This window comes from Vibrio sp. NH-7, assembly GCF_053643215.1.
On sequence record NZ_CM132187.1, the window covers coordinates 115,344 to 172,897 of the forward strand.

At 43.6% G+C, this 57,554-nt stretch carries 58 protein-coding genes and 1 riboswitch (2 of these 59 cut by a window edge); of the genes, 36 read left to right on the forward strand and 22 right to left on the reverse strand.

What is annotated here, in order from left to right; genetic code table 11:
• From spoT to gmk, 3 genes are all read right to left on the reverse strand, one after another.
• A protein-coding gene (spoT, locus tag ACUALS_RS00590) for a bifunctional GTP diphosphokinase/guanosine-3',5'-bis pyrophosphate 3'-pyrophosphohydrolase (protein WP_038140856.1) crosses the window boundary here: on the reverse strand, positions 1–202 show its 5' portion. 1,919 nt of this gene lie to the left of the window's left edge; the window shows 202 of its 2,121 coding nt (coding positions 1–202); it begins with the start codon at positions 200–202; its stop codon lies off the left edge, out of view.
• A gap of 41 nt (positions 203–243) precedes the next feature.
• Positions 244–516: a DNA-directed RNA polymerase subunit omega gene (gene rpoZ / locus ACUALS_RS00595; protein WP_005472463.1), complete on the reverse strand. Its 273-nt coding sequence runs from the start codon at positions 514–516 to the stop codon at positions 244–246.
• A gap of 152 nt (positions 517–668) precedes the next feature.
• Positions 669–1,292, reverse strand: a complete 624-nt coding sequence (gene gmk, locus ACUALS_RS00600; protein WP_005472456.1) for a guanylate kinase — start codon at positions 1,290–1,292, stop codon at positions 669–671.
• A gap of 296 nt (positions 1,293–1,588) precedes the next feature.
• Positions 1,589–1,688, forward strand: a riboswitch (purine riboswitch).
• A 66-nt stretch (positions 1,689–1,754) separates the two neighbouring features.
• Between gmk and ACUALS_RS00605 the strand changes: the two genes are divergently transcribed.
• From ACUALS_RS00605 to ACUALS_RS00615, 3 genes are all read left to right on the forward strand, one after another.
• A complete protein-coding gene (locus tag ACUALS_RS00605) occupies positions 1,755–3,125 on the forward strand; it encodes an NCS2 family permease (RefSeq protein WP_454448623.1) in 1,371 nt (456 codons plus the stop codon).
• A 106-nt stretch (positions 3,126–3,231) separates the two neighbouring features.
• Positions 3,232–3,657 (forward strand): phosphate-starvation-inducible protein PsiE, encoded by a 426-nt coding sequence (locus ACUALS_RS00610; protein WP_038213249.1) that lies wholly within the window; start codon positions 3,232–3,234, stop codon positions 3,655–3,657.
• A 161-nt stretch (positions 3,658–3,818) separates the two neighbouring features.
• Positions 3,819–5,363, forward strand: a complete 1,545-nt coding sequence (locus tag ACUALS_RS00615; protein ID WP_005472532.1) for a hypothetical protein — start codon at positions 3,819–3,821, stop codon at positions 5,361–5,363.
• A 217-nt stretch (positions 5,364–5,580) separates the two neighbouring features.
• Here ACUALS_RS00615 and ACUALS_RS00620 read toward each other — a convergent pair whose 3' ends face one another.
• Complete coding sequence (locus tag ACUALS_RS00620) at positions 5,581–6,447, reverse strand: YicC/YloC family endoribonuclease (RefSeq protein ID WP_454448624.1); 867 nt, start codon at positions 6,445–6,447, stop codon at positions 5,581–5,583.
• 142 nt (positions 6,448–6,589) lie between these two features.
• Here ACUALS_RS00620 and rph point away from each other — a divergent pair, with 142 nt between their 5' ends.
• Together rph and pyrE are read left to right on the forward strand one after the other, a co-directional pair.
• Positions 6,590–7,306, forward strand: coding sequence for a ribonuclease PH (gene rph / locus ACUALS_RS00625; RefSeq protein WP_004410877.1), 717 nt, complete (start codon positions 6,590–6,592; stop codon positions 7,304–7,306).
• Between the two features lie 218 nt (positions 7,307–7,524).
• Positions 7,525–8,166 (forward strand): orotate phosphoribosyltransferase, encoded by a 642-nt coding sequence (gene pyrE, locus ACUALS_RS00630; protein WP_005472617.1) that lies wholly within the window; start codon positions 7,525–7,527, stop codon positions 8,164–8,166.
• A gap of 56 nt (positions 8,167–8,222) precedes the next feature.
• Here the strand turns inward: pyrE and lpxL are convergent, their stop codons facing one another.
• The 4 genes from lpxL to coaBC form a co-directional block, all read right to left on the reverse strand.
• On the reverse strand, positions 8,223–9,161 hold the full coding sequence (gene lpxL / locus ACUALS_RS00635; protein ID WP_454448625.1) for an LpxL/LpxP family Kdo(2)-lipid IV(A) lauroyl/palmitoleoyl acyltransferase: 939 nt from the start codon (positions 9,159–9,161) through the stop codon (positions 8,223–8,225).
• On the reverse strand, positions 9,145–9,750 hold the full coding sequence (locus ACUALS_RS00640) for a YrbL family protein (RefSeq protein ID WP_454448626.1): 606 nt from the start codon (positions 9,748–9,750) through the stop codon (positions 9,145–9,147). Before ACUALS_RS00640 ends, lpxL begins: the two co-directional genes overlap by 17 nt.
• Positions 9,751–9,760: 10 nt before the next feature.
• Positions 9,761–10,351 carry a nucleoid occlusion factor SlmA gene (slmA, locus tag ACUALS_RS00645; protein WP_454448627.1) on the reverse strand — a complete coding sequence of 197 codons (591 nt, stop codon included), beginning with the start codon at positions 10,349–10,351 and terminating at the stop codon, positions 9,761–9,763.
• Positions 10,352–10,450: 99 nt separating this feature from the next.
• Positions 10,451–11,650 carry a bifunctional phosphopantothenoylcysteine decarboxylase/phosphopantothenate--cysteine ligase CoaBC gene (gene coaBC / locus ACUALS_RS00650; RefSeq protein ID WP_454448628.1) on the reverse strand — a complete coding sequence of 400 codons (1,200 nt, stop codon included), beginning with the start codon at positions 11,648–11,650 and terminating at the stop codon, positions 10,451–10,453.
• A gap of 225 nt (positions 11,651–11,875) precedes the next feature.
• Here coaBC and radC point away from each other — a divergent pair, with 225 nt between their 5' ends.
• From radC to ACUALS_RS00705, 11 genes are all read left to right on the forward strand, one after another.
• Positions 11,876–12,544 (forward strand): RadC family protein, encoded by a 669-nt coding sequence (gene radC, locus ACUALS_RS00655; protein WP_454448629.1) that lies wholly within the window; start codon positions 11,876–11,878, stop codon positions 12,542–12,544.
• A gap of 277 nt (positions 12,545–12,821) precedes the next feature.
• Entirely contained in the window at positions 12,822–13,058 is a 237-nt protein-coding gene (gene rpmB / locus ACUALS_RS00660; protein ID WP_004743834.1) for a 50S ribosomal protein L28, read from the forward strand.
• Between the two features lie 13 nt (positions 13,059–13,071).
• On the forward strand, positions 13,072–13,242 hold the full coding sequence (gene rpmG, locus ACUALS_RS00665; RefSeq protein ID WP_004410866.1) for a 50S ribosomal protein L33: 171 nt from the start codon (positions 13,072–13,074) through the stop codon (positions 13,240–13,242).
• 172 nt (positions 13,243–13,414) lie between these two features.
• Positions 13,415–13,897: a hypothetical protein gene (locus ACUALS_RS00670; RefSeq protein WP_038140869.1), complete on the forward strand. Its 483-nt coding sequence runs from the start codon at positions 13,415–13,417 to the stop codon at positions 13,895–13,897.
• A gap of 23 nt (positions 13,898–13,920) precedes the next feature.
• Positions 13,921–14,730 carry a bifunctional DNA-formamidopyrimidine glycosylase/DNA-(apurinic or apyrimidinic site) lyase gene (gene mutM / locus ACUALS_RS00675; protein WP_454448630.1) on the forward strand — a complete coding sequence of 270 codons (810 nt, stop codon included), beginning with the start codon at positions 13,921–13,923 and terminating at the stop codon, positions 14,728–14,730.
• 175 nt (positions 14,731–14,905) lie between these two features.
• The gene (locus ACUALS_RS00680) at positions 14,906–15,937 is read left to right on the forward strand and encodes a glycosyltransferase family 2 protein (protein ID WP_038140872.1); all 1,032 of its coding nucleotides are present in this window, start codon (positions 14,906–14,908) and stop codon (positions 15,935–15,937) included.
• Positions 15,938–15,945: 8 nt separating this feature from the next.
• Positions 15,946–17,373 (forward strand): ArnT family glycosyltransferase, encoded by a 1,428-nt coding sequence (locus tag ACUALS_RS00685; RefSeq protein ID WP_419723722.1) that lies wholly within the window; start codon positions 15,946–15,948, stop codon positions 17,371–17,373.
• Positions 17,360–17,749 (forward strand): GtrA family protein, encoded by a 390-nt coding sequence (locus ACUALS_RS00690; RefSeq protein WP_038192365.1) that lies wholly within the window; start codon positions 17,360–17,362, stop codon positions 17,747–17,749. Before ACUALS_RS00685 ends, ACUALS_RS00690 begins: the two co-directional genes overlap by 14 nt.
• 42 nt (positions 17,750–17,791) lie before the next feature.
• Complete coding sequence (locus tag ACUALS_RS00695) at positions 17,792–19,771, forward strand: LTA synthase family protein (RefSeq protein ID WP_454448631.1); 1,980 nt, start codon at positions 17,792–17,794, stop codon at positions 19,769–19,771.
• A gap of 9 nt (positions 19,772–19,780) precedes the next feature.
• Positions 19,781–20,323 carry a YrbL family protein gene (locus tag ACUALS_RS00700; protein WP_454448632.1) on the forward strand — a complete coding sequence of 181 codons (543 nt, stop codon included), beginning with the start codon at positions 19,781–19,783 and terminating at the stop codon, positions 20,321–20,323.
• The gene (locus ACUALS_RS00705) at positions 20,313–21,068 is read left to right on the forward strand and encodes an acyltransferase (RefSeq protein WP_454448633.1); all 756 of its coding nucleotides are present in this window, start codon (positions 20,313–20,315) and stop codon (positions 21,066–21,068) included. The genes ACUALS_RS00700 and ACUALS_RS00705 overlap by 11 nt, the downstream gene beginning before the upstream one ends.
• 39 nt (positions 21,069–21,107) lie before the next feature.
• Here ACUALS_RS00705 and coaD read toward each other — a convergent pair whose 3' ends face one another.
• The gene (coaD, locus tag ACUALS_RS00710; RefSeq protein WP_038192359.1) at positions 21,108–21,581 is read right to left on the reverse strand and encodes a pantetheine-phosphate adenylyltransferase; all 474 of its coding nucleotides are present in this window, start codon (positions 21,579–21,581) and stop codon (positions 21,108–21,110) included.
• A 46-nt stretch (positions 21,582–21,627) separates the two neighbouring features.
• Between coaD and ACUALS_RS00715 the strand changes: the two genes are divergently transcribed.
• The gene (locus ACUALS_RS00715) at positions 21,628–22,653 is read left to right on the forward strand and encodes a glycosyltransferase family 4 protein (RefSeq protein WP_454448634.1); all 1,026 of its coding nucleotides are present in this window, start codon (positions 21,628–21,630) and stop codon (positions 22,651–22,653) included.
• A 1-nt stretch (position 22,654) separates the two neighbouring features.
• Here the strand turns inward: ACUALS_RS00715 and ACUALS_RS00720 are convergent, their stop codons facing one another.
• A complete protein-coding gene (locus ACUALS_RS00720) occupies positions 22,655–23,437 on the reverse strand; it encodes a glycosyltransferase family 2 protein (protein ID WP_454448635.1) in 783 nt (260 codons plus the stop codon).
• Between the two features lie 13 nt (positions 23,438–23,450).
• Positions 23,451–24,494, reverse strand: a complete 1,044-nt coding sequence (locus tag ACUALS_RS00725; RefSeq protein ID WP_454448636.1) for a glycosyltransferase family 9 protein — start codon at positions 24,492–24,494, stop codon at positions 23,451–23,453.
• 93 nt (positions 24,495–24,587) lie between these two features.
• Here ACUALS_RS00725 and ACUALS_RS00730 point away from each other — a divergent pair, with 93 nt between their 5' ends.
• From ACUALS_RS00730 to ACUALS_RS00740, 3 genes are read left to right on the forward strand one after another with little or no spacing between them, the layout of a single operon-like run.
• The gene (locus tag ACUALS_RS00730; protein ID WP_454448637.1) at positions 24,588–24,977 is read left to right on the forward strand and encodes a diacylglycerol kinase; all 390 of its coding nucleotides are present in this window, start codon (positions 24,588–24,590) and stop codon (positions 24,975–24,977) included.
• A 48-nt stretch (positions 24,978–25,025) separates the two neighbouring features.
• Positions 25,026–25,736, forward strand: a complete 711-nt coding sequence (locus tag ACUALS_RS00735; protein WP_454448638.1) for a 3-deoxy-D-manno-octulosonic acid kinase — start codon at positions 25,026–25,028, stop codon at positions 25,734–25,736.
• Positions 25,737–25,789: 53 nt separating this feature from the next.
• Positions 25,790–27,622 carry a DUF3413 domain-containing protein gene (locus tag ACUALS_RS00740; RefSeq protein WP_454448639.1) on the forward strand — a complete coding sequence of 611 codons (1,833 nt, stop codon included), beginning with the start codon at positions 25,790–25,792 and terminating at the stop codon, positions 27,620–27,622.
• A 34-nt stretch (positions 27,623–27,656) separates the two neighbouring features.
• Here the strand turns inward: ACUALS_RS00740 and waaA are convergent, their stop codons facing one another.
• The 7 genes from waaA to rfaD form a co-directional block, all read right to left on the reverse strand.
• A complete protein-coding gene (gene waaA, locus ACUALS_RS00745) occupies positions 27,657–28,907 on the reverse strand; it encodes a lipid IV(A) 3-deoxy-D-manno-octulosonic acid transferase (RefSeq protein WP_454448640.1) in 1,251 nt (416 codons plus the stop codon).
• A complete protein-coding gene (locus ACUALS_RS00750; protein ID WP_454448641.1) occupies positions 28,904–30,082 on the reverse strand; it encodes a glycosyltransferase in 1,179 nt (392 codons plus the stop codon). Before ACUALS_RS00750 ends, waaA begins: the two co-directional genes overlap by 4 nt.
• Positions 30,079–30,963 carry an O-antigen ligase family protein gene (locus ACUALS_RS00755; protein ID WP_454448642.1) on the reverse strand — a complete coding sequence of 295 codons (885 nt, stop codon included), beginning with the start codon at positions 30,961–30,963 and terminating at the stop codon, positions 30,079–30,081. The genes ACUALS_RS00750 and ACUALS_RS00755 overlap by 4 nt, the downstream gene beginning before the upstream one ends.
• Before the next feature lie 299 nt (positions 30,964–31,262).
• The gene (locus tag ACUALS_RS00760) at positions 31,263–31,934 is read right to left on the reverse strand and encodes a CatB-related O-acetyltransferase (RefSeq protein ID WP_005471038.1); all 672 of its coding nucleotides are present in this window, start codon (positions 31,932–31,934) and stop codon (positions 31,263–31,265) included.
• On the reverse strand, positions 31,931–32,962 hold the full coding sequence (gene waaF / locus ACUALS_RS00765; protein ID WP_454448643.1) for a lipopolysaccharide heptosyltransferase II: 1,032 nt from the start codon (positions 32,960–32,962) through the stop codon (positions 31,931–31,933). The genes ACUALS_RS00760 and waaF overlap by 4 nt, the downstream gene beginning before the upstream one ends.
• Positions 32,963–32,980: 18 nt before the next feature.
• Complete coding sequence (gene lpxM / locus ACUALS_RS00770; protein WP_454448644.1) at positions 32,981–33,946, reverse strand: lauroyl-Kdo(2)-lipid IV(A) myristoyltransferase; 966 nt, start codon at positions 33,944–33,946, stop codon at positions 32,981–32,983.
• Between the two features lie 12 nt (positions 33,947–33,958).
• Positions 33,959–34,900 carry an ADP-glyceromanno-heptose 6-epimerase gene (rfaD, locus tag ACUALS_RS00775; protein ID WP_454448645.1) on the reverse strand — a complete coding sequence of 314 codons (942 nt, stop codon included), beginning with the start codon at positions 34,898–34,900 and terminating at the stop codon, positions 33,959–33,961.
• 224 nt (positions 34,901–35,124) lie between these two features.
• On the opposite strand from rfaD, the gene rfbB reads away from it, so the two are divergent.
• The 11 genes from rfbB to ACUALS_RS00830 all read left to right on the forward strand — a co-directional run bounded on the left by rfbB (position 35,125) and on the right by ACUALS_RS00830 (position 46,930).
• Positions 35,125–36,183 carry a dTDP-glucose 4,6-dehydratase gene (gene rfbB, locus ACUALS_RS00780; protein ID WP_005471042.1) on the forward strand — a complete coding sequence of 353 codons (1,059 nt, stop codon included), beginning with the start codon at positions 35,125–35,127 and terminating at the stop codon, positions 36,181–36,183.
• Positions 36,184–36,253: 70 nt separating this feature from the next.
• The gene (gene rfbA / locus ACUALS_RS00785; protein ID WP_454449209.1) at positions 36,254–37,132 is read left to right on the forward strand and encodes a glucose-1-phosphate thymidylyltransferase RfbA; all 879 of its coding nucleotides are present in this window, start codon (positions 36,254–36,256) and stop codon (positions 37,130–37,132) included.
• A 14-nt stretch (positions 37,133–37,146) separates the two neighbouring features.
• Positions 37,147–38,181, forward strand: coding sequence for a TDP-N-acetylfucosamine:lipid II N-acetylfucosaminyltransferase (locus ACUALS_RS00790; protein WP_454448646.1), 1,035 nt, complete (start codon positions 37,147–37,149; stop codon positions 38,179–38,181).
• Positions 38,178–38,828 carry a formyltransferase family protein gene (locus ACUALS_RS00795; protein ID WP_454448647.1) on the forward strand — a complete coding sequence of 217 codons (651 nt, stop codon included), beginning with the start codon at positions 38,178–38,180 and terminating at the stop codon, positions 38,826–38,828. The genes ACUALS_RS00790 and ACUALS_RS00795 overlap by 4 nt, the downstream gene beginning before the upstream one ends.
• A complete protein-coding gene (locus tag ACUALS_RS00800) occupies positions 38,825–39,508 on the forward strand; it encodes a WbqC family protein (protein ID WP_005471150.1) in 684 nt (227 codons plus the stop codon). Before ACUALS_RS00795 ends, ACUALS_RS00800 begins: the two co-directional genes overlap by 4 nt.
• Complete coding sequence (gene rffA, locus ACUALS_RS00805; RefSeq protein WP_005470937.1) at positions 39,505–40,641, forward strand: dTDP-4-amino-4,6-dideoxygalactose transaminase; 1,137 nt, start codon at positions 39,505–39,507, stop codon at positions 40,639–40,641. Before ACUALS_RS00800 ends, rffA begins: the two co-directional genes overlap by 4 nt.
• Before the next feature lie 15 nt (positions 40,642–40,656).
• A complete protein-coding gene (locus tag ACUALS_RS00810) occupies positions 40,657–42,099 on the forward strand; it encodes an MOP flippase family protein (RefSeq protein ID WP_232280807.1) in 1,443 nt (480 codons plus the stop codon).
• Positions 42,100–42,104: 5 nt separating this feature from the next.
• Positions 42,105–43,847 carry an asparagine synthase-related protein gene (locus ACUALS_RS00815; protein ID WP_454448648.1) on the forward strand — a complete coding sequence of 581 codons (1,743 nt, stop codon included), beginning with the start codon at positions 42,105–42,107 and terminating at the stop codon, positions 43,845–43,847.
• 35 nt (positions 43,848–43,882) lie between these two features.
• Complete coding sequence (locus ACUALS_RS00820) at positions 43,883–44,572, forward strand: class I SAM-dependent methyltransferase (RefSeq protein WP_043886771.1); 690 nt, start codon at positions 43,883–43,885, stop codon at positions 44,570–44,572.
• 1 nt (position 44,573) lies between these two features.
• On the forward strand, positions 44,574–45,644 hold the full coding sequence (locus tag ACUALS_RS00825) for a glycosyltransferase family 4 protein (protein ID WP_454448649.1): 1,071 nt from the start codon (positions 44,574–44,576) through the stop codon (positions 45,642–45,644).
• Positions 45,641–46,930 (forward strand): capsular polysaccharide export protein, LipB/KpsS family, encoded by a 1,290-nt coding sequence (locus ACUALS_RS00830; protein ID WP_454448650.1) that lies wholly within the window; start codon positions 45,641–45,643, stop codon positions 46,928–46,930. Before ACUALS_RS00825 ends, ACUALS_RS00830 begins: the two co-directional genes overlap by 4 nt.
• A 31-nt stretch (positions 46,931–46,961) precedes the next feature.
• Here ACUALS_RS00830 and ACUALS_RS00835 read toward each other — a convergent pair whose 3' ends face one another.
• The 4 genes from ACUALS_RS00835 to ACUALS_RS00850 all read right to left on the reverse strand — a co-directional run bounded on the left by ACUALS_RS00835 (position 46,962) and on the right by ACUALS_RS00850 (position 51,792).
• Positions 46,962–48,029, reverse strand: coding sequence for a glycosyltransferase (locus ACUALS_RS00835; protein ID WP_454448651.1), 1,068 nt, complete (start codon positions 48,027–48,029; stop codon positions 46,962–46,964).
• 9 nt (positions 48,030–48,038) lie between these two features.
• Positions 48,039–49,298 carry a UDP-N-acetyl-D-mannosamine dehydrogenase gene (wecC, locus tag ACUALS_RS00840; protein WP_454448652.1) on the reverse strand — a complete coding sequence of 420 codons (1,260 nt, stop codon included), beginning with the start codon at positions 49,296–49,298 and terminating at the stop codon, positions 48,039–48,041.
• A 13-nt stretch (positions 49,299–49,311) separates the two neighbouring features.
• Positions 49,312–50,436 (reverse strand): non-hydrolyzing UDP-N-acetylglucosamine 2-epimerase, encoded by a 1,125-nt coding sequence (wecB, locus tag ACUALS_RS00845; protein ID WP_454448653.1) that lies wholly within the window; start codon positions 50,434–50,436, stop codon positions 49,312–49,314.
• A gap of 123 nt (positions 50,437–50,559) precedes the next feature.
• On the reverse strand, positions 50,560–51,792 hold the full coding sequence (locus ACUALS_RS00850) for an exopolysaccharide biosynthesis polyprenyl glycosylphosphotransferase (protein ID WP_454448654.1): 1,233 nt from the start codon (positions 51,790–51,792) through the stop codon (positions 50,560–50,562).
• Between the two features lie 468 nt (positions 51,793–52,260).
• Between ACUALS_RS00850 and ACUALS_RS00855 the strand changes: the two genes are divergently transcribed.
• The 5 genes in view from ACUALS_RS00855 to ACUALS_RS00875 are tightly spaced (at most 12 nt apart) and all read left to right on the forward strand, a layout consistent with a single transcriptional unit that may run on beyond the window.
• On the forward strand, positions 52,261–53,874 hold the full coding sequence (locus ACUALS_RS00855) for an aldolase catalytic domain-containing protein (RefSeq protein WP_454448655.1): 1,614 nt from the start codon (positions 52,261–52,263) through the stop codon (positions 53,872–53,874).
• Positions 53,858–54,517: an HAD family hydrolase gene (locus tag ACUALS_RS00860; protein WP_454448656.1), complete on the forward strand. Its 660-nt coding sequence runs from the start codon at positions 53,858–53,860 to the stop codon at positions 54,515–54,517. Before ACUALS_RS00855 ends, ACUALS_RS00860 begins: the two co-directional genes overlap by 17 nt.
• 2 nt (positions 54,518–54,519) lie before the next feature.
• Positions 54,520–55,272 (forward strand): 3-deoxy-manno-octulosonate cytidylyltransferase, encoded by a 753-nt coding sequence (locus ACUALS_RS00865; protein ID WP_454448657.1) that lies wholly within the window; start codon positions 54,520–54,522, stop codon positions 55,270–55,272.
• Positions 55,265–56,455 carry a UDP-N-acetylglucosamine 4,6-dehydratase gene (locus tag ACUALS_RS00870; RefSeq protein WP_454448658.1) on the forward strand — a complete coding sequence of 397 codons (1,191 nt, stop codon included), beginning with the start codon at positions 55,265–55,267 and terminating at the stop codon, positions 56,453–56,455. Before ACUALS_RS00865 ends, ACUALS_RS00870 begins: the two co-directional genes overlap by 8 nt.
• 12 nt (positions 56,456–56,467) lie before the next feature.
• Positions 56,468–57,554, forward strand: the 5' portion of a protein-coding gene (locus ACUALS_RS00875; RefSeq protein ID WP_454448659.1) for a LegC family aminotransferase. 62 nt of this gene lie beyond the right edge of the window; the window shows 1,087 of its 1,149 coding nt (coding positions 1–1,087); the start codon lies at positions 56,468–56,470; its stop codon lies beyond the right edge, outside the window.

Below are 57,554 nucleotides of genomic sequence, written 5' to 3' on the forward strand. Positions count from 1 at the left end.
CTTGGAGAGTCTCAATATCAAGGCGCATTTCAGCCAAAATACGAGCAACAGCAACGGGGTGGATAATGTACGGTTCACCGCTAGAGCGGGTTTGCCCTTCATGGGCGTCTTTCGCTACCACATAAGATTGACGCAGAGCCTCAATTTGAGGCTCTGTTAGGTATTCTTGGGCAACGTCTTTGAGGCTATCGAATAGATACAAACTTTAGGCCCGAAAAGATAGTTGTAGTGAAGAGAGTCAGATTAGCGGTTGTGAGCGATGCTGCTTACTGCTGCTAATTCTGCTGCTTCTTGCTCTTGCTGTTCCTGACGCTCACGAGCATCTAGGATCTCTTTAGTGATAAGGCTTTCTTCGATTTCGCGTAGAGCGATAACCGTTGGCTTATCGTTCTCTTCTGGCACTAGTGAATCTTTACCGCCAGTTTGCATTTGACGAGCGCGGCGAGCCGCAATGAGAACTAGGTCGAAACGGTTGCCAACTTTTTCAACAGCGTCTTGAACAGTTACGCGTGCCATGAGGACTCCAAATAGTTAACTAAAATTTTGTATGACGAGAAATTATACAGGCTGACGGTTCCTAGTGTCTAGACTTATGTATCTAGCCAAGCTAGGAAAGATCATCAAAAGATCCTCAGATCGTTTGTCGATTCAGCCTGCAAAAATAGAAATTACTCTGCTAACAGAGCGTCAAGCATGCCTTTATATTTAGCAGCTTGCTTGTCTTGCTTCAATCTTTCTGCACGGATGATGGCTTTGAAGTCCATAAGGGCATTGTCAAAATCATCATTAACGATCACGTAGTCGTACTCGTTGTAGTGTGAAATTTCTGATTTGGCTTCAGCCATGCGTTTGGCAATGACGGCTTCGCTATCTTGGCCTCGAGCATTCAAACGACGCTCAAGTTCACCATTTGATGGTGGCAAAATAAATAGGCTTTTCGCTTGTGGCATTTGCTCACGGATTTGGCGTGCGCCTTGCCAGTCGATGTCTAGGAATACGTCGATGCCTTTATCTAGGTTCTCTTCAATCCAAATACGTGATGTACCGTAGTAGTTACCGAAGACTTCGGCATACTCAAGGAAGGCGCCTTGCTCAATCAGCTCTTCAAAGTGTTCTTTCTGCACGAAATGGTAATGAACACCATCTTGCTCCCCAGGGCGCATGCCGCGAGTCGTATGCGATACAGACACCTTCATTGCGTAAGTAGGGTTGGTTTCTAGCATTGCTGAAATCAAGCTCGATTTTCCCGCGCCGCTTGGTGCAGATACGATATAAAGAGTGCCTTTGCCCATAGGTACAATTCCACGTTTGGTTTGATGTTATCGATGAGAAAGTATCGACGTATTTTAAAGATAGCACTGACCGTACTTGATCGCCGAGATGGTGAAAATTAGGTCAGAAAAATGGAGGCGAAGAGTAGCACAAATCGTCAATTTAGAACAACTACAACCCATCTTAGTGTGAACATCAGAATGGGGCTTGTGCTTCGGTGAGTGATTTACGGGAATTATTGATCGATAGCAAACGTTTGCTTGATTTTGTGATTTCTATCAGAAAGGCGTTGAGTTTTTACTCGGGATTCGTACAATTCGCGCAAACGATTAAATGCTGTATATGTCTAGTGAATTGGATTAGACGTTTCTACCACCGAGCCTATCTTGGTGACTACAGTTTTTGTCTTGATGGTGGCAAGTCTATCCGCTCATTCAGCATTTGATTCCGACAACGTCTATTCAATCATTTAAGGTTTCTTTGTGAGTCTCGATACTGCCATCAAAGCCCAAAACAACCCGGGTATTCTTGAGTCCATCTTTAAGATTTCAGCGCGTAAAACCACGGTCAGCACCGAGCTGTATGCGGGTTTTATTACTTTCCTCGCCATGAGCTACATTCTGGCCGTGAACCCAGCGATTCTAGGTGGGATTCCAGGCATGGATAAAGGCGCAGTTTTTACGGCGACAGCATTAGCCGCTGCTGCTGCGACACTCATTATGGGTATTTGGGGTAACTACCCAGTGATGCTTGCGCCAGGGATGAGTATGAATGGCTTTTTCAAAGGCATGCTGTTAAGTGGTTCTGTGGCTTTGGTGTGGAATGAAGCCCTGTTTGGTATCTTCCTCTCTGGTGTGCTCTACCTACTGCTTTCTCTGACCAATATTCGTAAGTCGTTGATTGAATCCATTCCTGAAGACTTGAAAAACGCGATTACGGTTTCGTTGGGGCTCTTTATTGCTTTTTTGGGTTTAAAAAACGCTGGCATCATCGTTGACAACAAATTTGTTCTGGTGGGGATGGGCGATATTGCTAACCCTCAAGTGATCATTGCTTATATCAGTATATTTATCGCCCTTGGCTGCATGATCCGCGATATTAAGTTAGCGACTTTTATCTCTTTCGTGTCTGCCATTGTGCTGACGGTGATCGCGGATATGATGATGGGCACGAACAATGCGCCACTGCCTGAGCAAATCATTACCGCGCCACCAAGTATGTCTGGCACCTTTGGTGCGATTTTCGACCTGTCTGGGTTAACTGCAGAGAAGATGTTTGATTTACTGTTTATTGTGGTGATCTTCCTGATTGTCGACTTCTTTGATGGTATGAGTACCATCGTTGGTGTTGGCCGGGATGCGGGCATCATCGACAAAGATGGCAAGGTGCCAAATGCACGTTCGGCACTGGTAGCGGATGCCGGCGGTACTGTGATTGGTTCAGTATTGGGTACGACATCCATTACCGCTTTTTCTGAGTCAGGCATCGCCTCTTCCCAAGGTGCCAAAACAGGTCTGGCTGCGGTAGTGGTTGCAGGCTTGTTCCTCGTATCGCTATTCCTATATCCGCTGTTCTCTATCTTCTCAGCTGCGATGGTTGCGCCAGCGATGGTTGTGGTCGGTATCTACATGATTGGCCGCCTTGGTCAAATTCAATGGGATAAGAAAGAGTCACGCATTGCGGCCTTCTTTACCATTATGTTTACCGTGTTGAGCTTCTCACCAGCGAACGGCATGGCGATGGGCTTTATTAGCTACGCGTTCTCAATGGTTGTGGCGGGTAAAGGCAAAGAAGTTCACCCTGTCATCTATGTTTTAGGTGCTGTGTTCTTAAGTTATCTGATTCTCCTCTAATCGCAGTTCGACTTATTGCTAATGGCTCTACATCGGTAGAGCCATTTTTTATTTCTTACGCCGTGTTACACTGAGACCACTATCATATGGCAATGGAATCAAGGATATGCCATCTCATTTACCTCAGGGCTTTAGCCGCCCATTCCTTAAGATTTTTCATGCGTTAGAAGCGTTACTCTTGGTCGCCATCACGTTAGCCACCCTGTTTGCGATGGTGGAAGAGTTCATCCATGTTTTTGAACAGAAGAGGGTGCTGCTGACGGATATTCTATTGATGTTTATCTACTTAGAAGTACTCGCCATGGTGCAGCAGTTTGTGATGAACGGAAAAATCCCCGTGCGTTACCCCATCTATATTGCGATGATGGCCATTGCTCGTTACATCACCCTAGGAATGAAAGAGATGGATGCGATGTTGGTGGTTTGGCTGTCAGTAGCGGCATTTATTCTTGCCGCAGCCACCTTGCTGATTCGTGTTGGTCACCATTACTGGCCGTATGTTGATAGAAATACGCTGGAAAAAGACGAATAGCGGGTTGAAAGGCAGGCCAAGAAAAAGGGAGAGTAAATTCCCACTCCTTCTTCGCGTTACTGTGACCCGTCCTATTCGCGTTGCGCACTTTCAAACCGCTTATAATAATCACGGGCACTCACGCAGAACCTGGGTTCCGCCTAATGTGAGTTAAAGAAAAAATGAAACGAAGAGTATTGTGTTTTGGGGCCACTCTCTGTGTGGCGATAGGCTTTCCTGCCGTGAGCCAGGATTTTCTGCCTGTTAAGCAAGCTTGTGATGAACGCTACACCAATGATTTAGACGACCTGAAAACGACCGAGCCATCGAACTATGATTATTATCATTATATAGCGAGTGGTGGTTGTCCCGGCGTTGAGCTAAGAGAGGGGCGTTTTGAGCGTATTAATCAGCATTTTGCTAGGCTTGGTAATTTTAAAGCTCAGTGGGAGCTGACACCGGATTATACGATACTGGTTGAAAAAGCAGCCGCTGGCTCTATTCCCGCCAGAGCAAAAATTGTTTCTGCTAATACCGTTCCGCAAACAGCGCATTATAGCCGTGATAAAGGCCTTGATGATTTGCAGCTGTCTGATGAGATAAAGCAGCGTTATATCTCACAGATATTAGAGCTTGCGGAAAAAGGGGATATCAGAGTGCTTCAAACGGCGCTGGCGTATTACCTATGGACACCAATCTCTTTATCTGGTGACGATGATGACGCTTTGGTGGCAGCAGAGAGGCTTAAGAAAGCACACCGCCTGATAGAGTTGTACGGTGATGACTACTTATGGTTGGAGGTGTTATATAATAACTGGTTGCTTGAGGCCAAAAATATCAGTTGGTGCGCCGAGAATATCAAAGGTAGGCAGTACTCTTCAGAGTTTGAAAAAGGGCTTTATAGTTTCAGTAGGCCACTTTTTTGTAGCAGTGTTTTTAATAAAAAATTATTTAATAAAATAGAGCAGATGAGTGATGTCAGCCGCCTGCATTTCTTTAAAGAGCAGATAGCCTCACTGGAGTTCGATTTTTCCGGCAACCCCCAGGCCAGATTAGATCAACTGAAAAAGTGGGACCGTACGCTTAACAAGTTGGCACTGTTAGCTCATTTTGATGTGCCATTAGTCAATGAAACTCTAGCTTTCTCTCTGATGTTACTGCCTTACGAGCCTAACCGTGATCTTGCCGGTTTTTACTGGCTGGATACGGAACATCACCCCTCTCCGTTGATGCGTTTGATAAGCAGCATATTTGGCAAAAACGGTTATGACGTTGAGAAGAGTGTAGATGAACAGATTATCCCCGAGATTTTGGCGAGCGAAAAATACTTTGGACTGGCATACACTTACCTGGGCAGAGATGATGAATACTATCAGTTTACTTTAAACAAGGTATTGCCAAAGGGCGATTGGAGTTCACTCTACACTTTTTATCTTATGTATAAGTATGAGGATAACACTCGAGCCTGGGCGATGATAAAAGCATTAGAGCAATATGACGAATATATTGCAAAGCAGGTGGAAGAGGACTTTTTTTTGGGTGGGCTTAGCGAACCCGACAAGAAAGCGGTTGAAAAAGTGATGGAAGAAATACGGCCATATCTCCCAGAGCAGAGTAAGGAGCACTTTTCAAAGGTATCCTGGCAGGAAAATATACAACCCTACCTGTTAAGGCAACTATCGTTACTTATTGAGCAAGAGGAAAATAAGTCCAGCCTGAAGGACTGAGTATATATTTGGGGCTATCCTGGCAAGATTGGCTCCAATTGAGTTCTTATAACAAAGTAAGGGCTCATATAGCAGAACAGATAGCTGGGGGCTCATCATTAGCTGATGAGGCAGGTCGCTGTCTAATCCGCGGGGCAAAGTGAGTAAATAGCGTGAAAAAGCCCCTATTTACAGGGGCTTGGTAAGACTAAGTAAGCTCAAAGAGACTCAAAAAACCTTATTCGATATTTTGGATCTGCTCACGCATTTGCTCAATCAGAACTTTCAGTTCAACACCAGATGCGGTGATGTCTGTGCTGATTGACTTAGAAGCCAGTGTGTTTGACTCGCGGTTAAACTCTTGCATCATAAAGTCTAAACGGCGACCGACCGCGCCACCTTTCTTCAAGATATTAGTGGTTTCTTTGACATGAGAGTCTAGGCGATCAAGCTCTTCAGCAACGTCTGATTTTTGTGCTAGTAGAATCAGTTCTTGTTCAACGCGTGAAGAGTCTAATTCAACTTTTGCGTCTTCAAACTTAGTGAACAGACGCTCACGTTGCCATTCTAGAATCTCAGGCATGCGCGCACGCACTTTCACCACTTCTTCTGTGATGGCATCTAAGCGCTGAACGATAAGCGCTTTCATGTTTTCGCCTTCTCGGCCACGCGCTTCGATAAACTCGCCTAGCGCAGCATCAAAAGCGGCCAGCAAATCTTTATTGACGGCGTCCATATCTTGCTCTGGTGTTTCCATCACACCTGGCCAGTTCATGATTTGGAATGGGTTAAGGCGGCTCTCATCACCTGACAATGCCATTACCTGATTTGCCGCGCTGATGACTTGTTTCGCCAAGTCTTCGTTAATGGTCAATTCGCCTTTTGCTGCTGGGTTTGCTTCAAAACGGAGCGCACATTCAACCTTACCGCGAGCAAGGCACTTGCGAAAACGCTCACGCAATACGGGCTCTAGGCCGCGGAATTGCTCTGGCAAGCGGAAGTAGGTTTCCAGGTAGCGTTGGTTAACACTACGAATTTCCCATACGGCGCTGCCCCAATCGCCTTTTGCTTCTTTACGAGCATAAGCCGTCATACTGTAGATCATCGAATTTTCCTGTTTAATCATCTTTGAAAATAACGCGAGGCAATAGTAGCACAGATCTGAGACGGATAGCTTTGAAGAGCAAACTTCGCTATAATCCTGCTCCAACCAAAAACGTCTCCCCCTTCATATAAGGTAGATGCCAATGCGTCCAAACGATCGCAAGGCGGATCAAGTTCGCCCAATCAAAATTACTCGTAACTACACAGCTTATGCAGAAGGTTCTGTATTGGTTGAATTCGGCAATACAAAAGTACTTTGTAATGCGACCGTTGAAGAGAACGTTCCGCGCTGGCTAAAAGGTCAGGGTAAAGGCTGGGTAACCGCTGAATACGGCATGCTTCCACGCTCTACACATTCGCGTATGCGTCGTGAAGCGGCAAGCGGCAAGCAAGGTGGTCGTACGATGGAAATCCAACGTCTGATTGCTCGTAGCTTACGCGCGGTAGTTGACCTAGAAGCGATGGGCGAAATCATGGTGACGGTAGACTGTGATGTAATCCAAGCGGATGGTGGTACGCGTACTGCGTCTATCTCTGGTGCGAGCGTTGCGATGGCTGATGCATTCCAACACTTAGTAGAGAAAGGCAAGCTAAAAGCGAACCCAATGAAAGGCCATGTAGCTGCCGTTTCTGTGGGCATTCTAGGTGAAGACATTCTGTGTGACCTTGAGTACACAGAAGATTCAGCAGCTGATACCGACATGAACGTAGTGATGACTGAAGATGGTCGTATGATTGAAGTTCAAGGTACGGCAGAGGGCGAACCGTTCACCCACGCTGAGCTGATGAAGTTGCTGGAGTCGGCGACCAAAGGTATTACCGAGATCGTCGCGGCGCAGAAGGCGGCGTTAGAAAATTAATTTTTAGATAGCTCCCAATTGGGGGCTATTTTTTTATTTTCGTCATAGATAGCATTGCAGCGTTGTTAACTGCACGCTTTCCCCCTAATCACATAGGTTCCCTATGCTCATAGGGCTGAAAGCGCTTGTTGCCTAGCTGCCAAGCCATCTATTTAGAAAATGTTTCTTTATGTTATGAACCGTCTAGAAAACTAGACCTTTTATTTAGAGAGAAAGTAATGAAAGCATACCAGCGTGAATTTATTGAGTTTGCACTAGAGAAAGAAGTCCTAAAATTTGGCGAGTTTACTTTAAAGTCTGGCCGTAAGAGTCCGTACTTCTTTAACGCTGGTCTTTTCAATACTGGTCGTGACTTAGCGCGTCTAGGTCGCTTCTACGCAGCAGCGCTAGCGGATTCTGGCATTGAGTTTGATGTGCTATTTGGCCCTGCGTACAAAGGCATCCCAATTGCGACGACGACAGCAGTTGCTCTTGCTGATCACCACGATGTAGATACGCCATACTGCTTTAACCGTAAAGAAGCGAAAGATCACGGTGAAGGTGGCAACCTAGTGGGTAGCGCACTGGAAGGTCGTATCATGCTGGTGGATGACGTGATTACTGCGGGTACGGCAATCCGTGAGTCAATGGAAATCATCCAAGCAAATGGTGCAGACCTAGCGGGTGTTTTGGTTGCGATTGACCGCCAAGAGAAAGGCAAAGGTGAGCTGTCTGCAATCCAAGAAGTTGAGCGTGACTTTGGCTGTGCAATTATCTCGATTGTTAGCCTGACTGACTTAGTGACCTTCCTAGAAGAGAAAGGCACTGACGCAGAGCACCTAGAGGCAGTCAAAGCCTACCGCGCTGAGTACGGCATTTAAGTTGTTGAACCACTGGTAAGACTAAAAAGGCATCCTGTTGGATGCCTTTTTTGATGTTATTTATAGCGTGAACCTTTGCCCATGGCTCTGTCGACCATTGTTTTGTAGCGCTTATGCACCCACATCCACTGATCGAGTCCGCGCAGGATCACCTTTTCGATCGCTCGGTTCATCACCCTTGCTGCGCCTTCTGCATCTTTACGAGGGAAGTCTGCGCTAAATTCGTCATCCACTTGCAAGGTGTAGGTCGAGCCTTCTCGGAAGCTTGATGCGGTAACCACCGCACATTTACTCGCATCAATCAGAACGCCAGTCCCCGCTGTAGTACATGCGTCCTCAACAGCAAAAAATGGCACGAAAACAGCATTTTTGCGCCCATAGTCATGATCTGGTAGGTACCATAGTCGGCCGCCGCGGCGCAGGATCTTGAGCATACCTTTAACGTCTTTGCGATCGACCATTTGGTTGCCAAAACGAGTGCGTCCCCAAGTTTGGATGAAGTCGTACACCGGATTGTCATGCGGGCGATATACGCCATAACCCGGAGCGAAGGTGGCAAATGCACGAGCGGTAATTTCTAAGTTGAGCGCATGGGTGCAGACAACTAGCACGCCCTTCTTTTGTTTGTCGAGTTCAACAATCTGTTCAATATTCTTAAATTGAATTAAGCGCTTGAAGCGCCATTCTGGCCAAAACCAAGCTATGCCTGTTTCAACTAGAGCTAAGCCAGTATTTTTGAGATTCTCTTTAACAATTTTTTCTCGCTCAGCGGGACCCATATCAGGGAAGGCGAGTTCTAAATTGCGACGGACAATGTGAGCGCGGCTTTTGAGTGCGACTGCGGTCAATGAACCGATGCCTCGCCCAAGTTTAAGTAGCACCGCATAAGGCAGGACGGTCACAACTAAACCCAGTAGTCCAAATCCAAGCCAGATTCCCCAATTCTTTGGGTGTACTTTTTGAGTAAAGGTCAGTTCGTTATTTAGTGTGTTCATGGTTTAGCATCATTGAAATGAGTTTTTGCCAAAGCGCCTTCGTCTTACGGCGCGCAAAGAAGTGGACATGAGTGAGTAGGTACAGTTTCCAATCATTATATCGGCTGCCTACGCCATCGATGACTTGAGGTATGAGCTCTGTCCCTTGCTTTTTCATTAGGATATGGCCTGGGCTGACATCACAAATGCTGATCGAGTGATCAAGCAGGTAGTGCTCTATGCGGGTGAGTATTTGCATCGCTTCTTCTTGAGAAACTGAGCCATCCGCGAGCATCTCTTTTAATGGTCTTCCTGATGTTCCGTCATCGTTAACAACACGATCGAAGACCAAACCAGGGCCTAAGTTTGTTTCTACCCAGCCATAACATTTAGGTATGAAATGAAAAGGGACACCACGCTTTTCGAGTTGACCAAAGTAGTACGACTCCATTTCATTCTGTTGTCGTACAACTTTCGTATGCTTCATGATCTCTTCCATCGGGTGATAAACCTTGATGCACAAACTTGGATTATCCGGGTGCTCAAAGCATATCCTTTCATTCCCAGTGCCAATCCTTTTGGTCTGAGATAAGTCTAGAACAGAAGACATGAAGTTCCTCTTATTGAATCTGCGCGCTTAGGAGTGCCCAGTATTCTTCGAAATTTGCTGTAGGTTGATATTTAAAGTCTGAGCGAACAAAGCGATTTAGGCTACCTTCTACTTGACCTAAAAGCTGAGCGGCTAAGATTTTGTCATCGACAGGGAAGGATTTTCCTTCACGCAGCTTACGTTCACGTAAAATTTGGCGCAATGACGTCTCGATACGTTCATACAGTTGGTTGATGCGCTCACGAAGACGTTCATTTTCAAACATCAACGCATGACCAGAGAGAATTCGGCTCAGGCCTGGGTTACGCTCAGAAAAAGCCAGAATCAACTGCAGAACAAGGCGAATGCGCGTTAGTGTGTCTTTTTCTTCATCGAGAATGCGGTTAATGCGTGACATTAAAGACTCTTCGATAAACTCAATCAGGCCTTCAAACATGCGCGCTTTACTAGGAAAGTGGCGATAAAGAGCGGCTTCTGACACGCCAACTTGCTTGGCAAGCTTTGCGGTCGTGATACGCGACGCGCCTTCATTGGATTCCAGCATCTCAGCGAGCGCCTGTAAAATTTCTTCTCGGCGGTTGGTTTTTCTTGTGCCTGCCATGAATACTTTCCTTTTTTACCCATTCTGAATAACGACTCAAGGCCCGCCTAAACGAGCCTGAAGTCCAACAACCATTGTTTATTGCTTTGTATTATTGCTTTATAGCTTGCCAGCGATGGTCGCCATGATTTGACGTGCAATCAACTGTTTACTGGCAAGGGTAAGTGATTGCTCACCATCTTTCCAGTATACGGTGATCGCGTTGTCGTTGCTATTAAAGCCTTGGCCTTCAACCGAGACATCGTTAGCACAAATCATATCCAGCTTCTTCTTTTCAAGTTTGGTGCGCGCGTAGTGGGCGACATCTTGAGTTTCAGCGGCGAAGCCAACGGTAAAGGGACGAGATTTCTCGAGGGCCGCGACAGACGCAATAATGTCGGGGTTTTTCACCATAGTGACAGTCATCGTGTCACTGTCGTCGGTTTTTTTGATTTTTTGATCAGCAACCGCCTCTGGTCGATAGTCTGCCACTGCCGCGCAACCGATGAACACGTCGTGTTGGGTTGCTTGTTCTAAGGCTGCTGAGTGCATGCTTAGCGCGCTGTCGACATTGATACGCTGTACGCCTGAAGGTGTCGGTAGAGAGACGGGCCCCGCGATAAGGGTCACCTGAGCCCCCAGATGCTGAGCGGCCTCTGCAAGAGCAAAGCCCATTTTGCCTGAGCTGTGGTTAGAGATGTAACGAACAGGGTCAATCGCTTCGCGGGTTGGACCTGCGGTTATCACCACGGACTTTCCCTCTAAAGGTTTGTCAGAGAAAAACTGTTCGCAATGCTCCACCAACTGCATTGGCTCTAGCATGCGTCCAGGGCCAACGTCGCCACACGCTTGCTCACCGGCGGCTGGACCCCAAATCGCCATCCCACGACGCTGTAAGGTGGCGATGTTTTCTTGAGTTGCCGCATTTAAGTACATTTGTTGATTCATCGCAGGCGATACCGCGATAGGTGCGTCGGTCGCAAGTACTAAGGTTGTCAGCAAGTCGTTGCCCATGCCAGCAGACATACGAGCGATGAGATCCGCCGTTGCAGGTGCCAGCAAGACTAAGTCAGCCCATTTGGCAAGCTCAATGTGACCCATCGATGCTTCAGCCGCAGGGTCGAGTAAGCTGTCTGAGACGGGACGCCCAGAGACCGCCTGCATGGTCAGCGGAGTAATAAACTCTTTGGCTGCCTTGGTCATAACGACTTGTACTTCGGCTCCGCGCTCGATAAGACGACGAGTGAGCTCTGCACATTTATACGCCGCGATTCCGCCGCTGATGCCCAGTAGGATCTTTTTTCCCGCTAATGTTTGCATGAGGATCTCCGTAAATTTTGCTGCGCGATAAGATAACACGCCTCATGTTTATGTGCCTAGTGAGTGATTGGTGCACAATGTGGTACTGGTCACCAATACTACGACTTAGTGAGTAGTGACCGAAGGTGGGGAGTTTATATTGCCTCGCATTGACGATTATTGATCAGGATCTGTGGATGGTTTTACGAAACTCTGTAGCTCTGTTTTGTTATTGCCGAGCCAGTTATGCGATCCCTACCTTCTGAATCTATGCCGCGAGAGAAGTTGATCTCTCATGGTCCCAACGCTTTGACCGATGCGGAGTTACTCGCCATTTTTTTGCGAACAGGCACTAAAGGAATGAATGTTATTGAGCTATCGGACTTTTTGCTCAAAGATTTTGGCTCGCTACGTAAGTTGTTTGGGGCAAGCAAAGAGGAGTTTTGCCAACACAAGGGATTGGGTACGGCGAAGTACGTTCAGTTACAGGCGGTGTTAGAGTTAACGCAGCGCTATCTGTCTGAAACTTTGCAGCGAGGCGATGCATTAACCAGCCCAGAGCAAACCAAACTTTACTTATCAGGGCTGCTTAGAGATAAGCAAAGAGAAGAGTTTTATGTACTCTATTTAGACAATCAGCATCGCGTTATTGTTGGAGAGTCGCTATTTCAAGGGACAATCGACGCAGCATCAGTTTATCCTAGAGAGGTGGTCAAACGCGCATTGGAGCACAATGCCGCAGCGCTGATTCTTGCCCATAATCACCCGTCAGGCGTTGCGGAGCCTAGCCAGAGCGACCGACGTATTACCCGCCGAATCAGTGACGCTTTGGCGCTGGTGGACGTTCGAATACTGGACCATTTTGTCGTTGGTGATGGGGAGATTGTTTCCTTCGCTGAACGTGGTTGGATTTAAATCACATTTTTAGTTGTGAGTTCGCTGAATTCTGCTACAATCGCCCGACATTTTTTAGCACATAAATCAGCTCTGCCTAAAAAAGATCACGAAAACCTGTAAAAAGGATCTGTTCGGGTCTTGAGCAATGCTACTCAAGTTAGTATAATGCGCGACCTTTGATAGCCTTGTATGGGTTTCCATAGCGGTATAAGACCTCGACATTCTTCTTAGAGAACTAGAGAGGTTCGGCCACCAAGGTTGATATCGAGCTGAAACGATTTTGGAGAAGACATTCATGTCACGAGTATGCCAAGTAACTGGTAAGCGTCCAGTAACGGGTAACAACCGTTCACACGCACGCAATGCTACTAAGCGTCGTTTTCTGCCGAACCTACAAACTCATCGTTTCTGGGTAGAGAGCGAAAAACGTTTTGTTAAACTACGTCTATCTGCTAAAGGTATGCGTATCATCGACAAGAAAGGCATCGATGCTGTTCTTGTTGATATCCGTGCAAACGGCGTAAACGTTTAAGAGGAAATAGACAATGGCAAAGAAAGGCGTACGTGAGAAAATCCGTCTAGTATCTTCTGCAGGTACTGGTCACTTCTACACGACTGATAAGAACAAGCGTAACATGCCAGGCAAATTTGAGATCAAAAAGTTTGATCCAGTAGTTCGCCAGCACGTTATGTACAAAGAAGCGAAAATCAAGTAATTGATGCTTTTTTGAACTTCCCTCGGGAAGCGTGAATAGAAACCCAACCATAGCAATGTGGTTGGGTTTTTTATTATCTGCTGTTTGCTGATGGTAAGGAAAGCCGGCACCTCGCCTGATCCCCTCTTTTCTGCTATTTTTGAGTCAATTAACAGCAGAGAGCAAAAATAAAATGCGAGTTTCCCCTTCACGGCGCAGACGCTGGAACAATATTCTTATTCTGGGCATCATTGCATTTATTGGTTTGCTCAACTTACCTACGTTGATTAAAACCTACCTTATCGATGAGCCAGTGGTCGTAAGTTCACACCCTTATTTACTTAACCCTTCAGCAGACTTGCAAGCCTTACACTTTTCCACTTGGTCACTAGAGAAAAGCCAAGGTGAATGGAGAAGCTCTGTAGTTAGTGCTATCCCCCCGCAGGAACTAGCGCTGCGTTGGCAAGGGTTGATTGGCACAGAAATTAGCCAAGATAACTTCGACAGTTTGAAGCCTCAGTTGAGTCAACCTCAATCCATTGAAGTGTGGTATGTCGATCAGGAAGAACCACAAAGGATCACGTATTATCAGACACCACAGTTTTGGCTGCTCAAAAGCTGGCAAGATAAGTGGATAGCCATTTCCGTTGATACTCGTTACCTTATGCCTGAGTAAAAGAGAACCCACTAGGAACTACAATGCCTGAATTACCAGAAGTCGAAGTGAGCCGAATGGGGATATCCCCACATCTTGTTGGAGAGACAATAGCAAAGCTGACTTTTCGCACACCTAAGCTTCGTTGGGACATCCCTCAAGAGTTGAAACAGCTAGAAGGTCAGCAGATCCGTAGCATTACCCGTCGAGCGAAATACCTTCTTATTGAAACGAACGTAGGATCAGCGATCGTTCACTTGGGCATGTCTGGCTCACTGCGAGTGCTGGATGCAGAGATCACGCCGGGTAAACATGATCATGTGGATCTAAAGCTCACCAATGGGAAGGTACTGCGTTATAACGATCCAAGACGTTTTGGTGCATGGCTTTGGACGGAAGATGGTCATCACACTGTTCTTGAAAATGCAGGGCCTGAGCCGTTAACCGATGAGTTTAATGCAGACTACATTGCGTCAAAGGCGGTCAATAAGAAAGTGTCGGTAAAACAGTTCATTATGGACAATAAAGTGGTGGTTGGCGTGGGTAACATCTATGCCAATGAATCACTATTTAGTGCCAGAATCCACCCCACCAAGCCTGCTGGCAAGTTAACGAATAAGCAGTGGGTTTTGCTTGTGGTGGAGATAAAACAGGTTCTGGATACTGCCATTAAGCAAGGCGGGACCACACTTAAGGATTTTGCTCAAGCGGATGGTAAGCCCGGTTACTTCGCCCAAGAACTGCAAGTATACGGTAAGAAAGGGGAACCTTGCCCGGTTTGTGGTGGTCCAATCGAAGAACTTAAAATTGGTCAACGAAACACCTTCTTTTGCAATACGTGCCAAAAAAAATAGCATTGAATACGTTGCTTTTCGTAACGTTTTTCACGCCATTCAGACAAGGTTCATTTACTTTCGCCTATCCTAGGCTTGGGCGAATAGTGTAGAATATAGCCCCTTTTTGTGGTGAGTTGTGAGCAGTCACTGACACAACTCATCTATAGTGAAATTCGTACATAAGGTACCCTCCATGACAGAGCTTTCATCTGCGGTAACTTGCCCACATTGTGGACCATCAACAGAGAGTCAATCTGATGTCTTACTCTCTGTCCTTGTTCCTTATTTTAATGAAGAGGAAGTATTACCAGCTTTTCATGAAAGGCTAATGCCCGTATTGGATAGCATCGATGGATTGTGTGAGGTCATCTACATTGATGATGGCAGTAGTGACAAGAGTCAGAGCATTGTGGCTGGTTTTGAAAGCGAGAACAGCAACATCATCAGCCTGAATCTGAGTCGCAACTTTGGTAAAGAAGCCGCCATGAGTGCGGGTCTAGAGTATAGCCGTGGTCAGGTTGTCACTATCTTGGACGCGGATTTGCAAGATCCACCAGAATTGTTGCCAGAAATGCTTGAGAAATGGCGTGAAGGCTATGACGTTGTGAACATGCAGCGTAAAGAGCGTCATGGCGAGACTTGGTTTAAGCAAAAATCGGCGGCATGGTTCTATCGCGTCATGAATTCAGTATCGCAGATGGATGTCCCAGAGAATGTCGGTGATTTCCGTTTGCTAAGCCGCCGTGTTGTTGAACACATTAACCAGCTGCCAGAGCGTAATCGCTATATGAAAGGGCTGTTTTCATGGCCTGGCTTTAACACCATTACATTACAATTTGAGCGAGACCCTCGCCTGGTGGGGGAAACCAAGTGGAATTACCTTAAGCTGATTGGTTTGGCGATTGACGGGATTTCATCTTTCTCTATTCGCCCATTGCGCCTTGCGACGCTGCTTGGCGCATTGATGGCGGTCGTGGCCTTCTTATACGGCTTTATCATTATTTGTAAAACCATTTTCTTGGGCGAACCCGTTGTTGGTTACCCATCAATGATGGTTGTTCAGCTTGGTTTGGGCGGTATTCAATTACTCTGTATTGGTCTAATGGGTGAGTACATTGGGCGAATTTTCATTGAAACCAAACGCCGACCACTTTACATCGTTCAATCGAACATTGAGAAAAAAGCGCAAGCATCACTGCAGAAAGATCAACCTGAGGAAAAATAACAGTGAATATTAAGATCACCGCCAAGCACCTGTGGGGCTTATTGGCTGTCGCGTTACTTTTACGTCTGATTTCTTTGGGGCTTTATCCATTAATGGATACAACCGAAGCGCGTTATGGCGAAATGGCGCGACTTATGGTGGAAACAGGTAACTGGCTGACGCCTCAGTTTGATTATGGTGTCCCTTTCTGGGGCAAACCGCCACTGTTCACTTGGATGAGTGCGACTGGCGTTGAGCTATTCGGTTTAAGTGAATTCTCTTTGCGCGCGCCACACTGGCTTGCCGCTGTTTTTGTTATCGCTTTAATCGGTTACATGGCTAAGCGTGAAGGCTTTAACTGGCTAGTTGCGTCTATTGTACTTGCGACGTGTGGTATTTTCTCAATTGCTGCTGGCGCGGTCATGACTGACATGGCATTAACGCTTGGTATGACGATGGCGATGGTCGGTTTTTACTACTGCTGGTTAGAAAAAGAGAAAGGTGGCATTAAAGATCGTTGGGCATATTTTGCCTTTGCTGGTCTTGCGGTTGGCTTGTTGGCTAAAGGCCCTGTCGTGATTGTGATTATGGGCTTAGCAGTATTCCCTTGGTTGGTTCTACAACATGGGCTAATCGGCGCATTTGTTCAGCTTTGGCAGCGTTTCCCTATCGTTAAGGGCGTGTTATTGATGCTCGCGATTGCGATGCCTTGGTACATCATGGCTGAGCGTGCAACACCAGGCTTCATTGATTATTTCATTGTGGGTGAGCACTTTAAGCGCTTTGTTGTCAGTGGTTGGGAGGGTGACCTGTACGGTAGCGCCCATGATGAGCCACGCGGCATGATCTGGTTATTCTGGCTGCAAAGTGCGGCGCCTTGGTCAATCGCGCTGCCGATTCTGGCGTGGTTCCGTCGTGCTCGCATTAAAGAGACCAATCAATCGAACAAAGGGCTGTTTTCGTTCGCGATTTTTTGGCTAATCTCGCCACTGCTGATGTTCACAATGTCAGGTAACATCCTTCCTGCGTACGTGCTTCCTGGTATCCCTGCATTGGGGCTTCTTGCTGCGATCATGGTGATGGAAAAAGATTGGAAGTGGTTCAGTGTGGTATCTCTGATTCTGCCTATCGTGCTATTCATTGCACTTATCCTGTTAAACACAGGGATGGAAAATAACAAGAGCGATCGTGTGTTCTTTGAGTCTCAAACTGAACAGCTAGAAACTTACTACGCTCGTAGCCGTCCATTCTCTGGCCAGTACTACAGCTTAGGTCAGGCGATTAAGGTGACAACTCCTGCTGAGATTAAAGCGGATGAGTTCTACCTCATTGGTCGTGAGCGACACATGGAAGGTTTCTTAAACAGTGACAAACTGGAATGTAAGCTGCTGCTTGAGCCAGAAAACTCTAGACGCGCGATGTACCGCTGCTCAACAGTGACTCATGAAGCTTCTTAAGTTTGCATTTGTTGGAGGTATCGGCTTTGTAGTCGATACCTCCATTTTCACCCTTTGCCTCCACGTTTTTGACTGGCCGTTAATGACGTCGCGTGTTATTGCTTTTTTCTGCGCCGCGACCTCGACTTGGCTCGGCAACCGTTACCTCACTTTCTCTGCAACTTCGCAGCATGGTTCCAAACGTAAACAGTGGCTGAAGTTTATGACCTCGGCGTGTATATCTGCGATTCCAAACTTCGTGACCTTTAAGCTGTCGTTAGAGTTTCTCGGCAGCGAAGGGATATGGGCGTACGTTGCTTTAGTGCTGGGTATTTTGGTGGGAATGGTCAGCAATTATTTGCTCAGCGATAAGTGGGTATTTAAAGCCAAATCTTAATTGAGCCAGCTTACTGCTGGCTCCAACACTCATTGGGACATTATGGTTTCTTTTCAGCATAACTACCGAGCTCTCATCCGAATTGTACTTTGGGTCAACTTTGCCGCGATTATCTTTCTCTCTCTGTCCCGAGGAGTGTTCTTTTCTTTAGCTGTTGAGCCTGAAAAGTTAAGTGGTCTCAGTGCGGATATTGTGCGAGCGTTTTGGGTTGGCGCCCGCTTTGACGCAAAAATCGTCTTTATCGGTTTTGCCCCCGTTTTACTGGCGGGTTTGATTCTGGCAAAAACACGCTTCTTTGCTTGGTGGAACAAAGCGACACCTTGGTACGCAGGGGTTATTTTCTTTCTGCTGTGCGGCTTTTCGATCGGTAACTATTATTACTACGTCACCTACGGTAGCTATATCGATGTTTTTGTCTTTGGTCTGTTTGATGACGACACCAAGGCGGTGCTCGACAATGCATGGCAAGATTACCCCATTCTACGCTCTTTCTTGGTCTCTGTGTTGGTTGCGGCATTAGGCTTTATTTTTACCAATAAACTGATTGAGCGTTCATATTCTTGGCATTGGCCAAAGCGTCATTGGGCGCTCACGACAGTCTCGGTGTTACTCACGATAGTGGTGTATGTCATAGTGGCTCGCGGCTCTATCGGCAGTCTGCCTCTCAAGCGTTATCACGCTAATGTATCTCAGTACAAACCGCTGAATATCATTACTCCTAACCCGTTTATGGCACTGAGCTGGGCTAACGGAGACTACAAAAAGCAGGCGAAGTTTGACCCAGTGTCTGAGCAAGCGCTGACCGAGCAGATGATGAAAATGCTCGGCCAACCGACACCAGAATACCGAACCAACAAGAATGACTACTTGGCTGACAATCCTCCTCATGTAGTGATGGCATTGATGGAAGGATTAGGAACGAATGTTCTGATTGAAGATGACCCGACGCGAAACGATTTGCTGGGCAGCCTTCGCAAAGCCTTTGATGAAGACTTTGTCTTTGAGCGCTTTGTGGCAGGTACGACAGCGACCATCGACAGTATTGTTATGATGTTGTTCCACAGTGATGTACCGACCATCAGCCACTCTGGCGCGCAGAAAGTGTCTCTGCCTAGCTCGGCAGTATTGCCTTATAAACGAGCCGGTTATGAGGTCGTTTTTATCTACGGTGGCAACAGCATGTGGCGTAACTTAGCGAACTATTTGCCGCTGCAAGGCTTTGATACCGTTTATGATGAGAACAGTATTAAAGCGGCGTTTCCAGAGGCTAAGGAACATGCAGATACTTGGGGTGTCGCGGATGAGTTCACGTTCAAGTTTGCTCGTAAGCTATTGGACGAGGCGAAAAAGCCGACCCTGATTTACATCATGACGGTGACCAATCACTCGCCATATCGCCCACCAAGCGATTATCAGCCTAAGGTAACTCATGCAAGTGAGCGTCTCAAAGATGTGATTGGCAGTATCGCAGGGCAAGAGACGGAGATGCTTGAAGCCTACCAATATGCAAATGATGCGTTGGGGAACTTCATACAGGAAGTGAAAGACTCTGATTTGGGACAGAAAACCTTGATTGCTGCTTCGGGCGATCACCGTGTTCGTTCAATCTCGACCAAGAATTTAGATGAATTTGCGGTGAGCTATGCCGTGCCATTTTATCTGTATGTTCCCGATCCTATTTTGGCGCAGAGTCAGTACCGCTATCAGCCAGAAAGGATTGGCTCGCATCGAGACATTTTCCCTACCTTGTACCAATTTAGCTTGTCCGATCAGAGCTACATTAGCTTGGGTGGTGAGAATATGCTATCTGTCGATGGGGTGAGTAATCGCGGCTACAACAAAGTGCGCAGTATCAATCAGTGGGGTGCCTATGAAAATGGCAACCCGACAAAACTTTATGCTTGGGATGAAGGGGTCATGACGCAAACGACGCCTACTGACAATCCAGAATCTGATTGGGCACAAGAATACCATAAGCTACAAAACTATTACTTGCGTTCGCAGGTTGCTGGAGCGAACTAGGTGACGAGTTTGATAGATTTAACGGACGCGATAGTGATTGGCAAAGGTTCTGAGAGAATCTGCTACCAACATCCGAATGACCCCAACTTGTGTATTAAGGTGCGCTATCGAGTGAAGCGCTCTCGTGATGAAAGCGAGCGTGAGTTTGACTATGCCCGAAGCCTAAAGCACCCTGATTTAGCACCTTATGCGTTGCCAATTGAGTGGGTGGAGACCTCAGAAGGCAAGGGGCTAATTTTTCCTTTAATCCGAGATGGTGACGGTAGCTTATCAATGGCACTCGGAAAGTTGAATGACAAGTCAAAGCTTGCTGGGTTGTTTGATGATTTTGCTGAGTCTATTTTAGCTGATCATCTTTCGGTGACGGATCTGCGTTTGCAAAATCTCGTGCTACAGAAAAACGATGATGGTGAGCGCATTGTTATGATCGATGGTTATGGTTTCACCAATGACTTTTTGAAGAATCTCTATAGAGTCACAAGCGTCATCACCTATATTCAAACCAAGCGTCGGCTTGAGAAATTTAAAAGGAGCTTTATTGATGTTCGATAACAACCAGATTCAGCAGTACATCGCTAAATTTCCTGACTCTTTTCAGCATGGTATGAGTCAGTTTGCTTTGCTGATTAAAATGGTCAGCGGTTTGTTCCGCAACCAAGTGTTGTTCGTTAAAGGTGCGAAAGGGAACCAGGTTTCAATTGGTAAAACCAAGCATCGCTCCCGTATCGTGATCAAGTTTGACAAGCGAGCGAAAGGAAATCGTGTCGTCATTGGCAACAACTTTAATGGCAATGTGAATATTCTCATTAAGGGAAGCAATAGTACGCTTTACATTGGCGATGATGCGGTGATCAAGAAAAGTAAGTTTTCTTTACTTCGTGACAATGCGCTATTTGCGGTTGGGGAACATGTCGGCATTCGAGCAGGTGCGAACATTAAGTCTTATGGCCAACTGGTTTTGGGGGATGACGCGATGTTATCCGCCAATATTTTGATTCAAGAGTACGATGGTCACCCAATTTTTGACGAACAAGGTAATGTGTTGAATCACCGTATTTCCGGGGTGTATGTGGGCCCGCATGTTTGGTTGTGCAGAGATGTAAAAATTATCAAAGGTGTGACAATCGGCAAAGGCTCGATCATTGGCGCCTTTAGTACTCTCACTAAGAGTGTCCCGAGCGATGCGATCGCCGTTGGCACTCCCGCGAAAGTGGTGAAAGAAGGGGGGATCTATTGGGCGCGAAATCACTCAGAAAAAGAGCTCTCCAAAGCAAAAGCATTTTACGCAATGGACTAAACAACAAAGGCTGTCACCAGACAGCCTTTGTTCTATTTATTACTTGTTTTGTAGTTGCTTGGCGACATACGGATGCACGAAATCCGCTACATCTCCACCGTGAAGGGCAACCTCACGAACAATGGTCGAAGACAAAAAGGCGTACTTTTCGTTCGGTGGCAAAAAGAGGCTCTCTATCTCTGGCATTAGCTTTTGGTACATTGTGGATAGCCCAAGCTCATACTCAAAGTCGATTGTGGTACGTAAACCACGGATAAGAATGTTGGCATTCTCCGCTTTGGCGAAATCAACCAGCAAGCCAGAGAATCCTTTGACGACGATGTTTGAATGGCCTTTGAACACTTCTTGCACCATGTCGATACGTTCACTGAGTGTGAAAAGAGTATTCTTGCGTGGGCTTTCTGCAACAGCAACGGTAACCGTGTGAAACATTTTCGAAGCGCGCTGAATGATGTCGACGTGCCCGTTAGTAATAGGGTCAAAGGTCCCTGGATAGATAACGTTCGTGTTCATTTTATTGTATAGTTCGGCGTAATAGAGAGATTCAGCTGGTTATTATATGACAGATAAAACCCTTATACACATAAACTTAGCGTCCGGTTTTGGCGGAGGGGAAGTCCAAACTCTCAACCTGATAGCAAATTTGTCTGGATACCGTCAGCTGATCTTGGGCAAACAAGATAAACCATTTATAACCAAGGCAAGAGAGCGCTTTGCTGACTCAAATGACGTTAGTATCGTTGGCTTTTGGCGTGCTGTGTATTGCGCTTTGATGTCTAAAAATGTGGTGATTCATGCTCATGATGGGCGTGGTGCGCATCTAGCAAGGCTTATAGGTTGGTTGGTCAGCAAGCCCTATGTCATTTCTCGTAGAGTAGATAAGGCGTTGAAAGGTAAGGTCTCTCAAAAAACATATCGAAAAGCAGCACACCTTATTGCGGTCAGCCAGAAAGTCGCGAACAACATCGACCAATACAATTCAAATCTTACCGTTATCCACGACAGCTACTCTCATCTCCCTAGTAGTTCTGACGTCGAAGTGAAACTTAGAGCGCTAAAAGATCAGTTTGTCGTTACGCAACTGGGAAGCTTGCTCGACATTAAAAACATCCCTTTTACCATCGAATTGGCCAAGCAGCTTGCAGAGACTCATCCGGGCATTTACTTTTTGATTGTGGGTCAAGGAAAAGAAGAGGCGGCGTTAAGAGAGCAAGCGAAAGCGTTGTCGAATATTACCTTCTTTGGCTTTACGCCTTATGTCGGTTCGGTGCTAAAGCGTACGGATGTATTGATCATGCCGTCAAAAAGTGAGGGACTTGGCTCTGCTGTGTTGGAAGCTTATCAACATGATACGCCGGTCATTACTTCCAAAGCTGGAGGGCTGCCGGAGATCGTCGAGCATGGAGTGACGGGGTATTTAGTCGACACAGATAGTGTTGACCAAGCAAAACATCACTTATTGGACTTGGTTGCGAGTAAAGATTTGTATCAGCAGATTCAGCAAAACATCCAAAAGAAAAAACAGCAATATAGCCCCGAGACTATGGCTGAGCGCTATATTGCTTGTTATGACAAAGTGTGGTGAGTTACCACACTTTGTTGAAGTCTTCTTTCTCTAAGACTTTAGGGTCACGTTGGAACTCGAGCAGGCGCGCATACTTCAAGTAGCTGCTCAGGGAGGCACTAATTGAGACAGTGAGACCGTCCGCACCACCCATAAAGCCTTTCTTGATAATGTAAGATTTAATGAAGGCGTTCAGACCATGCAGAAACGGACTCATAGCATTTACGCGTTTGCCCTTTTGATACATGATTTTAGCCGCGCGGCCGCTGAAGTCGCGTCCAGGCTTCGCGAACAGTTGACCAAGATTCTCGAATGAAAAGTGAATAATGTCGGCGCTGATTCGTTCTGGGTTTTTGGCTTGTACGGCGGCGTGCTGCTTCACTTCGGCAAAGCGAGTCTGCGTTTTGTCGTAAAGACGAATGCAGAAATCCGGATACCAACCACACTGTTTTATCCAACGGCTTCCGATGTAGTTACGACGACGGAAGGCAAAGGCATCATGCTTTGTCGAGGAAAGATCTAGATTCTTGATCGCTGCAACCATTTCATCGGTTAATCGCTCATCAGCGTCGAGGCTCAAAATCCAGTGGTTGTCGGTATGGTCTAGGCCGACATTCTTTTGAAAACCATCGCCCAAATAGCTTTGTATGACGACCTTTGCGCCAGCTTGCTCTGCGAGTTCTCGGGTGTCATCAACACTGTTCGAATCGACTACCACCACCTCCGAGCAGACTTGCTGTAGAGACTGAATGCACTCAACAATATTTTTCGACTCGTTGAGAGTAATAACAACGCCAGTAATCATAGATTTGCCTTCATTAGTGTTGATTTAAAAGTGGCTTGAGCTTCGATTGTACCATGTCTAACGTAATTGACTGCATCACATGGTCGCCTTTCACACGCGTGCTCCAAGCAAGTTGATCCGCGGGTTTGCCTTGTTGTTCTTGAATGTAATGTTCGTACACGCTAACGACGGAGTCTAAGTCATTATAGGGGCCAGTTCGCTTTGGATTGCTGTGTCCGTAAAGACCAATCACTGGCGTGCCTTGCGTCGTCGCGATATGGGCTGGTCCAGAATCAGGCGCGATAACGACTTGGGCTTGTGCCAAAACGGCAGTCAGTTGCTTTAAACTTGTTTGACCGATGAGGTTGAGAGGCGTGTGGTTCATGTGCCCAGATATCGCCTGGCCAAGTTTGATTTCGCGCTCAGAGGGAGAACCGCAGAGTGCTACTTGGTACCCTTGGTCAATAATCCAATCGGCTAGCTCGGCGTATCGAGAGGTGAGCCAATTGCGCTCATCTTTACTCGCAGCAGGGCTGATTGCCACAGTTGGCTTGCCTGCCAGTGTCTGCTTAGCAAAGTTAATATCGCTCTCTGCGATGGGTAACTGCCAATGGGGCTTTGTTTTCGGGACGCCAAGGTACTCGATAAAAGCAAAGAAGCTATCCAGAACATGGGCAGACGAGGTGTCGGAAATCTTCTGGTTGGTGAAAAGCCATTGTGCTTCTTTTGCGCGTTTAAAGTTAAAGCCAACTTTGTACTTAGCTTTAATCCCGAGGGTTAACAGGCTAGCTCTCAGAGCTAACTGCATATGTACTAACACATCAAATCGGCGGCCACTCAGTTGCTGCCACACATCTTGCATGCCTTTAAGGCCGGCTTTTTTATCAAATACAACCAGTTCGACATTTTCTAAACCATCGAGTAGCTGTGCCTCGATTTTCCCTATCACCCATGTCACTTGAGTGTCAGGCCAATGCTTTTGCAAGGCTTGAATAGCGGCAACGGCGTGGCAGGTATCGCCAATGGCAGATAATCGCAGAAAGCAGACTGACTTAGGGGCCGTGTTAAACAAAGGCATGGTAAGGGCTCGAAGATTTAAGTTGGCTAGAATTATGCAGATAAGCTCAAGAAATGTAAAATAGCCGCAATTATCTTATCCAAAAGGTTAGCTATGAATCCGGAACAGAGTGGCAAGCCAGGCGCAACGGGAATTACCCGTATTCTCAATGCGACTGGGTACTCGATCCAAGGTCTAAAAGCCGCGTTTCGCCATGAAGCGGCGGTTCGACAAGAAATGGGTCTGCTGGTGGTCGCCATATTGGCTTTGCTGTGGTTATCATTGCCTGTCGTCGAGACGGTTTTGATGCTCGCAACAGTCGTTTTAGTGTTGGTGGTTGAGCTAATCAACTCGGCGATTGAAGCGGTGGTGGATCGTGTTGGCACAGAGCGTCATGAATTGAGCGGTCGAGCGAAAGATATTGGCTCGGCAGCGGTGCTTGTCGCCCTCGCGCTAGCAGCCTTTACATGGGGTTACATCCTTTACCATCACTTTTGGGCCTAGGTTAGTTACAATCTTCGGCCAGCTAAGCATTCAATCACGAGGTCATCCGTGTTAAAGAAATATGAGCAATCTCATCAGGTCATTTGGTATGACGATGAGTATCTATTAGAAGACCCGGTAAAGGCTTTTGATGTGGCTTACTGGCAGAATGAAGGGCGAGTGGTTGGCAGCGCGCAAGGTAGGGGCACGACTTGGTTCGTGCAGACGAAAACCTTAACTGCGGCATTGCGTCACTACCGACGAGGTGGCTTGTTCGGCAAATTGGTGTCGGACAGCTACTTGTTCAAAGGGTGGCAGAGTACCCGAAGTTATGCGGAATTTATGCTGTTGAAGCAGCTAGCAGAGGCGGGTGTCAATGTCCCTAAGCCGATCGCGGCTCGTGTGACTAAGTTTGGTTTATCTTACAAAGCAGACTTGTTGAGTGAAAAAGTTGCCGATGCTTCTGATCTCGTCGATGTGTTACAAGAAAGACGATTGTCCGCTCAGGAGTATCAAGTGGTTGGCCGAGAGATTGGAAAAATGCACAAGGCGGGAGTGAATCACACTGACCTAAACATTCACAATCTGTTGCTCGACTGTCATGGTAAGGCTTGGATTATCGACTTTGATAAATGTTACCAGCAGTCGGGAACAAATTGGCATCAAGGCAATCTAGATAGGTTGCTCCGCTCTTTTCGTAAAGAGCTCAATAAACGCGCCATTCAATGGACAGAGGAAGACTTTAATCATTTATTAGATGGTTATAAGCAGGAAGGCTAAGCCGCTCTTAAGTCACCGAAAGAGCAAAATTTTAATCGTTAATTGGATCTACAATGTCTTTTAAACAGAAACTGCACGCTCATGGCTGGTTTATTCTTATAAACGCGCTCTTAGCGATTGCGTTGGCGAGTCGTTACTTCGCTTTTTTACCAGAGTTTCCATCCGATACGCTAGGCATCGCCTTCATATTTGCGGGCACATTAGGTCAGATGACGCTGTTGGCAGCCATCATTGGACTTGTGAGTTTACCGGCACTATTGCTACCGAAGGGAGGACGGAATGCGATTCAAGCGCTGATTGCTTCTCTTGGTTTGGCGGTGTTGTTCATCGATACCATCGTTTACGCTCAGTATCGTTTCCACATTAATGCAGTTGTTCTTGAACTGGTGATGTCAGGACAAGTAGTTAGCTTCCCGCTGATCACCTGGGTCACAGTATTAGGCTCTATTGCTGCGCTGCTTGCTGGTCAATGGTGGTTGATTCGCTGGCTAGAAAATGATGCGCCAGTGCGCCAATGGAAGTTGGGCCGCAAGTTCACCTACGTGACGATTATCGCGTTGCTGCTAACTAACGGTATTCATATTTGGGCGGCGGCACATGCCTATCAGCCTGTTACTATGGTGAAGCGTTACTTGCCATTATTCTATCCCGCAACGGCCAACAAGTTCATGGATAAGCGTGGTTGGTTGGATAAAGAGGCGATTGCTAGGCAAAAAGCGATGCGCGTTCCGCCAAAGAGCGATCTGAACTATCCTTTAAAGCCTTTACAGTTTGAATCGACAAAGCCAGTTAACATCATGTTGATTACGGTGGATTCATGGCGCGCTGATACCTTTAACGCGGACAATACTCCTTATATGTGGGAGTACGCGAAAAACGGCGCTATTTTCCAAGATCACATCGCTACAGGTAACGCCACTCGTACGGGTATATTTGGCTTGTTTTACGGTCTGCCGGGTACTTATTGGCACGGTTTTGTTGCCAACCATCAATCTCCGGTATTGGTTGACCGTCTCCAAGCGTTGGATTATCAACTGGGCCTATTTGCGGCTGCGCGCTTAACGAATCCAGAATTCCACCAAACGGTTTTTGTTAATGTTCCGAACTTACGCGTTGGTTCTGAAGGTCTCACACCATCTCAACGTGATAGGCATTTAACCGATGATTGGATTGAGTGGTATAAGAATCGAGATACTTCTAAGCCAGTATTCTCATTCCTATTCTATGACGCGCCACATGGTTACGATTTTCCGAAGAACTTTGAGCCTAAGTATGAGCCAATGATCCCGCGTGTGGATTATCTAAAATTGGATAACAACAGTGATCAAGAGAAGTTCTTTAATCGTTATAAGACTTCGGTCCGCTACGTTGATACTCAGGTTAAGCGTGCTCTGGATACATTGAAAGAATCGGGTGACCTAGAAAATACACTGGTGATCATTACTGGTGATCACAGCCAAGAAATGAATGACAACAAACAGAACTTCTGGGGACATAACGGCAACTTTACCCGTGCTCAAACCCAAGTGCCGTTTGTGATGTTTGGCCCTGGCGTGGATAAAGATAAGTTAGCTGAAACCGTTACCTATACCACTTCCCATGAAGACTTTGCGCCGACATTGATGAACAACTATTTAGGCTCACTGAATGACGTTCGCGATTACTCGACTGGAGAAGACCTGTATGGTGATAGCGTAAAACGTAATTGGATAATGACTTCCAGCTACAGCGCCTACGGCATCATTTATGACGATACCATTATTGAAGTGAATGGTGCGGGACAGTCACAGATTCTTGATAGTACTTATCGTCCGAAGAAAGATGAGGCGATGAACTATCAGTATGTTCAAGAAGCGTTAGATAACATTAGTCGTTTTAGGAAGTAATAGAGGAAAATGGCCGGGATATCCGGCCATTTCTTTAAATGAGCTTTAAGGTCTTATCAATACACCCTTGATGGCGAACCATAAATTCATTCATTCTCTCCTGGAGGCCATCTAGAGCGGTGTTATCCCAGATTTTTAGTACACCGTTAGCTATCTCTAACTCAGAACTGCATACAGTCATCAGGCCTTCCGCCAACAACTTCTCACTGATTTCTTGGAAGTTAAAGTAACTCGGACCTGTGATAACTGGCACTCCGAGAGCAATGGGTTCCAGCATATTATGCCCACCAACTTTATCGCCTAGTAAACTCCCCCCCATAAAGCAGATGTCTGCAGCGCCAAGCAGAGTGAGCATCTCTCCCATAGTATCACCAAGGTAAATTTGGCTTTGGATACTTACGTCGCCTTGGGTTCTACGAGATACCGTAAAATTAGCCTGCTGACATAGGTCATGAACAGAGTCAAAGCGTTCAGGGTGCCTAGGAACTAAGATAAGTAGAGAGTCAGGATGTTGTTTAACGAGTTCTTTATGCACAGCGAGGATTCTCTCATCTTCACCTTTGTGGGTGCTGGCCGCGATCCAAACTGGACGACTTCTACCAATCTGGCTGCGCAATTGTATCCCTGCCTGTTTCGTTTCTTCGGGAACTGAAATGTCAAACTTAACTGAGCCTGTTACAGAAACCTTACTTTTCTCTACACCAAGTTTCTCAAAGCGGTCTGCATCATCTTGATATTGGCAGCATATATGAGAAAGGTTGTTTGCAAGCATATCGAACAGAGGGTGGACTTTTTGATAGTTGCGATAAGACTTCTCAGATAAACGTGCATTCAGGACGGTAATTGTGAGGCCATTACGTGCTACAGTATGGAGCGTATTTGGCCAGAGTTCAGTCTCCATAATCAGCATCTTACTTGGGTTGATACTTCTTAAAAAACCGCGCACAGCGAAAGAAAAGTCAATCGGCATGTAGCGATGCTCAACTAAATCTGCGAGCTTTTCTACTTGTTCTGCCCCTGTGCTGGTGGTTGTGGTTACCACAATAGGTTTTTCTGGATTTTGGAGCTTTAATGCTTTGATGATGGGAGTAACAGCAATCACTTCACCTACAGAGACGGCGTGAATCCAGATGGGAGAAGTTTGGCTCTTTAACTTTGGAGTTATACCAAAATGCTCTTTCCATCTTGGACCAAAAGAGGGTTTACCAGGTTTACGTTTGTAAAGTCCAAAGAGCAGGATTGGCGACACTAAGAAGAGAAGGATTGTATAAAGAACACGAATCATTGTTTCTCCGCGAATTCGTCAATATAAGCTTCGACGATTTTCTTACCATCAAACTTATCGAGAGTCTCTTGGACATAGTCATTAAATGATGTATCCCATTCATGTTTGAGAGCAAAATAGATGGCTTCACCCAAAGACTCAGGCGTTTCTTTTGCTAAAAATGGTTCCAATGCACCATTCATGATTTGGCGAACACCACCTCGGCTATCTGTGCTAACGACAGGGGTTCCGCAAGCTAGTGACTCAATTAGCACCATGCCTAATCCTTCATGCTTAGAACTGAGAACATAGAGATCGGCGGCTTTGTACCATGGAAATGGATTAGTTTGTTGGCCTTTAAAGTGAACTCGCTCTGTGAGGTTAAGTCGCTTCACTTCAGCTTCAATATTATCTCTATCGTTTCCTGCACCCACAATCACTAAGTCTTGCTGTAAGTTATATGTATTCATAGCGTAGTGATACGCTTGTACTAACAGCGAGAAATTTTTTTGAGGAACAAGTCTTCCAAGACCCAAAATGTATGGCTTGTCGTGCAATTTTTCTTGAATACACTCTGCCCGCTGCCGGATGTTGATAAAGTCATTAGGATTATTGACCACGATTGCTTTCTTTGGCGTAATTTGGTGCGTTTCGACCATATCTTGAAAGCTACCTAGTGCGCCTTGGGATACGCAGGTAACGTTTCTATTTTGGAAAAGCTTGGTGAAAACCCAGCGGGACAGTCGGCCGTACATGTGCTTCTTTTGTACGTTTTCACACACATAAACAAAGCGTTTGTCTTGAATTGGCCAAAGTTGCTCAAAGGTTCCTTGGCCACGAAATATAATTAAGTCAAAAGGTTGCCCGTTTTGCGCTTCGAGCGTTCTTAGCTGCTTTTTAAAAGCCATAGATTCAGCGTATGCAAACCAAAGCGGAAAAGTTTTGCTGAATACAAGATTCAATACTTTGCAAACGACGAACCAAAGGGCACCAAGCCCAGTAGAAAACACTGACTTTTTTAGGTTGAACAGGTGTACTGGAAGATCGTTGTTTTTAGGCTCAATTTCTTTCTTGCGGTTCTTCAGGTAAATTAAATCTGTCTGGTGTCCAGCATCATGGAAAGCATCCGCAAGGTTGACAGCAACTCGTTCCATTCCACCAATTTTCAGACAGTTTACGACAATAGCAATATTCATTGTCTTTGAATCTCAGTTCGTTTCGGTGAGCACAGTACTATCATTAAGATAATATATAAAATGAGAGAGTTAGCCTGAGAAAGCGGAATGTCAGTGAATGAACCTACGACATAAATCACTCCGACTAATGATGCTATCGTGGTTTCTTCACTTCTGTAGCGTATAAAATAATAGAATGGAAAGCTAAGCATAACTAAAAGCAATACAAAGCCCACAACCCCTCTCTTTACCCAACTGGTAATATAATCATTGTGGTAATGACGCCATTTAACTGCACTTTGGTGAATTAAGTTCTCTTCGGCCAACTTCTTTTTTTCATCAATGTGAGAGTCACCCAAACCGATTAGAGTCGGGTGTTTAGCTAACTCCAACCCTGCCTGCCACATATGCAAACGTAATCCGATAGAAGTGGAATAATTTCCATTTAATATCTGTTGAACCTCGAAAACCGTTCTTTCATATCTAGGCTTTATGGTGTCTTTGTTTACAAAGAATAAAGTTAATATTGCTATTGATGCTGTTGTGAAATATTTAATGCCTTTATGTTTTAAAGTGGAAAAGTCTAGTCGAAATAAGGAAAGAATGAGCAATGCTGCAATGAAAGCAACTAAGGTGCCACGAGTTTCACTAATAAGTACTCCTGTTACAGATAAAAATAAACCGACAGTATTTGCTATCTTTATTCTGAAGTTATACGGAGAAACCATGTAGTAAAAGCTAATTATCGCGATTGCTGAAACCATTGTTGTATATGGTATTGGATTTACACTCCACTCAATTCTATCGAGTTGCAAGTAGTAAGACTGATGAATGACGTAAGCAATGGATATTAAACTTGCCAAAGGAGTGAGATTGGCTAAGTGGGTTTTAACAAACTTCACAACATTATCTTGTGGTAAAAAAACTAACAATGACGTTGCAATAAGTACTCTTAATGTTGATGTGCTTTGCCCTACGTATATTTTAGTTATTATAGCGACAATAGAAGACAGAATAATAATTGAGTATATAGGGTATGTCTTCAAGTTATGCAGTACTGTTTCCCTGCTCGTAAAAAATATTGATGTTACGAAGGAAATAATACATGCAACTACGAAGTGTTTATCTGAGTCATAAGCGAGCAGCCCAGTGAAAGGCCATAGAAAAGGCAAAAATAGAAAGTAAGATAGATATTTTTTCATCATTTATTGTCGGCCCAGTTCATTCTGAATTCTTCAATGTCATAAAATAAATGGATGTTGTTTTTTATACTTCTATCACTTTCGTCCCACCATTTTGAGTTCATCAGGAACTCTATTTGCTCTTTTGTGAATCGGAAGCGTATTGTTTTTGCAGGAACTCCTGCGACAATGGCGTAAGGCTGAACATCTTTCGTGACTACCGCTCCAGCAGCAATTATTGCGCCGTTGCCAATAGTAACGCCTGGCAGTATAGTGCTATTAACACCTAACCAAACGTCATGGCCGATAGTAACCTTGTCGTTATTATCTATAGTAATGTTTTTACTTATGAGTCCTCTTTTTTTTTCATATAAAAAAGGATGCGTGGAAATATAGCTTGTTGGGTGGTTAGATTTTGCAATAGTGACATTATCTCCTATAGAGCAAAAATTACCGATAGATGATAGTAGCTGGTAAGAACCGTTGTTGAAAAACTGCTTATATCTGTAAGTGTATTTTCCGACTGAAAATCCAAAATATTTATAAGCAATATACCTATATGTATCTTTCTTATCTAAGTAAAGCTTGCATAGCTTTCTAATAAATAAGCTCTGTTCATTCTTCGAAGATGCTATCTTTCTCCAAAGTTTGGAAATTATCCACTTGTCAAATTTGGTTAGAGGTTTTTTCACTCTGATAACCTATTAATTACGTTGGTTGGTTCCAAATTTTTTAAGCACTTTAAATGCCCTAATGGACATTCGCGCTTAAAACACGGACGGCACTCAATGTCTGTGCTGACAATATCCACTCTTTGTGCAAGAGGTGGAGTATACTTCGGTGACGTAGAGCCATAAACCCCTACCACATGACAGCCAACCGCTGCAGCGACATGCATTAAGCCCGAATCATTACTGACAACGCTTTGGCAAGCTGCCAACAGGTCTACCGCTTCAATTAGCGACGTTTTCCCGGCTAAGTCAAAGCAAGCAGTTTGCTGCTGTGGGGTTAACTGCTTCTTAATTGACGACGTGGTTTGTTGATCTTTTGCTGATCCAAACAACCAGACTTGATGGCCTCGATTAATCATTTCAGCGGCAACAGCAGCGTAGTGCTCAACTGGCCATTGCTTTGCTGGTCCAAACTCTGCGCCAGGACATAAACCAACAACCGATTTATCTTGTGTCAGATTAAATTTCGCTAATGTGGAGGCTTGTATCGACTTGTCTATTGATAAGCTGGGCTTAGGTTGAACATCAATACCTCCTAGAGACTGTGAGTTGATCATCTTGTCTCTTGGGTTGGCTAAAGCGACGTACCGCTCGACCATGTACTGAAAGGCTTTTTTGTTTGGTCTTAGGTCATTGAGTAGACCATAGCGCATTTCGCCTTTCCACCCTGTTCTTACCGGTATTTTGGCAAACCAAGGAATGAGTGCGGATTTGGCTGAATTAGGTAGGACAAAAGCGTGAGTATAATGCTCATCAATCAGTGAGCGGCCAAGGCTTTTTCTCCCTGACCAGTTGAACTCGCCATGACCAAATGGCATTTCAATGGCTCTGTTGACCTCGGGCATTCTCTCTAAGATGGGCTTACACCAACCCGGCGCGATGACATCAATGATGGCGTCAGGAGATTGCTGCTTCAGCGTGATGTAGAGTGATTGTGACATCACCATATCGCCCACCCAAGATGGGCCAATGACCAATATTTTTTTCACGGTGCCTCGTTGTGATTTCTATAGTTTACCGCGCATTTCTCGGTAGAGGTTGCGACCATCTTGTTGGGTTCTGAGCAGGCGGAGAATCCACATATACTGATTAGGTGCTTTGGCGACAAAGTATTCAATTGCTTTATTCATCCCACGCGCATCGTCAGGATCACTGTCTTGCAGTTCGATTGGCGGCATAAATTCAATCGAATATTTGCCTGTACCAGGATCGATAGATGCGAACGTTGGGATTATTTTGGACTTAGACAATTTCGCTAGCTTAGTTAACCCAGGCAAGGTCGCTTTCGTGGTAGCGAAAAAGTCGACAAACTCACTAAGTTCGGCGCCATGATCTTGATCTGGAAGGTAGTAACCTAAGTAACCCTCTTTAATCGATTTGATAAAGGGTTTTATACCGCCAGAACGCTCATACACACGGCCGCCGTACTGGACACGCTGGCGATGCATCAACCAGTCACTCACTGGGTTTTTCTGTTTCTTTGCCATGGCCGATACTGGCAGTCCTTTTGAAGCAAGCAGTACGGCTGGAATGTCAATCGCCCAAGAGTGAGGAACCAATAGAATGACGTTTTCATTTTGCTCAGTACAGTCGGTTAAATAGTGCTCGTTTATCAGAGTGCATTGAGTTTGAAGCCATTGTGGAGAACGTATAGTGAGCAAGCCGAAGCGCATCATAAACACACCTGCGGTTAGAAGTGTTTCATACACTAATTTTTCCCTCTCTTGCTCCGTTTTATCTGGGAAACAAAGAGAAAGGTTAACTCGAATGTTATGCACTGCGCCTTTGCGTTTATCGACCAAACGAGAGGCGACTTGGTGCGCGATCCATTTATGTACTTTAACTGGTAATAGCGATATCGGCAGAGAAATGAGCACGCCTAGCCAAGTTCCCCAATATTTAGGCGCAAGAAAGCCCCACTCAAAAGCGGGGTTGTATGCTTTCGGATCAAAATCGTTACGTGGTTTACTCACAATGCGTCGCTATTATTTGTTAATGATTGCCATGTACTCAGCGACACCCTGAGCAACAGATTTGAAGGTATGGTCACAGCCTGCCGCTCGAAGTTTCGTCAAGTCAGCTTGAGTGTATTCTTGGTATGCGCCTTTAAGGTGCTCGGGGAATGGAATAGTCTCGACTTCACCTTTCCCATGATAGGCGATAACCGCTTTTGCGACTTCCTCAAAAGACTCAGCGTTGCCTGTTCCAAGATTGAAAATACCAGAGACGCCGTGCTGTAAGAACCATAGGTTTACATCCGCGACATCACCTACGTAAACAAAATCGCGTTTGAACTGTTCGCTACCCTCAAACAACTTAGGATTCTCACCCGCATTCATTTGGTTATTTAGGTGGAAGGCTACTGAAGCCATCGACCCTTTGTGCTGTTCACGAGGGCCATAAACATTGAAGTAACGGAAACCAGTGACCTGAGATAGTGTTTCGCCATGCGCTTCGGCATCTTCCCAAATACGGCGAACGTAGTTGTCAAACTGCTGTTTTGAGTATCCGTATACGTTTAACGCACCTTCATACTCTTTTTCCTCGATGAAGGTATCTGTTTCGCCATAGGTTGCAGCAGAAGAGGCATAAAGGAAAGGGATCTCTCGTTCTAAACAATAGTGCAACAGTTCCTTGGAGTACTCATAGTTATTGAGCATCATGTATTTACCATCCCACTCTGTTGTGGCAGAGCAAGCACCTTCATGGAAAATCGCCTCGATTGGGCCAAAATTTTCACCAGACATGATCTGAACCAAGAAGTCATCGCGATCCATGTAATCTGAGATGTCTAGATCAACCAGGTTCTGAAATTTTCTACCATTTTTCAGGTTGTCGACGACGAGGATGTCGTTGATGCCTTGGTCATTAAGCGCTTTTACGATGTTGCTGCCAATCATGCCAGCACCGCCAGTTACGATGATCATATAGTTTCAACTCTAGTTAAAAAACGAGGCAAGTATACCATGGCGTCTAATCAAGGACCATTGAGATTAGATTTACGCGATGCTAGTGCTCGGCGACTCTATATAAGTTACAATGGTCGATATGTCATCCTAACAGCATGCACGTAAGAGTTTCGTCTGCAAATATAGTCGATCTGGTGTGAGATGGTTTTAGGTAACAATGTAGCGTAATTCAAGGTGTATAAATGAAAATTCTGGTTACTGGTGGTGCTGGCTTTATAGGTTCTGCAGTTATTAGGCATATTATCAATGAAACGCAGGATAGCGTCGTAAACCTAGATAAATTAACGTACGCCGGTAACCTAGAGTCACTTCACGAAGTCGAGTCAAGTGCACGTTACCAGTTTGAATGCGTGGACATCTGTGATCGAAGTAGATTAGAACGTGTTTTTGATGAACACCAACCTGATATCGTGATGCACTTAGCTGCTGAGTCTCATGTTGATCGCTCAATTGATGGTCCTGCCGCGTTTATAGAAACCAATATTATTGGTACATATACATTGTTAGAAACAGCGCGCCGCTATTGGCAGTCATTGCCCTTAGAAAAAAAGCGTGGGTTTCGTTTTCATCATATTTCTACAGATGAAGTGTATGGCGATTTGGTTGATGCAGAGTCCTTATTCACTGAGCTCACTCCGTACGCTCCTTCATCCCCGTATTCTGCTTCGAAAGCATCAAGTGATCACCTTGTTAGAGCTTGGTTGAGAACATTTGGATTCCCAACATTGGTTACTAATTGCTCCAACAACTACGGCCCATATCATTTTCCTGAAAAACTCATACCGCTAATGATCTTAAACGCCTTGGAAGGGAAAGCGCTGCCTGTTTACGGTGATGGTAAGCAAATCCGAGATTGGTTATATGTGGAAGATCATGCTCGTGCTCTTTATATGGTTGCAACGAAAGGTGAGGTTGGTGAAACCTATAATATCGGTGGCCATAATGAACTCACTAACCTTGAAGTTGTGCATAAAATATGTGAGTTAATGGAAGAACTGTGCCCAGATAAGCCAAAAGGGGTAGGTGCCTACTCTGAACTGATTGCGTTTGTTGAGGATAGACCTGGACATGATATTCGTTACGCTATCGATGCATCTAAAATTGAACGTGAGTTGGGATGGAAGCCTGAGGAAACATTTGAGTCCGGTATTCGAAAAACCGTACGCTGGTATTTGAGCAATAGAGTCTGGTGGGAGCGCGTTCAAGATGGTTCATACAACCGAGAACGGTTAGGCCGCTAGCCAGTTAGTACAAAAAGTTTGTTTTACAAAACGTTAAAAATTAAGAAAAAGTTTGGTTAGGCAAAGTATGATGAAAGGTATTATTTTAGCTGGTGGCTCTGGTACCCGCCTTTACCCAATAACCATGGGGGTGTCTAAACAGCTATTACCCATTTATGATAAACCAATGATCTACTACCCGTTATCAGTACTTATGCTCGCGGGTATTAAAGATGTTTTGATTATCACGACTCCTGAGGACCGTAATAGTTTTGAACGCTTGTTAGGTGACGGTAGCCAATTTGGAATCCATTTAGAATATGCTGAGCAACCTTCTCCTGACGGACTAGCGCAAGCTTTTATCATTGGTGAAGAGTTTATAGGTAAAGATAGTGTATGTTTAGTGCTGGGTGACAACATATTCTGGGGGCAGGGTTTTTCTCCTAAATTAACGAAGGCAGCCAAAAATAAAACTGGTGCAACGGTATTTGGTTATGAAGTTGGGGATCCCGAACGTTTTGGTGTCGTTGAGTTTGACGAAGACTTTAGTGTGTTATCGATTGAAGAGAAACCCGAAGTCCCACGCTCTAATTTTGCTGTAACAGGGCTTTATTTTTACGATAACTCTGTTATCGAAATTGCTAAAAATGTGAAGCCGTCAGAGAGAGGGGAGTTGGAGATAACGGCTATCAACCAAGAATACTTAGAGCGGGGCGAGTTGACTGTAGAGTTATTAGGCCGAGGTTTCGCTTGGCTGGATACAGGCACTCATGAAAGCTTACTAGAGGCTGCAAGTTTCGTTCATACCATTGAAAAACGTCAAGGCTACAAGATTGCATGTTTAGAGGAGATTGCGCTTAACCAAGGCTGGATCTCTAGAGAAGATATTGACCATACCGCAAAACGATTGTCTAAGAATAGTTATGGTCAGTACCTGAATTCAGTGTTATCGCGAGATAAAATCAGTTGAGTACGTTACATGTAATGGAGCTAGAAAAGTTCACTCCACCGATAATAGATTTCTTACGTAAAGAATTTCCCACTAAAAGACAGCAGTTTTTTACTTTTGGGGATGACAAAAAATATCCCTATGTGGATGGTAGTGATTTATATTATGCTGGGAATTACAAATCTAGGATAAAAAAGATTTTTAATCTTCATTTTCCATTAATTAGCAAAGCTTACAAATGTGACAAAATTGTTTTCCATGGTTTGTTTGATTTCTACATATTATTGATTCTCTTTTTTAACCCTTGGTTGTTGAAAAAAAGTTATTGGATAATTATGGGGGGTGACCTGCATAATTGCTTGAAAGTCAGCAGCATAAAAATCAAGATTAAAAATGTCATTAGAAAATTTGTTTTTAGGAATATGAGCGGCCTTGTCACATATATCGATGGAGATGTAGATATTCTTAGGAAGTGGTGTGGCGCTAAAGGGAAGTATATTCGTTGCTTATGTTATCTAACAAATACAGTTTCAGGGGTTAATCAATCCAGAACAAAACACCTAGATTCAAATTTCAATGTTTTGTTAGGGAATTCTGCTGATCCATCGAATAACCATCTGGAGATCTTCGAAAAGATAGATAATATTAATAATAGTGTTAATAAAATAGTTGTTCCTTTAACTTATGGTGATAGTTCTTATCGAGATAAGGTTATAGAAAAAGGTATAGAATTATTTGGAAATAAGTTTTTCCCTATCATAGAACATCTTCCATTAGATGACTATAAGAGAGAGATAATTAATACGACTGATGTTGCAATCTTTGCTCATGACAGGCAGCAAGCTATGGGGAATACAATTTCATTGCTGGCAATGCAAAAGGTAGTTGTTATGAAGGCTAGTACTCCACAATATAAGCTCCTTAAGGAAATTGGAGTAAAGGTTATTGATTTTGAAACGTTAAGTAAATCTGATTTGAAGTGTTTTTCAAGCTTCGAAACTAATAGGGAATTGGTTGAGGATTTCTTTAGTTACGATAACCTAAAAAATCAGTGGGGAAATTTGCTATGAGAAAGGTGGTTTTTTTAGTTTCTGGGAATGGTGGGAACCTTAAAGCGTTTGATTTATATTTGTCTAAAGCATCGTTAACTGACAGTGTGAAATTATACTGTATTGCAGATAGAGAGTGTCGAGCTTTTCATTTTTGCAAAGAAAAAAATATAGATTCATTTTGTATTGAGTATTATAAGAATAACAATCTGCAACTTAAGGTATTGTTAGAAAAAATTAAACCTGATTTGATTGTTACAAACTGGAACAAGATAATTGATAAAGATCTTGTAGGTGAATATAGAGGGAAGCTAGTTAACCTTCACTATTCGTTGTTGCCTTTATATGGTGGTTTTATTGGGGTTAAGCCAATAGATATAGCATATGAATACGGGAACTTCATTGGAGTCACAACTCATGAAGTTGATGAAGGTGTAGATTCTGGTCCTATTCTTACGCAATCTATTTATAGAAATGAATATACATTAATGGAATCTTATGAAAAATCATTTAGATCTGGTGCTTTAATGTTGATTTCAGATTTGTTGACCAAACTCAATATTACTTATGGGCAATCTGTTAGAAATTTCGAAGATATAGAATTTTTCCCAAGTTTAAATCTTGATATATCGATAGTTAACGATGATTATTGGAAGGTTATAAAATGAAAGTTGCAATTCTTCAATCTAACTACATTCCGTGGAAAGGTGTCTTCGATATGATAAATCAGGTCGATACTTTTGTTTTTTTTGAAGATGTTGATTATACGAGCAGGGATTGGAGGACTAGAAATAAAATTAGAGGGACAAACTCAGATACATGGCTAACCGTTCCTGTTAAAAAGGCTCCAAGAGGTACAAAGATTAGTGAAATAACCATTGTTCAAGATAATTGGGCCAAAAAACATAAAAAAACGATCGTTCAATCTTATAGTAAAGCTCCTTATTTTGAAGAATATAAATACATTCTTGATGAAATATATGACAGAAAATGGTCAAACTTATCAGAATTTAATATCTATACTACAAAGCTTATTTGTAAGGTGCTTGGGATTGAATGTAAGTTTGTTAACTCTAAAGACCTCGCCTCAGAAGGAAAGAAAGACGATAAGCTATTAAGTATATGCGAAATATTAGGTGCTAGTGAATATTTATCAGGACCTGCTGCGATGGACTACATCGATCCCGAAAAGTTCTTACAAAAGAATATTAAACTGAGCTTTATGGATTATAGTAAATATAGAGAATACGATCAATTTCATGGCGGGTTTGAACACTATGTATCCGTCCTGGATCTTATATTTAACTGTGGTGATAATGCAAAGTACTATATTGAAAATAAATTATGATAAAATTTAACAATCCACCAGTTACTGGTTTCGAATCCGAGCATATAAAAAAGGCAATCGAACTTGGTTCGCTTTGTGGTGATGGGGCATATACTCACCAATGTCAGCAATGGTTTGAATCTCATACTGGCTCTCAGAAAACGCTGTTAACCCCTTCGTGTACTGCTGCTTTGGAAATGGCAGCCATACTCATAGACATTCAACCAGGTGATGAAGTGATTATGCCTAGTTATACGTTTGTGAGTACTGCAAATGCTTTCGTGCTTAGAGGAGCAAAAATTGTTTTTGTGGATATTCGTCGTGACACGATGAATATTGATGAGATGTTAATTGAAGAAGCGATAACAGACAAAACGAAAGCGATAGTACCAGTACATTATGCTGGTGTTGCTTGTGAGATGGATAGCATCATGGCTTTGGCTGAAAAGTACGGGTTATATGTAATTGAAGATGCGGCTCAGGGTGTTATGTCCTCTTATAAAGGTCGAGCATTGGGTAGCATTGGACACTTAGCTGCTTTTAGTTTTCATGAAACTAAGAACTACACCAGTGGTGGGGAAGGTGGATTGTTACTAATAAATGATGAGGCATTTGTCGAACGAGCCCAAATTATTCGAGAGAAAGGTACTAATAGAAGTCAGTTTTTCCGAGGAATGGTAGATAAATATAGTTGGGTTGACTTAGGTAGCAGCTTCTTGCCTTCGGAGCTTCAAGCTGCATATTTGTGGGGACAGCTCTTACATGCGAATGATATTAATGAGGATCGACTGAATTCATGGGGTAAGTATTATTCTGGGTTACAGGATCTGGAGAGAAACGGCCATATACAACTACCTAAGGTTTCTTCGCATTGCTTGCACAATGCACATATGTTCCATATCCGAACAAAGAGTTTGAGTGAAAGATCTCAGTTGATTGCCCATTTAAAAGAAGACAATATCCAATCTACATTTCATTACGTGCCATTACACTCTGCAAAAGCAGCAGAGAGGTTTGCCTGTTTTCATGGTGTTGATAGGTATACAACATCAGAAAGCGATAAGCTGGTTAGATTGCCTATGTGGTATGGTTTGAGCGCTTCGGAGATTGATGCTGTGGTAGCTTCGATTAAGCGTTTTTATTCAAAACTATAGTAGGTAATAGAGGTTGTGAATCTTAAAAGTAAAGCAACTCATGGTGTAAAGTGGACTTCAGCGTCTATGCTGGTCACTACGATCCTTCAGTTTTCTCAGTTGGCTATACTTGCTCGATTTCTGACACCTGAGCAATTTGGTTTAATGGCGTTGGTTACGGTTGTCATTGGTTTCTCTCAAGCTTTTGTTGATATGGGGATGAGCAATGCCATTATTCACAAACAAACCAATTGTCAGTTACATTTGTCTACTTTATTTTGGTTGACCCTATTAGCCGGTATTTGTATTACTGGCCTAGTATTTCTTAGTGCTCCATTGGTGGCAAACTTCTATGAATCACCAGAATTGAAGCCTCTGATTCAGTTGGTATCGCTGGCTTTTGTTATTAGTGCACTGGGAAATCAACACAAAGTACTTTTTCAAAAAGAATTGCAGTTCAAAGTCATCGCTATAGTTGAGCTTTGTTCGGTTTGTTGTGCATTTATAGTTGCAATAAGTATGGCAGCACTGAATTTTGGTGTATATGCCTTAGTGTTTGCAAATATCACCATGACGTTAGTATCGAGTATGTTGTTTTTTATACTTGGTGCACGATCGATATATGTGCCTAAATTTCACTTTCGTTGGTATGAAGCTCGAGGTTATGTTGGCTTTGGCGCGTATCAAATGGGCGAAAGAACTATAAATTATTTTAGTGCGAATGTTGACAAAATATTAATAGGTAAGTTTCTAGGTGTTCACTCAGTTGGTTTGTACAATGTTGCATGGCAACTAATAATTTTTCCATTAAGTAAGCTGAACCCAGTTATCAATAAGGTAGCCCTTCCGGTTTACGGGAAAATACAAAAAAATCCGCAAGCGATCGATGATTATTATAGTTTGGCAATGAAAGCAATAGGCCTTATTGTTATTCCATTCTCAATTTATCTTCTGTTTTTTTCAATGCCAGTAGTCTCAGTTGTTTTTGGTCCTCAGTGGATTGACGCTTCAATGGTTGTGTCATTGTTAGGTGTCGTCGGGCTTGTAAAGGCTATAGGTAATCCTGGGGGGGCATTAGTCGTTGCTCTAGGTAATGCAAAGCTGGGCTTTTGGTGGAATGTAATATGGGCAAGTGCAGTGTTATGTTGCCTGTATTTCGCCCTAATGCTGTCGCCTCAATTAGAGACAACCCCATACGTTTTATTGGTGCTAACGTCTCTTTTTGGTGTCGTATGGCATTGTTTAGTTTATAAGTTGACCGGTGTGAACTATCGACCAATTTTGAGTAAATTTGCTTTTATCGTCTTGTACAGTGTTGTTATATGCACACTCGCAACAGTCATCGTTATTTTTTTTGGGGTTCTAAGTCCTTTGAACAAGGTGATTATTTCAGCCTCGGTGTTTATGTTTACTTACGTTCCTTATCTACTCCTATATGAAATCCGCCCATTGTTGAGCTCCCGTAGAAGAGAGGTATAGATTACATGTTTGGTATAGCGTCTTCCCAGTTTAAGAAGAGAGATTTTCAAGCAATGGAAAGCCGTTTTCACGAGATGTACTCTTGTGGAAAAGTCAAAGTAGAGTCATTCGTTTCTTCGGAATTTGCTCATGGAACTTCTCTCGAACAACGCAGAAAGATGAGCCATTCATCATCAGATAGGACCTCAGTTTGGGTGGATGGAGAAGCGTACAATCTCGCAGAACTAAAAGACATTTTTCCTTTTATAGATGAACAATCATTTGCTTTTTCACTAGTAAAAGCAATAGAAGTTGGTTGTTTAGAATCTTTGCTTGAACGAGTTGATGGGTACTTTTGTGCCGTTTTGTATGATCATGAGCTTAAACGGGTAAAACTCATATCTGATCGATACGGTATGCGTATGCTGTATTTATGCCATGCCGGGTCAAAATTTGTTTGGTCAACGAGTATTTCTGATCTACTAGCAGTTGGTGATGTATCTAAGGAGTTAGATGTAGATAGCCTTGCCTGTTTTAAAGAGCTAGGTTACATATTAGAAGACAGAACGCTATTTAAAAGCATAAAACTCATTAGTCCCGCCACTGTTATTACTTTTGATATAGAGTCAAACACTACAAAGGTCAGTCGTTATTGGAGTTGGAGCAACATATCAAAACGTAGTATAGGGTTTGAAGATGCCGTTGAACAACTCGGAGAACTTTTTCTTTCAGCAGTTAAGCGACGTTACAGTGCTAATGAAAAGATTGGTGTTGCAGTAAGCGGTGGTTTGGATTCTAGAGCTATAGTGGCAGCCCTTTCTAGGCTTTATCCCTCCGAAATATGTGTCGGCTACACGTTTGGAATAACTGGTTGTGATGATATTAAGTTTGCCAGTCAAGTATTGGATAAAGCTCAATGGCATCATGAAACATATATTTTTACTCAAGACAATTGGCTGGAAAGTCGTTTACCATATATCGACGTAACCAGTGGGTTACTTGATATGCAGCATATGCACGGGTGTGAGTTTTTGCCGAACATCTCTCAGCGTATTGACGTCAATCTAAATGGTTATGCCGGGGATGCAATATTGGGAGGCGGCTTCCTTGGTAAAATCCCATGGGATACGAGAGCAAATCTGCAGAATGTTCGCTCGTTTTTTGGGCGCTTCTCTTATATGGTTGATGTAGACAATGAGTTCTACAATATTGACTCAGTTGAACCTGTACTTTACATGAACCGTGTTCGACGGTTTACCGCTATGGGAAGTGTTTGTGGCCTCAACTACCTAGAGCAGCGAAAGCCATTTTTCGATAATCAGTTAGTCGAGTTTGTTTTTTCACTACCGGACGCATTTAGAGCAAACAACAGAATTTATTCAGAGATGCTCAAACGTTTTTTCCCTGATTTTTTCCTTGAGATACCTTGGCAGAAAACAGGAAAAGTTGTCGGCTTATTACATCCAAAACCGCTATATATGAAAGTGTATCATCGTATCATTAGGCTTTTGTTCGGTCCGGGCTTTACCCGAAAGCAAGGGAAAGAGTTTACGGATTACCCAAATTGGCTTCGGAGTGACAGTAGTAGGGAGTTTTTCACCAAACTCGCCTCTAAAGATACTTCTGTGTTGTGGCGAGAGTTTGCGGATGAAACATTGGGTGTTCAGTTGAAAGAGCACTTAGCAGATGAGAAAGTCGATAACTCAAGTATTATTTTGAGATTAGCAACACTCGAGATTTTCTTATCAAAGGTACTAGACACTAAGTGATAGCACTGTTTTCCACCTAAATTAATGAGGTAGTTTTGATTACTGCATATAAGGTTAGTAACCGAAAGAAACATAACTGGCTGATATATGACATTATGGAAGAGTTCTTCAGCGCTCACTCCAATGAGTTCAAGGGGGTGGTTTACGATTTTGGTTGTGGGGAGTCACCACTAAAAGAGTTTGTTCTCCAAAATGCCGAGAGTTATGTCGGTGTTGATTGGGGTAATTGTAGTCATGACAGTGCACCAGAAATATTGGCGGATCTTAACAAAACCCTACCAATTGATGATGGTCTTGCAGATACCATCGTGTCTATTTCAGTGCTAGAGCACTTGTGTGAGCCTCAGACCATGCTTAATGAAGCCCATCGTGTGCTAAAGCCTGAAGGCTCGTTAGTCTTACAAGTGCCTTGGCAGTGGTGGATTCACGAAGCTCCTTACGATTTTTTCCGTTATACGCCTTATGGCTTAAAATACATGCTAGAAAAGGCAGGGTTCAAGCAGATTGAAGTAAAAGCGTCTTCCGGCTTTTTTACCACTCAAGTAATGAAATGGAACTACTTTTCTTTGCGTTTCATTAAAGGTCCTAAGGTGATAAGAAAAGTAATAGAGTTGTTCCTGAGTGTTTTTTGGTGGTTAGGACAAAAATCGGCACCTTACTTAGATAAGCTCGATAGACGCCCAGAATTAGAATGTTATGGTTATACTGTGATTGCGAGAAAGTAGCGTGAAAATCTTATATCTTATCAACGACATTACTATGCCCGGAGGGTTGTCGCGAGTAACCATGAATTTAGTTGATGAATTTGCATCACTGCATGGTGAATACCAAGTTCATGCTCTGTCAGCTGCTGCGAAATTTGATAAGGTTGAACATTCGAATATTGACTACCTCGATATGCCCGCATTGCATGGGTTAAATGCCGTAGGCAAGCTAAGCTGGTACTCATCTCTTCGTGATGAAGTAGAGATTTATGTCAATGAGCATGATTACCAAATTGTGATTGCGGTTGGTACAGCGATGACTTTGTTTGCTAGTTTTTGTCGCTTCCATAAAGCTCGCTTGTGGGGGGCTGAGCACTTAGCGCATAACCACTATGGCGTGTTGAGGAAAGTGATTAAAAGGTGGAGATACCCTAAGTTAGAACGCTTAATATGCCTGACTCATGCGGACAAGCATCGTTATTATGACAAATACCTTAAGAATGTCGCTGTTATCCCGAACTTCACCAATTTCTCTAGCGTAAATGTAGAGTACAGCAATAACCAAAAATTTCTCTTTGTTGGCCGTTACAACGAAATGAAAGGTATTGACTATTTAGTCGACATTATCAAGTTAGTACATGAACAATGCTCTGATTGGGTGTTTACTCTTTATGGCGAGGGTGAAAAAAAGAGCTGGCTGCTCGAACAAGTAGAAAAAATGAACTTGAATCATGTCGTTCACATTAATGAACCTACAGACGACATCAGTAAAGAGTACCAACAATCTGGTATATACATCCTAACCTCACGTAACGAAGGTTTTCCTATGGTTTTACTTGAAGCTCAAGCTCATGGTTTACCTATCGTGAGCTTTGACTGCGAGACCGGACCATCTGAAATTATTCAAAATGGCAAAGATGGCTATTTAGTTTCAACCTTTGATACAAAAGAGTTTGCGGATAAGCTGATAGCGCTAGCGAATGACAGCGAACAAAGAAGGAAGCTCTCTCAAAATGCTTTCAAAAATCGCCAAAGATTTAGCAAAACCGCCATTATTGAACTTTGGAAAGAACAATTTCGTACGCAACTATGAATATATTGTCTTTAGATACCGCATGCTCTCCCTTTTTCTCTCTTATTGTAGAACATCTTCCTGAGGTAAATAGTTTCACAGCCATATTTTCTAAATCTGGTTATAAGCATTATTTCAAAGGGGGCCGTTGCGAGTATATTGGAAGGATACTTAAGAAGCATAAGAATTATACGGAAAGAGATCTGGAATTAGCATCTAGGTCTAATAATCACTATTCAGCGTATGTGAGAAAGTTTGAGCATCGAGATCTGACCCAACAAGAGTTAGCTTGGTTTGCGTCGTTTGCAAACTACTTTCGACATTATCTCCGGGAGCATCAAATTGACTTTGTGATGATGCACAACGATTTAAGATGGCAGCACGCTATTGCTCGCGAGATATGCCTAGAAGAAGGTGTCCCTTTCTGCGTCAGCGAATTAGGGCTATTTCGCCCTTTTACGACGACATTGGACTTCCATGGCGTCAACGCAAACTCTAGTATTACCACTTTGGATATGGATTTTTCTCAATATGCTGACGTCGAAGAAGCAAAATTTGATGTACCCACGCGCTATCATGGTCATGAGAGCAAAACATCTAAATTAAACTTTGGCTACTTTTTGATTTTGAGTAAGTTAGGTGGGGTACTAGGAAAAAACTCTCCAATTTTACATAACGCATTTCGAATTCGACCGTACTTAAAGCGTTTTTGGCAGCAAAGTGTTAAAAGCAGAGTTCATACGGCTAGTAACGCCTTAGATACTTTGCCAGAGAAGCCATATGTCTTTTTTCCAATGCAGCTAGAAAACGATACGCAGTTCCTTATCCATAGTGATTTTAACTCGAACCAGGAATTGCTAGCTAGAGTAGAGCAGGAGTTTTATAAGTCAGATTTGGCGGCGAGCCATCAACTTGTTGTGAAACTTCATCCTAATGACTTGGGATGTTATGAAGCTCGAGACGAAACAGTTTTTACCAAAGCGAATACAACTAAACTAGTCGGTAATGCCGATTCTATTGTCTCCGTGAACTCAACGGTTTGTATGGAAGCGCTTGAAACAGATAAGCCACTGTTTGTATTAGGAAGGGCTTTTTTTGCCCGCGAAGATATTTGTCAGCCGACCTCTTTGAATGAGCTATCGAGAGTATTGTCTCATCCCAAACCCGTATCGGTGGAGTCTCGCCGCGGTTTTCTTAATTACTTGAAGTACGAATACAGCATTCACGGCGCTGGTTTCAGTTATACAGAAAGGCAGATAAATCGAGCTGCGGATCAAATTAGATCATGTATTTATAGGAGTGATTGATAAGCTAGCATCGCTAGCTTAGCAACTAGGACTATTGTGTTAAGAGGTTTTCGTAGCAGTTACTCTGGCCGTAAGCAATCGTATCTAAGCTCTTATAATCTGAAAGACTCTCATGCTTCTTGAGCTCGCCAATATCAGCCAAGCGCGTAACGATCGGCAGCCCGCATGCCGCATACTCATTTCGTTTTGTTGGAGATGCAACTCGGTTTACGACGTTATCATCTCGAATAAGTAGGCCGTAGTCAGCAGCATTTAAGAATAGTGGCACGTTTCCATAATCACTTGAAGTAACAGTAATTGCCGGGTTAATAATTCCTTGGTTACTAAGTATTTTGTTCACAGCGTCTGGCTCCGTCGTTACAACGAGTAATCTAAGCTGTGTGACTTCTTGTGACTTAGCGTTAAAAACCGTCAAAATACTATCCAGTTTTTGCCATGATGCAGTATTACCAACATAGCAATAAACTTGCTCTTTTTCTGAATAGCCTAGCTCTTTTCTTTTTTCTATTCTTTTATTATTGTCTTGAAAAAATAGTTCATCGTTGACAATCGTTGGATATATTTCTGAAGAAAAAGTGTATTTACTATACTTTTTTCGGTAGTGAGCTTCCATATTGCTACTTACGAAAAAAAACTGGTCTATGTTTTTAAATATATATGACTCTACATGATTAGCGAGTTTGGAATACAGACTAGATAAAGGAATATCTAGCGATAGAAACTCCTCTGGAACTACACCACGAATATCACTAATAATTGGCTTGTTAATACCATGTTTTCGACAGACTAATAGCGCAAACAAAGTACCAATATGGCCACGGCAGTGGATTATGTCCGCTTGCTCAAATAGCGATGCTTGTTTAAAGGTAAGCAGAGCGATCTTCTGTGAGAACATGCTAAAAAACTTTGGCAGCTTTTTAAACTTTTCTAGCTTGTATTTGGCGCCTGGTAAGCTAGGTAAAGACATCTCGCTTGCCTTACATAAAGCAAGCAACGTCACATCATATCGTTCAGCGTGTTTGTTGCAGAGCGTATGCACTTGGCTTTCGAAAACGGATAAGCTCCTAAAACTATCTGAAACGTATAGTAGTTTTTTCATTCAGTTGTCTCACCAAATTCCTTTAGTGTCTATCGAGTAGAGAGAGGGCACAGTTATAGACTTAAATTCCTTGTGATCAACAAGGAGGACATGTATATCCGCTTTATCGAGCGCTTCTTCAATGGTAACCAAGCTTACGTCTTCTAATGACAGTTGTTTAATGTTTGGTTCTACTGCAATCACTCTTCCTGTATGGCTCTGGGCAATGTTTTTAGTAATTTGTAGCGCAGGACTTTCTCGAAGGTCATCAATGTCGGGCTTAAAGGCTAATCCATAACAAGCGACAGTAATATCGCTTATGCTTTTTTCCGGGTTCGCTTGCAGAAAGTCGGCTAATGTAATTTTAACCTTATCGATCACCCATTGTGGTTTGCTGTCATTAACTTGTCGTGCTGTATGAATGAGCTGAGCTTGTTCTGGTGTTTTTGCTACTATAAACCACGGGTCTACGGCAATACAGTGTCCACCCACACCTGGGCCTGGTTGTAAAATATTAACTCGAGGATGGCGATTCGCAAGAGCTATTAGCTCCCAGACGTTGATATCAAGTTTGTCACAAATCACTGAAAGTTCATTAGCAAAGGCTATTTGAACGTCTCGGCTACTGTTTTCGGTCAGCTTAGCCATTTCCGCCGTTCTTGCATTTGTTGTAACGCATTCACCCTGCACAAATGTTTTGTACAGTTCAATACTTCTCTGAGAACATTTCTGAGTCATACCACCAATAACGCGATCATTCTCTACCAACTCGCGTACCACTTTTCCTGGCAATACTCGCTCAGGGCAATGAGCTATGTTGATATCAGCCTCTTCCCCATTTTGCTGTGGGAAGCTCAAATCGTGACGAACTTCTGCTAGCCATTCTGCCATTTGCTCTGTAGCGCCAACAGGCGAGGTCGACTCAAGGATAACCAAATCCCCTTTTTTTAGTACAGGTGCAATCGCGAGGCTTGCCGCTTTTATGTAGCTTAGGTCAGGTTCAGGAATACCGTTGTTAGATGAGTCTTTAAATGGAGTTGGAACGGCGATTAGAAAAGCATCGGCTGGTTCCGGAGTTGTTGATGCGGACAGGTATCCTTCAGTAACAGCCGCTTGTACGAGCATGTCTAGATCCGGCTCTACAATATGAATTTTACCATTGTTTATTGTATCTACCGCATCTTTGTTTACATCTATGCCGATGACTTTCTTTTTTCTTGAAGCGAACATTGCCGCTGTTGGTAAGCCAATGTAGCCTAGTCCAATAACAGAAACTCTTTCAAATGACATTGTTAACCTACTATTATTTCTTTAATTCTTGGATTATACGTTCGCAAGCATGGCCATCACCATACGGATTATGAGCTTTGCTCATTTTCTCATAGGCTTGAGGATCGGTAAGTAATTTGCTCACCTCGTCAACAATCTTTTTAGTACTTGTTCCAACCAGCTTTACAGTACCAGCAGCAACCGCTTCAGGTCTTTCCGTTGTATTTCGCATTACAAGAACAGGTTTGCCTAAAGATGGCGCCTCTTCTTGAATTCCACCAGAGTCAGTCAATATGACATCGGAGCGTTGCATTAAATAAAGGAATGGCAAATACTGTTGAGGTTCTATCAAATAAACATTGCTAACACCTGAAAGTAGCCGGTTTACTGGCTCTCTGACATTAGGGTTTAAATGAACAGGGTATACAATTTGAGATTGCGGGAATTTGGTTGCTAACTGAAGTAGTGCATGACAAATTTGCTCGAATCCATCACCGAAGCTTTCTCGTCGGTGCCCCGTAACCAGTATTAACTTACGGTTCGCACTTAAGAACGAAAACTGGGACTCAAATCTATGGCGAAGTGTTGGTTCATTTTCTATCTTCTTAATCGAAAGGTGTAATGCATCAATAACGGTATTGCCAGTAACCACTATTCTCTCTGATGAGTAACCTTCGTTTAATAAGTTATGACGGGAGTTAACCGTAGGGGCGAAATGGTAATATGTAATCGCTCCGGTAAGCTTTCGATTCGCTTCTTCCGGCCAAGGAGAATAAATATCTCCGGTCCTTAACCCTGCTTCAATGTGACCAACTTTGATTTGTTCATAATAGGCGGCCAGGCTAGTTGCAAAGGTTGTTGCAGTATCACCATGAACAAGCACCACATCTGGTTGGAACTCCTGCAATACAGGTTTTATCTGTAGAAGGATCTGAGCTGTTACGTCATTTAAAGTTTGCCCTGATTTCATCAAGTTAAGGTCATAGTCAGGCACAATATCGAAAATATCGAGCACTTGATCTAGCATTTCACGATGTTGTGCCGTTACGCAGACTCGGGATTCGATATCGCTTTCTGCCTGCAAAGCTTTGACTAGCGGCACCATTTTAATTGCTTCCGGTCTTGTGCCAAACACAGTAAGAATTTTTTTGCGGGCCATGAGTTTTTATCCCAGTTTTAGTGAGTACATACGAGTATCGGTTATCCGCTGTTGGCGTGGACCGAGAAAAGTTGATTCTAGCTTATAGTTATATAGTGAGCTATAGAGCAGTTAGTAGGACGATTATTTCGCACCAAATCCAGTCATCATTGTCTTTAATGTTTTCAACACAATATTCATGTCTAGCCAGAAAGATAAGTGTTTGATGTAATAAAGATCATGGGCCAGCTTTTCACGTGTTGAATCCGTGTCATCGGCGTATCCTTGAACGGTTTGTGCCCAACCGGTAATACCGGGTTTGACCATATGGCGGTAGCCGTAAAAAGGAATCTCTTTTTCAAACTGTTTTACGAAGCTTTCTTGCTCTGGTCGAGGTCCAATAAGTGACATTTCTCCCTTTAGTACATTGAAAAACTGAGGAAGTTCATCAATTCGAACCTTCCTGATGAACTTGCCGACTTTAGTCACACGCGCTTGTTCTTCGGTGGCAAATTTATCCTCAGCTCCGGCTTTTTTTACCGTCATACTGCGAAACTTATAGATGCGAAATGTTTTGCCACCTTGCCCCACGCGCTCTTGAATGAACATTGCCGGGCCTGGGTTTTCCAGTTTAATTAGTAAAGCAGTGATAGCCATGATAGGCAGCGTGATTGGAAAGCTCACAATGATTAAGGCTGATTCCCAAGCACGCTTTACGTTGTGGTAAACAGGGTTAGGAACCAGCGAACCAATGGCATTCTCGGATAAGTGACTTGTTTTTACCTTGCCTTCAATCATTTCTCGAATGCTTTCCGAGTGGAAAACCGGAATGTTATTGATACTGCAATCGGCAACAAACTTCTCTTGTTCTGGTGTGAGTTTGTTGTGTAAATCAACCACTAAGCCGTCTTTTATCTCAGACATTGAGAGAGGCTCACGTAAAAGTGATAGATGGATACGTGCATGTCTACTATCAAGGTTGCCAACATCAAAATTATTGATTGCACTTAAATTGAGTTTGGCATTTTCTTTGCGGTATACGGCAGAAAAGTACATCCAAAACAAATGAATACTAAATGCGTAGATAAGAATCTCACGTGAGTACTCAATCCTAAACAACAAAATAAAAGCCATAGCGGCGGCATAGATGGAAGCCAGAACCGGCAAAATGTAGTACTTCCGATCAACCAGCAAGTAGTTAGTAATCTTGGGAATAGTGACAGAGGTAGCAACGTAGGCGCAGCTGACGAGCCAAAAACTATTGATAACCGTGATGGGAAGGTTAGCCCTCAAGCCCGTGATAATATGAAGGAGTAATAGGGTACCAAACACACCGATACCGTGGCATACAATTGAATTTTTTAGCAGTTTTCTCACGTTTCATCACCTAGGACTGTCAGTGCCTGTATGCTACCACAAGTGGTATTGATACGTGTAGAGTCGACATGGTTGCAACAACACTCTTAGTGCCTTTGATTAGCAAAAAGGGTAATGTTTTTAGTGAGTAAAATAACTATTAGCCTGATGGAAAATGAGTAGTATGTCACATGGAGGCGGCGTCTTTATACTACTTAATAATTATTTATTTTACTTTCCAAGATAACTTTTATTTAAGTCGTATTTTTCGATATACTCACCGCCAATTATGGGATTCTCCCGACAGTTTGGATGTCTACCTATTTGCCTTTGGGAGCTAAACCTAAGGGCGGTAGCGTTTCAAATAACTATTTGATTTGAGTTGTCAAAGGTAATAAAACCCACCTTGATACATTTCAGGGTAACTTCATATTTAGTAATAGTCACTTATTAGTTTTGGTAACTTTATCTTTTTTGCTAGGTAATACAATGAATATATTAGACTGTACCCTTCGTGACGGTGGCTACTACAATAACTGGGATTTTGACCCAGAAGTCGTAACCCAGTACCTAAACAGCGTAGCAAGCGCGAACATCGACTACGTTGAACTAGGTTTGCGTAACTTCGCTAAATCAGGCTTTCTAGGCGCATTCGCCTACACGACGGAAGATTTCATCAATACCCTAACTCTGCCTGAAGGGCCAACGTATGGCGTGATGGTTGATGCCAAGACTATCCTTGAATCTGGCATGCCAATTGAAGAAGCAATTGATGCGCTATTCGTGCCAGCAGCTCACAGTAAAGTTGACTTAGTCCGTGTTGCTGCACACTTCAATGAGGTGGAGTTTTCAGCACCTATCGTTGCTCACCTAAAAAAACTGGGCTACATCGTAGGCTTCAACCTTATGCAAGCGGGCGGTAAGCCTGATGACGTAATTGCAGATAAAGCCCGTCAAGCAGTCAGCTGGGAAGGTCTCGATGTCCTTTATTTTGCGGATTCACTAGGTAACATGGATGGTCAAGAAGTCCAACGTATCGTAACAGCGCTTCGTACTCATTGGACGGGCCCTATGGGTATCCACACTCACAACAACATGGGTAAAGGCTTAGATAACACACTTTCAGCAATGGAAGCCGGTGTTTCTTGGCTAGATACAACCGTGACGGGCATGGGACGCGGTGCAGGTAATACTCAAACGGAAAGTCTGTTAGCTTACCTAGATAAAGGTGACTCTAAATACCAACCAAAGCCAATCTATGAATTGGTGATTCGCCACTTTGAGGCGATGCAAAAAGAATATGGTTGGGGCAGCAACTTGTTGTACTTCTTGGGCGCTCAAAATGATGTGCATCCGACTTACATTCAGAATTTGTTGTCCAGTACCCACTATGGCACTGACGAAATCATTGGTGCGATTGACTACCTTAGTAAACTAGAAGGCACAACATCGTACAACGGTGCGGTACTTGATACGGCGCTGAGCTTCTCTGACAGTAAGGCTGAAGTGACTGGAAGCCAAGACGCACAAGGCCTCTTTGATGGCAAAGATGTTCTCATTATTGCGAATGCGCCAAATACAGAGAAGTACGCATCAGCGATTGAGATGTACATTAAGAACACTCAACCGGTTGTAATCTCAATCAATACAACAGCGCATATTGCCCCTGAGTTAGTGGATTACTACGCTATTTCTCACAACTCAAAGTTCTTGTCAGAGTCAAAGCTATACAAAGGGTTAGATAAACCAATTATCCTTCCAAAGTGCCGCTTTACGACTTCCGAGTTGTCAGAGCTTGAAGGTGTGAACTTAATTGATTACGGACTTGAAGTGGTAAAAGAGACGTTTGCAACTCAAGGCACTTACACGACGACCCCTTACGACATTACAACGGCCTACGTTCTTGGTGCTTTACTGGAATCAAACGTGAATGCGATTTCAGTGGTTGGTTTTGATGGCTATGCTCAAGATGATGTTCGTCAACAAGAGATGGTCGACATATTGAATCTTTACCATGCTCATGAGAAAAGCCTAGAAATTACCTCTTTGACTCCAACTAGCTACCCGATTGCTAAAGGCTCTGTTTATGCCCCTGTTAAGTGAATATGAGGTATACATTTTTGATTGTGATGGCGTCATTTTAGATTCCAACCAATTGAAAATCGAAGCTATGAAAAATGCGCTGGAGGCGCATTTTTCAGCTCAAGACCTTATTGCGGAGTGTGTTGATTACTTCCGCCATAACTTTGGAAAGTCTCGTTTTCACCACGTTGCTCACTTTCTAGATAGCATCCTAACGATTGAAGAAGAAAAAAGAAGTGAGCTAGAGCAACGGATTTTGGCAGACTTCTCCAAACAGTGCCGTACTTTATACTTAACGGCGCAGATAACACCCGGCTTTATGTCGTTTCTTGAGCAGTGCCAAGGTAAACGATACGTCGCAAGTGGCTCGGAGCAAAGTGAACTCAGAGACGTTTTTGTCCAGAGAGACCTTGATACTCACTTTGATGGCGTGTTTGGCTCACCAACGCCAAAAGCAGAGCTTATCCGCAATATTCTTAAGCAAGAAAACAACACAAATGCCGTCATGTTTGGAGATGCTGAATCCGACATGTTATCAGCCCAACAGAACCACATCGACTTTGTGTTTTACGCGCCTTATTCCAATGTAAAAGAAAAGATGATTGAGCAATGTCACTTGCAACAACACTTGATTATCGATGACTTTTCAACTGTGAGATTCTAATCATGAGTAATGAGAAAACCTTTGCTGTTGTTATTCCAGCACGTTACGAATCAAGCCGATTCCCAGGTAAACCATTAGTCGATATTTGTGGTAAACCAATGATACAGCACGTCTGGGAGCGTTGCTGCTTAGCTGCGGGACAAGAAAAAGTATACGTGGCAACCGATGATGCTCGTATCCAAAGTGCCGTTGAAGCTTTTGGTGGTCAGGTTGTGATGACAAGCTCGGAATGCTTAACGGGCACCGACAGACTGGCAGAAGCCAACTTACAGCTTAACTGTGATTTCATCGTAAATGTCCAAGGTGACGAGCCACTCATTAATCCAGATGATATCAATACGGTAATTAAGGCTTTCTTGAAGAGTGGCAATGTGACCAATGCTATGTGTGCTATTACTTCAGAGCAAGAGTTTCGCTCTTTTACTGTGCCAAAAGTTACTTTTAGTAAATCTGGTAAGTTACTTTACATGAGCCGAGCAGGCATTCCTCAGACGAAAACGGGTGAATATCAATTTGGTTACAAGCAAGTGTGTATCTACGCTTTCTCAAAAGAGCAGCTGGCCTTCTTCTACAGCAGCAAAGCGAAGACTCGCCATGAGCAAGTAGAAGACATTGAGATACTGCGCTTTTTGGAATCGGATTATGTTGTAGATATGGTTGAAGTTGAATCTGGTTCATTAGCTGTTGATATTCCGGAAGATGTCAATGCAGTGGTAGAAAAATTAACTAATATTGGTATTAATTATAATGACTGATTTACTCTTTCTAATTGGAAGAAAAGACAAACTCTTTTCTCAAGATATTTATCAACATGAAGCAGAGCTATCACGCATTGTTTCTGCGTCAAGTTTCCTTGTTCTGGGCGGCGCTGGCTCAATCGGACAAGCCGTAACTAAAGAGATTTTTAAACGTAACCCTAAGAAGCTACATGTTGTCGATATTAGTGAAAACAATATGGTAGAGCTTGTCCGAGATATCCGTAGCTCATTTGGTTATATTGATGGTGACTTCCAAACATTTGCTTTGGACATTGGTTCTCTAGAGTACGACGCATTCATTAAAGCCGATGGTAAGTTCGATTATGTATTGAACCTATCTGCGCTTAAGCATGTTAGAAGTGAAAAAGATCCTTATACACTGATGCGCATGATCGATGTGAATGTTTTTAATACCGACAAAACGATCCAGCAGTCTATTGATGCTGGCGCGAAAAAGTACTTCTGTGTTTCAACAGATAAAGCTGCAAACCCAGTTAATATGATGGGAGCATCCAAACGTATTATGGAAATGTTCCTGATGCGTAAAAGCGAGCAAATGGCAATCTCAACTGCTCGATTTGCAAATGTGGCATTCTCTGATGGCTCGCTACTTCACGGATTTAACCAACGTATTCAAAAGCGCCAACCTATCGTGGCCCCAAACGACATCAAGCGTTACTTTGTTACCCCTCAAGAGTCGGGAGAACTATGTTTAATGTCTTGTATCTTTGGCGAAAACCGTGACATTTTCTTCCCGAAACTGAGTGAAGCTCTACATCTTATTTCGTTTGCAGATATTGCGGTGAAATACCTAGAGCAACTTGGTTTTGAACCTCACCTATGTGAAACAGAAGAAGAAGCTCGCCAACTTGCACATACACTTCCAGAGCAGGGCAAGTGGCCATGTTTGTTTACTGCAAGTGATACAACGGGTGAAAAAGACTTCGAAGAGTTTTTTACAGATAAAGAAGAACTGGATATGTCTCGATTCGAAAATCTGGGCATCATCAAAAATGAACCTCTTTATGAGCAAGAGCTTCTTACTTTGTTTGAAAACAGCATCTATGAGATGAAAGGTGAGCGAGCTTGGACCAAAGAGCAGATTGTGAAACTGTTCTTTACCATGATCCCTGATTTTGGGCACAAAGAAACAGGTAAATACCTCGATAGCAAGATGTAAGTGGAGTATTCAATGAAAGCGACATCTATTGTTGAATTTGTGAGAGATACTTACAAAACAGACGAATTTATTCCCTTACATGCACCGACTTTCGATGGCAACGAAAAAGCGTACGTAATGGAAACGATTGAAAGTACATTTGTTTCTAGCGTCGGTAAGTTTGTTGATGATTTTGAGAGAAAAATTGAAACTTACACTGGTACGGCTAAAGCTGTAGCGACAGTGAATGGTACAGCAGCATTGCATGCCGCATTGTACATGGCTGATGTTCAAAGAGGCGACTTGGTCGTCACGCAAGCTTTGACTTTTGTTGCAACCTGCAATGCTCTTTATCACATGGGGGCTGAGCCTATTTTTCTAGATGTATCTCCAGTGAGTTTAGGGTTGTGCCCTAAGGCTGTGGATGCATTTTTAGAAGAGAATGCCGAAGTCACCGACGCGGGGTGTATCCATAAAAAAACAGGTAGAAGAATCAAAGCCGTTGTACCAATGCACACGTTTGGTCACCCTGTAGAGCTTGATGAACTGGTTGCTGTTTGTTTGAAATGGAACATCACGTTGGTTGAAGATGCCGCAGAAAGTCTAGGCTCGTTTTATAAGGGCAAACACACCGGTACTATTGGTGATTTTGGTGCTGTCAGCTTCAATGGCAATAAGATCATCACCACAGGCGGTGGTGGCATGGTGTTATGTAAGACTCAAGAATTAGGTGTGCGAACTAAGCATGTTACTACGACAGCAAAAGTTCCTCATCCGTATGAGTTCTTCCATGATGAACCTGGTTTCAACTATCGTATGCCAAACCTGAATGCAGCTCTAGGGTGTGCTCAGATGGAAGTTATCGAGCTGTACCTTAAACAAAAGAGAGTGCTTGCTGAAAGTTACAATGACTTTTTTAAAGGTTCAGACATAAAGTTTGTCACTGAACCTGAGTATGCGCAGTCAAACTATTGGCTAAATGCAATCATTTGTCCGGACAAAGAAAGTCGCGAAGAAGTACTTACAGGCACAAATAGTTCAGGTGTGATGACTCGACCCATTTGGCAGCTAATGCACAGGCTACCTATGTTTGAGAATGCAATACGTGGTGACCTCACTT

Excerpts from the sequence above, each read along its gene's own strand:
- rpoZ (WP_005472463.1), bottom strand. The coding sequence starts at position 516 with ATGGCACGCGTAACTGTTCAAGACGCTGTTGAAAAAGTTGGCAACCGT.
- gmk (WP_005472456.1), bottom strand. The coding sequence starts at position 1,292 with ATGGGCAAAGGCACTCTTTATATCGTATCTGCACCAAGCGGCGCGGGA.
- ACUALS_RS00610 (WP_038213249.1), top strand. The coding sequence starts at position 3,232 with ATGCCATCTCATTTACCTCAGGGCTTTAGCCGCCCATTCCTTAAGATT.
- ACUALS_RS00615 (WP_005472532.1), top strand. The coding sequence starts at position 3,819 with ATGAAACGAAGAGTATTGTGTTTTGGGGCCACTCTCTGTGTGGCGATA.
- ACUALS_RS00620 (WP_454448624.1), bottom strand. The coding sequence starts at position 6,447 with ATGATCTACAGTATGACGGCTTATGCTCGTAAAGAAGCAAAAGGCGAT.
- rph (WP_004410877.1), top strand. The coding sequence starts at position 6,590 with ATGCGTCCAAACGATCGCAAGGCGGATCAAGTTCGCCCAATCAAAATT.
- pyrE (WP_005472617.1), top strand. The coding sequence starts at position 7,525 with ATGAAAGCATACCAGCGTGAATTTATTGAGTTTGCACTAGAGAAAGAA.
- lpxL (WP_454448625.1), bottom strand. The coding sequence starts at position 9,161 with ATGAACACACTAAATAACGAACTGACCTTTACTCAAAAAGTACACCCA.
- ACUALS_RS00640 (WP_454448626.1), bottom strand. The coding sequence starts at position 9,750 with ATGTCTTCTGTTCTAGACTTATCTCAGACCAAAAGGATTGGCACTGGG.
- slmA (WP_454448627.1), bottom strand. The coding sequence starts at position 10,351 with ATGGCAGGCACAAGAAAAACCAACCGCCGAGAAGAAATTTTACAGGCG.
- coaBC (WP_454448628.1), bottom strand. The coding sequence starts at position 11,650 with ATGCAAACATTAGCGGGAAAAAAGATCCTACTGGGCATCAGCGGCGGA.
- radC (WP_454448629.1), top strand. The coding sequence starts at position 11,876 with ATGCGATCCCTACCTTCTGAATCTATGCCGCGAGAGAAGTTGATCTCT.
- rpmB (WP_004743834.1), top strand. The coding sequence starts at position 12,822 with ATGTCACGAGTATGCCAAGTAACTGGTAAGCGTCCAGTAACGGGTAAC.
- rpmG (WP_004410866.1), top strand. The coding sequence starts at position 13,072 with ATGGCAAAGAAAGGCGTACGTGAGAAAATCCGTCTAGTATCTTCTGCA.
- ACUALS_RS00670 (WP_038140869.1), top strand. The coding sequence starts at position 13,415 with ATGCGAGTTTCCCCTTCACGGCGCAGACGCTGGAACAATATTCTTATT.
- mutM (WP_454448630.1), top strand. The coding sequence starts at position 13,921 with ATGCCTGAATTACCAGAAGTCGAAGTGAGCCGAATGGGGATATCCCCA.
- ACUALS_RS00680 (WP_038140872.1), top strand. The coding sequence starts at position 14,906 with ATGACAGAGCTTTCATCTGCGGTAACTTGCCCACATTGTGGACCATCA.
- ACUALS_RS00690 (WP_038192365.1), top strand. The coding sequence starts at position 17,360 with ATGAAGCTTCTTAAGTTTGCATTTGTTGGAGGTATCGGCTTTGTAGTC.
- ACUALS_RS00695 (WP_454448631.1), top strand. The coding sequence starts at position 17,792 with ATGGTTTCTTTTCAGCATAACTACCGAGCTCTCATCCGAATTGTACTT.
- ACUALS_RS00705 (WP_454448633.1), top strand. The coding sequence starts at position 20,313 with ATGTTCGATAACAACCAGATTCAGCAGTACATCGCTAAATTTCCTGAC.
- coaD (WP_038192359.1), bottom strand. The coding sequence starts at position 21,581 with ATGAACACGAACGTTATCTATCCAGGGACCTTTGACCCTATTACTAAC.
- ACUALS_RS00715 (WP_454448634.1), top strand. The coding sequence starts at position 21,628 with ATGACAGATAAAACCCTTATACACATAAACTTAGCGTCCGGTTTTGGC.
- ACUALS_RS00720 (WP_454448635.1), bottom strand. The coding sequence starts at position 23,437 with ATGATTACTGGCGTTGTTATTACTCTCAACGAGTCGAAAAATATTGTT.
- ACUALS_RS00725 (WP_454448636.1), bottom strand. The coding sequence starts at position 24,494 with ATGCCTTTGTTTAACACGGCCCCTAAGTCAGTCTGCTTTCTGCGATTA.
- ACUALS_RS00730 (WP_454448637.1), top strand. The coding sequence starts at position 24,588 with ATGAATCCGGAACAGAGTGGCAAGCCAGGCGCAACGGGAATTACCCGT.
- ACUALS_RS00740 (WP_454448639.1), top strand. The coding sequence starts at position 25,790 with ATGTCTTTTAAACAGAAACTGCACGCTCATGGCTGGTTTATTCTTATA.
- waaA (WP_454448640.1), bottom strand. The coding sequence starts at position 28,907 with ATGATTCGTGTTCTTTATACAATCCTTCTCTTCTTAGTGTCGCCAATC.
- ACUALS_RS00750 (WP_454448641.1), bottom strand. The coding sequence starts at position 30,082 with ATGAATATTGCTATTGTCGTAAACTGTCTGAAAATTGGTGGAATGGAA.
- rfaD (WP_454448645.1), bottom strand. The coding sequence starts at position 34,900 with ATGATCATCGTAACTGGCGGTGCTGGCATGATTGGCAGCAACATCGTA.
- rfbB (WP_005471042.1), top strand. The coding sequence starts at position 35,125 with ATGAAAATTCTGGTTACTGGTGGTGCTGGCTTTATAGGTTCTGCAGTT.
- rfbA (WP_454449209.1), top strand. The coding sequence starts at position 36,254 with ATGAAAGGTATTATTTTAGCTGGTGGCTCTGGTACCCGCCTTTACCCA.
- ACUALS_RS00790 (WP_454448646.1), top strand. The coding sequence starts at position 37,147 with ATGGAGCTAGAAAAGTTCACTCCACCGATAATAGATTTCTTACGTAAA.
- ACUALS_RS00795 (WP_454448647.1), top strand. The coding sequence starts at position 38,178 with ATGAGAAAGGTGGTTTTTTTAGTTTCTGGGAATGGTGGGAACCTTAAA.
- ACUALS_RS00800 (WP_005471150.1), top strand. The coding sequence starts at position 38,825 with ATGAAAGTTGCAATTCTTCAATCTAACTACATTCCGTGGAAAGGTGTC.
- rffA (WP_005470937.1), top strand. The coding sequence starts at position 39,505 with ATGATAAAATTTAACAATCCACCAGTTACTGGTTTCGAATCCGAGCAT.
- ACUALS_RS00815 (WP_454448648.1), top strand. The coding sequence starts at position 42,105 with ATGTTTGGTATAGCGTCTTCCCAGTTTAAGAAGAGAGATTTTCAAGCA.
- ACUALS_RS00830 (WP_454448650.1), top strand. The coding sequence starts at position 45,641 with ATGAATATATTGTCTTTAGATACCGCATGCTCTCCCTTTTTCTCTCTT.
- ACUALS_RS00835 (WP_454448651.1), bottom strand. The coding sequence starts at position 48,029 with ATGAAAAAACTACTATACGTTTCAGATAGTTTTAGGAGCTTATCCGTT.
- wecC (WP_454448652.1), bottom strand. The coding sequence starts at position 49,298 with ATGTCATTTGAAAGAGTTTCTGTTATTGGACTAGGCTACATTGGCTTA.
- wecB (WP_454448653.1), bottom strand. The coding sequence starts at position 50,436 with ATGGCCCGCAAAAAAATTCTTACTGTGTTTGGCACAAGACCGGAAGCA.
- ACUALS_RS00855 (WP_454448655.1), top strand. The coding sequence starts at position 52,261 with ATGAATATATTAGACTGTACCCTTCGTGACGGTGGCTACTACAATAAC.
- ACUALS_RS00860 (WP_454448656.1), top strand. The coding sequence starts at position 53,858 with ATGCCCCTGTTAAGTGAATATGAGGTATACATTTTTGATTGTGATGGC.
- ACUALS_RS00865 (WP_454448657.1), top strand. The coding sequence starts at position 54,520 with ATGAGTAATGAGAAAACCTTTGCTGTTGTTATTCCAGCACGTTACGAA.
- ACUALS_RS00870 (WP_454448658.1), top strand. The coding sequence starts at position 55,265 with ATGACTGATTTACTCTTTCTAATTGGAAGAAAAGACAAACTCTTTTCT.